The organism is Klebsiella sp. CN_Kp091 (assembly GCF_040065095.1).
Lineage (GTDB): Bacteria > Pseudomonadota > Gammaproteobacteria > Enterobacterales > Enterobacteriaceae > Klebsiella > Klebsiella aerogenes.
On the sequence record NZ_JBEAIO010000048.1, the window covers coordinates 1 to 55,994 of the forward strand.

Here is a 55,994-nt window from a genome sequence, read left to right on the forward strand (position 1 = left end):
GGGGATTTCCCTGCTCGCGCTGCGCTTAGCAGGGCTACGGTTCTGCGCAACCCACCACCGGGGCTTCATCAGAACGGTAGCCCGGATAAGGCGTGAGCCGCTATCCGGGGATTTCCCTGCTCGCGCTACGCTTAGCAGGGCTACGGTTTTGCAGAACCCACCGCCGGGCCGCGGTAATCGCCGCCGAGGGCTTTAATCAACGTGATATCGGTGCTAAGGCGCTGGGCCTGGATATCCAGCAATAACAGCTGCTGGGCGATGGCCGGTCGTCGCGCTTCTTGTGCGGCATAGCGGCTTAACAGGCCGCGCTGGTGATGGGCGTTGGCGCTGCGGGTGGTGGCCATCGCCGCCGTCACCTTCAGCTCCTGCAGCGCCACCTGCTGGTTGAGATCGTTAAGCTGACTGGAGCTTATCGCCACATCCCGTACCGCATCCAGCACCGCCTGGTTGTACTGCTTAATCAGGATATTGCTCGCCGTACGTACCGACTTCAGATTGGCGTTCAGGCGGCCGCCATCGAATATCGGCAAATACAGCCCCGGCAGCAGGTTAATCTGCTGGAAGGACGACTTAAACAGATCGCCGACGCTCAGCGCGTTATATCCCCAGAAGGCTTTAATATCAAAATGCGGATAAAAGGCCGCTTTCGCCGCATCGACCTGGCTCATAGAAGCGGTCACATAACCGCGCAGGGCCTGCAGATCCGGGCGACGCGCCAGCAATTCGAAGGAGAGTGAATCCGGCAGCGTTTCCTGCAACGCCGGCAGAGCGACCGGGTGGATCTCCGGCATACTCTGCGCGTCGGCGCCAATTAGCGCCCGCAACGTTTCGCGGTACTGGGTCAGCGTGCCGCGGGCGGTAATCACCTGCTGCTGCGCGCCCAGCAGTTCCGCCTGCGCATTGGCGATATCGACGCTATCCTCCACGCCGCGCTGGGTGCGGTGTTCATGCGCCTGTACCGATAGCCGCGCAATTTCTTCTAGCTGCTGGAGCAGAACGATCTTCTGGAAGGTGGCCTGCATGGCGAAGTACAGCTGCGCCACGCTGCTGGCAAGGTCCAGTTCGATACCGGCGGTTTCCGCCTGGCGAGCGTTCTTTTCGCCAATAGCCGCCGCGACGCGGGCCCGGTCGGCGCCCCATAAATCGATATTCAGCGTCGCGCCGACCCCCACGGTATTGAGCGTGTACCACGGGCCGTTTTTATCAACCGGCAGAGAATAGGAGTAGGGCCAGCTAAAGGATTTATCGGTTATACGCATCCGATTCTGCGCCGCCACGGCGGTCGCCTGCACGCCCATTGCCGACTGCGCCAGCTCGACGGTGGATTGCGACTGTGAAATGCGTAGCCGCGCCGCCTGCATGGTCGGCGAATTTTGCAGCGCGCGGTTTACCAGCATGTTGAGCTGGGGATCGTGATATCCCTCCCACCAGCGAGCCGCCGGCCAGCCGCTATTCGCCAGGTGGATCACCTGCGCCAGCTGCGCCTGTTGCGGATTAACAATGGGCACTTCGCCAGGATCGTCCTGAATCAGCGCGCATCCTGTCAACAGAGTCATGGCGAGAGCCAGCGGTGAGTAGCGCAGCAAACGTGCTACGGCGTCCATTTTTATCATGACGGTTCTGCCTGTCGCGTAAATTCAGAAGGTTTGTCTGACCAGTCCGGCAGGGTGATCAGTAAAGCGGTCAGCGGTGCGCCGAATGGATTCGCCGGATCGGCAGCCGGCGGCGCAACAAGTGCCGTCGGCTGCTGACGCTCAATATCATCGGCATACGCCTGTAACTGTTCGGCACAGCGGCTTAAGAAGGGATCTCCCGGCGCGGCGTACAGCCGGTAGCCCTCGCTCAGGCGGACTATCTCCTGCGCCTGCTGCCAGGTGGCTTTGCTCGGCCAGGATTTCGCCTGCGGCCACGGATGCGCAAAAGTGCCCAGCGGCTCGGCGGCGACCCGATGCAGCAGCGTTTCGCTGGTGGTCAGCGCCTGGAACAGCGGCACCATCTGCGGCTTATCATCTTTTGTGCGCAGGAAGTCGGCTATCTGGCGATAGAGTTGCGCCAGCCGCGATTTCAGCTGCGGCGCTTCGCTATCCGGCCACAGATAAAGATGGACGATCGACGAGACCAGTACGCCGAGCAAAATACCGATGACGCGGTCGCGCAGTTCCGTCAGGTTGGTCAGTGGACCAAACCAGCTGAGGAAGGCCAGCGAGAAGGTAAAGCCGATTTGGATCCCGGCGTAGGCAATACGCTCTGAGCCGGCGGCAATCCACGCCGAGAGCGCCATTACCGGCAGAACCATCGCCAGCAGGCCGACGATGGACTCGGTCCACGGTTGTACGAAGACGATCAACAATAGCGCCAGCAGCGTGGCGAGCAGCGCGCCGCCGATACGCAGCCAGGTTTTTTGCATCGTCGCCCCCAGCCCCGGCTGGGCGACAATCACGCAGCTCAGCATGATGGTGTGGATCCCTTGCCAGTCCGCGGCGGTATAGAAGACGTAGCACAGCAGCGTCGCCAGCAGGGTTTTCAGGGCGAAATGCAGATAAGCGGGATTGCGCCAGGCATCCGGCAGCAGCAGCGGCGACTTCTCGGCTTCACCCTGCGGCAGGTCGATGGCTTCACCGCGCGCCAGTTTCGCCAGCACATCAGCCATCTCTTGTAAAATCCGCGTATTGGCGCCGCGATCATCAATGGCCGGCGCGGAGAATGAAAACGGCGTACCCTCGTTCATTGACGGCGCCAGCGCCTGTAGCGCGGCGGCAATCTGCTGGCGCGCCGCGGCGTGATCGTCGCCCGGTTGCAGCAGCGCCGCGAGGTGATAGCAGCGCAGGGTGGTCGCCATCAGCGCCTGCCAGCGCGACGGATCGGCGGCAATTTCCGGCGCCGCAAAACGGGCCTGCTTAAACAATCCTTGCAACTGATTAAAACGCCCGGCGATCTCTTTGAAGGTCGGCGGCGCGGCGTTCTGCGTCAGCACGTCGGCGACCTGCCGCTGCATCACCACCAGTTGGGCGCGGAATTGGTAGCCGGGGAAGGCCTGGCGAAAGCAGGCGTTAACCAGGAGCGTGACCAGCGTTGCGGTATTGATCGCCACCCAAAGCCACAGCAGCAGGCGCACCAGAACTTCACTTTGGCTGGTCATTGACGGGAAGGTCTGGGCATAAATCACCGCCAGCGCCACCACGAAAAATGCCAGCCCGAGTTTGCCCAGCACGCGCATCAGATACATCGCGCCAAAGAACAGGCATACCGAAGCGACCAGGCGAATCAGCGGGAAATCATAGGTCCACTTGATGATCAGCAGCACCAGCCCCAGCGCCACGCTGATGGTGACAAAAAACAGGACGCTGCCCAGCTTAATCATCAGGATGTTCGGCTGGCTGACGTAAAACACCACGATCAGCGCTACGGCGAGAAACGGGATCTGCAGGGTCATAAACAGGGTGATCAGCACCGCGCAGCTCAGCGTCAGGCGCAGGGTATAGTTGGCCCGCCCCGGCGCGTCGGCGAGTTCCCGTTGCAGAAACAACCAGAAGTTATGCATGCCGCACCCTTATTTCGCCTGCAGCACGGCGCTGGCGGAAGCGCCCATGCGGAACAGTTCCGGGTCGGGATCTTTCACCGCAATTTTGACCGGGAAGCGCTGCGACACATGTACCCAGTTGATGCTCTTCTGAATCACCGGCAGCCCGCCAATGACGCTACCGCCTTCCGGCAGTACGCCTGAGCCAACGGAATCGACGACGCCGTCAAAGGCGCGACTGTGGTTGGTCATCACCGTCACGGTTGCCGGCACGCCAGGCTGAACGTTTTGCAGGTCGGTTTCGCGGAAGTTCGCAATTACATACCAGTGGTCGTTATCCAGCAGCGTAAAGACCGGTTTCAGGGCGGAAGCATATTGTCCGACGGTGGTTTTCAGGGCGATGACTACGCCGTTAAACGGCGCGCGAACTTCGGTGAACTCCAGGTGCAGTTCCGCAAGGGCGATTTGCGCGACGATCCCGGCGCGCTGCGCGACCATCGCATCGACGCCGGTGACCGCGGCATCAGCCTGTTTGGCCTGCAGCAGCGTGGCTTCCAGTTCGGCGCGGGCGGCTTTTTCCGCGGTGCGCGCCTGATCGAGATCTTCCTGCGCGGCGAATCCCTGCGGCACCAGCGGTTCCAGGCGGATACGGGTCGAGGTGGTCTGTTTCACCAGCGCCTTTGCCCGCTCTACCGCGGCGCTCACTGATTGGGCGTTATACTGCTGGGCTTTGATGGTGCGTTGGGTCAGCATAATCTGCGCATCAAGCGCCGCCAGCCGTGATTTAGCATCGTCCAGCATCGCCTGATAGGGGCGCGGATCGATGCGGAACAGCAGATCGCCTTTCTTCACCCGCTGGTTATCGCGGATCGGCATTTCAACGATTCGCCCGCTGACTTCCGGCACCACGTCGATGGTGTCGGCGTAGACGTAGGCGTCGTTGGTTTCCGGCGAAGTCTGTAACTGCCAGATAACCACGATCAGCGCCACAATGGCGGCGAGGACGAGAGCCAACAAGGGCCATTTTTTCCGTAAAACGCTTGGGCTGGATTGAGTCATAGGTATTTAATGTGCGAAAAGAAGAAACCACAGAATAGTGGCAAATAGAAACATTAACGCCAGGTAACTTAATACCAGCGGGGAAAAGCGCGCCTGCCAGCCTTTACGGGCAATCAAGATATGGCAAGGGATCAGCAGTAATGCGCCGCCTAAAAAGCAGAAGAACCAGCCGGGGAATGCTGCGCCTAATACCGGTATGGCGGGGGATAAAGAGCAACCGGAGACCGCCAAAAGAAGTAATAACAATGCCGGGCGCGCCCGTTTTACAATTTGCTTCAAAGGAAGATACCTGAATGTTCATGCCATTGAACAATTGAGTTTATTCGTTGTTGATCAAATAAACCCTCATACACCGCCTAAATTATAGCGCTGATGGTTTGCTTAGCCGAGTTATGGTTATCCTCTGATAATAGTTTAATTTCGCGTAGGTATTAAAAAGTCGCTTTATCATTAGCGAAATAATTGAAATAGGGCGTTTCTCATTTATCCATAGTCAGCGGCTATGCCGCGAGCTATTCTTAGGTAAGTACAATAAAAATACCGAGGCAATGTCATGGATAAGGAACTACTGGAAGCGGGCTACCGGGCCTATACCGGCGAGAAGATAGATGTCTATTTCAATACCGATATCTGTCAGCACTCGGGTAACTGCGTGCGCGGCAGCGCGAAGCTGTTCAATCTGAAACGTAAACCGTGGATCATCCCCGATCAGGTGGATGTGGCCACGGTGGTCAAAGTGATCGATACCTGTCCCAGCGGCGCATTGAAGTATCGCCACAAATAAGCGAGGAAATGATGGAAATTCTGGAAGGCCATAACAAGTTCTACGTTAATGACGCCGAGGGAAACCAGGTGGCGGAAATTGTCTTTGTTCCAACCGGTGAACATCTGAGCATTATTGAGCATACCGATGTCGATCCCAGCCTGAAAGGCCAGGGCGTCGGTAAACAGCTGGTCGCGAAAGTGGTCGAGAAAATGCGTCAGGAACAGCGCAAAATCATTCCGCTGTGCCCGTTTGCCAAACACGAATTCGATAACACCCGCGAGTACGACGACATTCGCGCCTGAAATACGGCGCCAGCTGTGGCTGGCGCCGTGCTGCGATCACCCGGCCAACCGGCAGGTGGCATGATCCGGTAAAAAGCGCTGAATGATCTCTCCCAGATGCTCGCGAGTGACCGGTGGTGAGAACAGATACCCCTGGAAACGATCGACCCCCAGCGCTTTTAGCTGATTAAATTTCTCCAGACTATCCACTCCCTCGGCAATACAGCGGCTCTGCGTCAGCTGGCAGTAGTAGACCAGGCTTTTAATCAGCACCAGGGCGTGCGGGTCGCGCTGAAAATCATTGACGATGCTCATATCCAGCTTGTAGCCGCTAAAACGCGCCGTGCGTACCGGGAACATCACGCTGCTGTGCGAGAAGCAGTCGTCGAGAAAGATGCGAAAGCCCTGCTGCTGAATATTGCTCATATTCGCTACCGCTTTTCCTTGCTGCTGTAAATCGACGGTTTCAGCAAATTCCAGCACCAGTCGGTCGGCCCACAGTGGGTTCTGCAGTTGTTGCCAGGCGGTTTCCATCATACGGGCAAGATTATCGTGATAGGCGATACAGGGAGGGATATTGACCGAAAAATAGAACTCGCCCTGATAGCGATTGATATTCTGCACCGCTTCCTGCAGGACAAAGGCGGTCAGTAATAGCCAGGCGTATTCGGAGTGGATATTCGGTAGAAACTCGCCCGGCGGCAGTACCACGCCATCTTTGCGCCAGCGCGATAATATCTCGATGCCCTGCAGGCGTAAGCGCTCGTCGACAATCGGCTGAAAGACCGGAAAGATCTGCCGTCCATGAATGGCATGAATAAACTCACGTTCGAAGGGGGTCAGCGCGGTCATGCCCTGACCTGTTACGCGTTTGCTTCGGCTGCCCGGAAATCGGCTCGCCAGATGCGGATGATACTCCACCATCTTGTTTAATCCTGAGGTTCTTTGGTTGTAGAGCGTTTTCTGACTGACGCCGCGGATCTGCGCCTGGCTGGTGATGCTGTGGCCATACAGCAGGGCGAGGGTGGCGTTAAGTTCGATTTTGCTTAAGCCCGACGGCGGCTTGCCGCGCGCCAGTGCCTCGATGGTAGAAAGCTGTTGCAGGGCGGGGTAGCCGACCAGGCCGCCTTTCAGCAATGCCGCCAGACGGCGGCAGGGGAGATCGGAGGAGACCGCCTGTACGGCGGCCAGCAGGCGGCGGTCGTTGACCTGGTGCAGTAAGGTTTGCCACAGCCACGGCGCCGGGCTGCGGCTTAAGATCACCATAGGCAAAGGTCGTTTGGCCTGGTTGAGTAACCAGGCGGCTTCGCGCAGGACGAACAGTAGCCACCAGGGATCGTCGGGCAGAAAAACCACGATTTGCCGGACGTCGGCTGGCGCAGATATCGACAGCATGCTCTGCACTCGCGGCTGTAGCCATACCGGCTGGCGGCAACCGTCGTCGACCATATCAGCTAATCCCGCCGCCGCCATGGCGCAGGGCGACAGGATGTAATCCGTCGTCGCCTGCGGGGTATCGACTTTACTGGTAGACAAACGTCACCCCAATAATCGACTGTACATTACCCGCCGTTACCTGGCCGCTGGTGCGCGCGTAGGTGGCGGTCAGCCCGAGATTCACCGGCGAAGTGCCAACTGTACCCAGTGAGACATTGCTGTTGGCCGGAACGACGGTACCGTTGCGCGTCATCTGGACGCCAATACCCTGCGCCGGCGAAGCGGAAGCGGTATTGGTGAAAATGGAGTTGGCGCTATCGGCGGTGGTGCCGGAAAGGTAATAGCCAAGATTCTGGTTTTGCGCGCAGTGGACGGTGACCGGCACCGCCATCGAACCCGGATAGTCGGGTAGGGTCACGGTCACATCGCGTGCGGAGACATCGCAACCGCCGGTCGGCACGACAACGTCGTTATTGGCGTATATATTCCACACGAACTGGAAGGAGTCGCTGTTGTAGTTGTTGGTTTGATGCAGAATCAGCACGGCAATCAGCGATCCGGCGGTAATCGCCACCCCGCCCGCGGTACTGACCGGAGTCAGATAGAGTACGGTCGGCCAGGGTTTATCGGTGGTCGAATCGTAGATCACCCGCGAGGTTTCCGTGGTGGTCGGAAACGGATAAGAGGTACCGTTATATTTTACGGTACCGGAAAAGCTCGATAGTACGCCGCCGTAGGCGGATCCGCGCTGTAGCGTCACATAGTCGGTAATGGTTTGCGGGTAGTCGTTATGGCAGAAAATTTGCGTCGACAGGTCGACCACCAGGTTTTGCCCTACGTTGACGGCCGGGGTCAGGTTGACGTACACGTTGGCCGAGCCGCCGCCGATGGGGATAGTTGCGCCGGTGGCGGTCTTACAGGCGAAGGACCAGGCGTTAATCGACCAGCCCATCAGCAGCAGGGTGGTTAACAGAGCGATGACTTTTTTCATAAACAAACTCTCCTGACTCAGGCGTAGGTATAGGTGACGCTTATCACCGCCTGAATGGTTCCCTGGGTGGCGCCGCCGTTAACCGACAGGGCCCGAACCTGCAGCGGAAAACGCGCCGACTGCGAGCTATCGTCGACCTGAACCGACTTTTGCGCCCCGTTATTGAGCGTGGTGCCGCTGTCGTCCTGTAGTTCGAGCTGGATATTTCCTGCGGTACCCTGATTCTTGTAATAGCCGGTGCTGTCCGCGGTGCCGCTAAAGGTGGCGACGACGCGCGATGTGCCGACCGGGCAGTTGCTTAAATCAAGCGCGGTGCTGTGCCAGGCCGAAGCGGAACCCGCCGACACCAGGCTGAAGGTATAAAGATCGCCGAGGTCAACGTTGGCATTGGTCGTGGAGACCGTACACGGCTTGGCTACCACTTTGCCGTTCACCGTGATGGTGATGTCGGCGGCCTGCAGCGGGATAATGTTTAACGCCAGCGCGCCTGCCAGAAGCCATCCTGCGTAGTGTGCTTTCATCTCAGCCTCCGGTTACTGGAATTCAAGGGTAAAGGTGGCGGTGGCATAGACGTGACCGGCGGTCACCGGTACGCGGGTTGCCATCAGCCGGGCGTAAAAACCGAGGGTGTTGGTCTGCCCCGGCGTTAAGGTGGTCCAGGCGATCGACGAAGAGGGCGCGTTGACCGGCAGCATCGTCTGCTGGCCGTTGAGGATCTGCACCGCCATCCCCGCCGCCGCGGAGGCGCCGCCGTCGATTTTTAACAGATCGTTATTGTCGCTATCCGGAGTGCCGTTAAAGCCGACTTTGACCGCCGTCACCGAGTTGCCGCAGGGCGACAGCACGATACGAAACGGCACCAGCGGCGTGGTTGCGCCGACGGCGTTAAACTGCTTCGCGGCGTTATCCATCAGATCGACGGTAAACTCTTTCGATTCGGTGGCCACCGCGCAGGCGTTGTCGCGCACGTAGCCGCTGATGGTGATGGTGCTGTCCGCCGCAAAGGCGTTGGCGCAGACCAGCGTCAGGATGGCGCCGAACAGGTTAAGTGGTTTTTTCATCATCATGCGTTCCTTAACGGCACTCTGCCGATAGCTGGCTCAGCGCCTGCCGCTGACTCTCTTCCGGCAGGCGGTAGCTGGCCACGCAGCTGGCGTCCGCGCCTTCGCCCCATTTCACCTGCACGCTGCCGGCGAGCGGCATCCCGCTCAGGTAGACCTGGCCATTATCGGCCACGATACTGCCGCTCTGGTTGCTGCCTGAGGTGACCATCGCGCCAAACGGCACCGGTTTGCCGTTATGGTTCAACGTCATCAGTAACTTGACCCCGACGTGGGCTTTGAAGTCCGCCCGCACGATAGCGCCGTGGGTAGGGACGACGCTCACCACCGCGTCATCGAGATCGACGTTATCGGCAAGGGTATTGGTATCCAGCGCCACCCGGTTTTCGCGATATTCGGTGGCGTAAGGCAGTACCGCATAGCCGCGCCAGTCGGTACGTACCCCGGTCTGGTTTTCCACTTTTACATCACCGGCGCCCGGCGCTTTCACCAGCACCACGGTGTCATTCAGCGGCTGGCTCAGGGTCACGCCGTTAGCGTGGGCCAACACCCCGCCGCTGACGCCGTAGTACAGCTGTTTGAAACCGTCGCTGCGGCTGTAACCGACGTTGGCGTTGCCGTAGCCGCCGCGATAGTTCAGCGCCGCGTAGCCGGTGCCGCTGCTATCGCCTTCGCCGCCGCTGGCATAGCCGGTCTGCACGCTATAGCTCAGGTTATTGTCTTCCAGCAGGGTGCCGTAAAGTCCCGCCAGATTGGTCATCCGGCCATTAAGATCGTGCGACATGCTGTAGCTGGCGCTGGCGTGCCGCCATACCGATTTGCTGTCGGAGCGCAGCCAGTGGCTGAACGGAATATTGACGTTGACCGCCAGCATCTGGTCGCGGCCCTGCTGCCAGGCGTTTTTAGTCAGGCTGTAGCTCAGCGTCCAGTTGATGTCGTCCACCGCCGCGTTGAGTCCGGCCTGCAGCTGCTGGTCCGCCTTGCCGGTCGACCAGTAGGTCTGATGACTGCCGCTCAGATAGAGCGTGGCGGTACGCCCCAACTGTTGGGTCACGCTCAGTTGCACTTTGCCGCGCTTGTTATAGGCGAGGTTGTAGTAATCGGTGAATTTCGGCTTCACCTGGATCACGCCATCCTGGGTCTGTACGTCGTAACCGCTCATCCGGCGGTAGGTAGTATCGGCAAAGCTGTAATAACCTTTAGTGGAGTAGCGATAGCCCACCAGTTGGATATTGGTGCCGACATCGCTCAGCGACTTGTTATAGAGGAAGCGAATCGACTGCCCCTGATGATCGCTGTCGTCGGGTAGGGTGGCGTTGGCCTGGGTGACATCCAGCGAGACGGCGCCGAAATCGCCCATGTTTTTCCCCACGCCGAGATTAAAGGCGCGGTAGCGGTCGGCAAGTTGCGTACCGCCATACAAAGTCCAGCCCGCAGGCAGGCCGTGTAACAGGGTGCTCTGAAAGAACTTCGGCTCTTCCTGCTGATCGTTGCCGCTGCGATATTCGCCGGCGGTCAGCGCGTACCGGGTATGCCCTTCGCGCTGCAGTACCGGCACCGTTGACCACGGCACGCTAAAGACCTGGCTGGTGCCGTCGTTTTCTTTAATCGTCACCTGCAGATCGCCGCCGTTGCCCGCAGCATAGAGATCGTTAATGGTGAACGGGCCCGGCGGGACCGTGCTCTGGTAAATCTCATAGCCGTTTTGTTTGATCGACACCTGCGCGGTGCCGCGGGCGATACCGTGGATCACCGGCGCAAAGCCCTTCTGGCTATCCGGCAGCATGTTGTCATCGCTCGCCAGCTGGGCGCCGCGGAAGTTAATGCCGTCGAAAACATCGCCGTTGGTGTAGCTGTCGCCGAGGGTCAGACGCGAGCGCAGCGGCGTGATGTCGCGCTCAAGCCAGGTGTTAACATGCTGCCATTTGTTCTCATTGCTGGAACTGCTGCCGCCGCTGCTGTAGCTCCAGGTGGTGTTATCACGCAGTCGCCAGGCGCCAAGGTTAAGGCCGCTTTGTAGATTTAAATAGGCGTAGTTGCTGCTGCCGCCGGTATCGTTATGGACGTTGTTGCCGGTGAAGTTGTAGTTCAGCAGTCCGGCGTTGATACCGTCATCCCACATTTCTGGCGGAATATAGCCGCGCGCGCGGTTGCCCATAAAGGCCTGCGGTACGGTGAGATACAGGCGCTGCTGGCCGACGTCGAAGCGCGTCGTGGCATCGGTGATAAGTTCGGTCAGCGGCACGCAGGCGTCGGCGGCGAGGGCGTTCATCCCGGTCACCGCCGCGGTGTTGACCCCCATTCCGGCCAACTGCCCGCGGGTCAGACACGGGCTTAGCCCATGGCCTTTTTCGCCGCGGTTAAAAGTGACATCGCGAGTGGTCATAAAGCCGTCGTTAAGATAAATATCGACTCGGTAGGTGCCGGGCGGCACCTCTTGCCCGTTTTCGAAACCGGAAAGATCGGCCACCGCCGCAGGGTCGTCAGCCAAAAAACGCGGGTTAAAATAGAGTTCAGCCTGCGCGTGGCCCGCCTGCAGGACAAAACAGAGCGCCACGGGGAATTTCGCCATGGCCAAAATAGCGCGTGGGCGGAGCCTGGCGCTGCGGGAACCAAAACGGTCCAGTCCATATTTGAGATGTGACATAGTCCCTCCGGTCTCAATTCGCCCGGCTGTCAGTTCTTATTGTTATGCGCGGCATGGCCCGCCCGGCGGGCCAAACCTGTGTTAACGCAGCACGCCAGTCATTTTTGGGGTCAGCGCGCCGTAATCATTAATCGTGCGATAAGTTATGTTGCTACCGGCATCCGGCGGCAGCTTGACGGAGGTTTTACCCATTGGCGGCACCAGCGCGTTTTCCAGCACCCGAGTGCCGGCGTTAAGTTCGGTGACGGTCAGGTAATAAGGGGTAGGGTTAGTCAACGTTAACGACGAACCGCTGCGGCTAAAGCTCAGCTTTTCCGCCGCCTGATCCGGCGGTAGCGCCAGCTTCGCCGGGCGATAGTAGAGCTTGATGCGGCTGATAATCGCCAGTTGCAGGGTATTTTCGCTCAGCTTGGATTTATCCATCGACGGGATGGCTTTCACGTTAATCCAGAACAGGCTTTCGCGATCCTGCGGCAGTTGTTTATTGGTGGCGTCAATGATGCGCAGGGTATTTTCTTTTTTGCCCTGCATGGCAAACAGCGGCGGCGTAATCACGAAGCGGCCATCTTTGCCGCCGTCAGCGTTTTCCACCCAGGACTGAATCAGATAGGTGCTGCTGTCATCATTATTGGTTACCCCTAACTGTACCTGTTTTTGCCCGGCCGGATAGATAACCCGCGTGGCGCCGAGCGCAACGCCGGCCTGAGCCCAGGCGGAGTAACCGCTTGCGGCCATCATCAATAATCCCGCCAGTAGTCCGCGCGTCATCCCCAGTCTCTTTTTCACGTTTACCCCTTTTGTACTCACCGTTGTTTCCTGTTTCCGGATGTCTGCTGGTTAATTACTGATAGGTCAGAGAGAACCAAACTTGCGCGTTTGCCGCTCCTCCGGTGACCTGATTGCCGGTCGCCCGATATTTGGCTACAAAATGTAGCGTGGTGGGGCCGGTATACAGCCGCCGCCAGGCGCCCGGCGGGCTATTCAGCGGAATCAATTGATCTTCATTATCAAATAACGCGATGCCTACGCCGGTGGCGATACCCGGTCCTTCGCCAACCGAGAGCACATCCGGATTTTTGCCATCGGCCACGCCGCGAAACGACACGCCGACATGCTGGCTGACTGCGGTGCTGCAATCCTGAAGGTGAATATCGAATGGCACGGGGTTGGCATCTTCCCCGGCTGAATGAAAGCGATTGCTGCTGATCTGCCCCATATTGACGGTCATCTGCTGGTCGCCGGCTTCAACGCGGCAGGACTCGGCGATGATGACGCCCTGAAAACGCATGTTTCCCCCGGCGACTGTGACGTTCCAGTGGTTGCCGGCTTGCGCCAGCGGCGAAAGCAGAAACATCAGCAGACCTGTCTTCACTCCTTGCATCGTTATCACCCCAATCCCGTAGTGGATAACGGGCCATCCTGGCCCGGAATGCTTCCCTGTCTGATGTTTGAATTACTCGTATTGCACTTTGAAGGTGGCGTCTGCGTTAGCAGTACCGGCAGTAGCCGCGCCAGTGGCGTAGTAACGCGCCTGGAAAGGAATGATGTTGGTGCCGTCGTTCAGCGTGGTGGCCGCGCTGAAGGTTGCGCCATCCAGGCCCAGCGGAGTGCCGGTTTTGTCGAGGATCTGTACGCCGACGTTGGTCGCGCCGCCAGCAGCGGAGCTCTGCAGTGCCAGAACGCTGGTGTTGGTGCTATCAACCGCGGTACCGGAGAAAGCGACAGAGGCTTTGGTCGCGACAGTGGTATCACAGTCATCTAACTGAATGTTGAAACCGACTGCGGAGCTGGTGCTGCCCGCGGTAGCCAGTTTTGCCGAACGAACCTGGCCTAACTGAACGGTCTGATCGATAGAACCGGCATCGACTGCACAGGCTGCGTTGACGATTTCTCCTTTAAAATGCACTGTACCGCCATTTACCGTGGTGGTATCGGCCAAGGCCGCCGCGGAGCTCAGGGACAGAGCTGACAGAACAACGATTGCCAGTGTTTTGATTTTCATGCTGTTTTCCTTTAAACAAAATCGATAATACGAACCAAAATTGGCAGCCGTTTTGCCTTCCAGGCATTCCATAAATCAGCCGAATGGTGCGACTGCCGGTTCTGCACAGTTTTCGCCCCTACTGATGAGTCAATTGGGGCCATTTTGACTCGTCGGGATTTATGGCTTTTATTTTGTTTATGTTGGTGTATTCTTGGATTTATATACTGATTTTTATTTATTTAATGGATTTAAAAACTACGGCTCTGCCGGGTATGGAAAAACGACGTGCTTGAGTTCAATGTTGAGAAGTGAGTGTGTGGTAGATAGTCGGAGGAGGATAAGTAAAGAAAGGTCGTTATAGAAGTTAATGTAAATCAATCAGATAAGATTTTTTTTGATGAAATATGCACTTGTCAGTTGCAAAAGATTACAAAACATTTTTATGATATAGACAGTTTGGCCCCAATTGACTTGTTCAATCTTAAAAATTTTCCTTTTTATCAATTGGTTATCCTATTTCTTCCGCGCTTGTAAATTTTCCTCTAAAAGGTTGTTTCTTTCCCATATCCCGGCAAAACGCGCTGCATTACTGGCGGTATAACGGACAGTGTGGCGAATATTACGATGTCCGAGATAATCCTGGATCAAACGGGTATCTGCCCCTCTTTCAGCTAGCTCATAGCCGCAGGCGTGGCGCAGCATATGTGGATGCGTATGCGTCACGGTTCCTGCCTCTTCCCCGGCGGCGCGGATAATACGATAAGCCTGTTGCCGTGAAAGCGGGGTACCGCGGCGCGAGATAAATAGTGCATCGCTTTTACCTGCTGCTTTCCAGTTGGCCCGTTGTTGCGTCCAGCGTTCTATCGCTTCGCGTTCATCAAAACGCAGCGGATGTACGGTAGAGAAACCGTTCTTTAAGCGGCGGACATTGATGCGTCCTTCGTTAAGGTCGAGATCGCGATAGTGCAGATCGAGTAATTCGCTGATACGCATCCCGTGACGAAACGCCAACAGGATCAGACAGTAATCTCGTTCGCCGGTTGGGCCGTGCTGGGCCGCCTGCATCATTGCCTGTACTTCTTTGGCGGTGAGAAAACGACGTCGGTTCACAATTTTAAGCTCCTGAATTTAAGTTTACTCGCAAGGAACAGCCTGAGAAAAAATCTCAGGATGCATAAAAAATAATCTGAATGGAAAGCCCGTATTATTTGAGAGGGATAAAGACCAACAGGTATCACATTACATTTACACAAACATAAATTACCGCTACGCGATAATTCTTATTTTTATCTATTTTATTGTTTACCACAATAGAGCTGTGCCAGGTCGCGGGCAGGTGCATAAAATAGCAAGGAAAAAAGTTAATGCCAGCTATTTATTGAACGGAAAACATGTGCTGAAAGGATTAATTTAACAATAAATAACGAACTAATATCCTGATGGTTTACAGGTGCATAGGAACGTTTTTTTTCATGTTCTAAATAAGAACTTTTAAGAACAATAAACATATTTAACGTATGGTTAATTTTTATTAATGTTTCGCAAGAAAAAATCTATATATGAGGAAAGCTGCATTTTATCGCAGCCTAAACAGAGCAAATTTGCAACAGCCAGACCGTGGGAAGGGTTTGCAATGTCTGCAGGGGGAAATGCAATGCACCGATAACGAAACGCCATCCGTGGCGTAAGGTTACCTTACTGGAAAAGCGACGTTCTCTGCTTCTCGCGGGATTTATCCCAAATCCCGTAAAAGCGTCCGGCGTTACTGGCCGTGTACCAGACGGTATGGCGAATGTTACGGTGGCCGAGATAATCCTGGATAAGACGCGTATCGATGCCCATATTGGCCAGCGCAAAGCCACAGGAGTGACGCAACATGTGCGGATGAATTTCCAGCGGTAGTCCTGCCTGATCGCCAGAGGCGGAAATAATCTGGTAAAACTGTTGGCGTGAAAGCGGGTTACCCTTACGTGATAGAAATAACCACTCGCTGGTGGATTGTGGATATTCATCACGAATATCCAGCCAGCGCTTTAGTGCCAGAATCTCTTTATTCAGCAACGGGTGTGTCGTTGAGAACCCTTTTTTTAAACGGTGGATGTAAATACATTTTGAACGCAAATCAATATCCGAAATTCGCAGTCGGCAAATTTCACTGGCACGAAATCCATGAATAAAGCAAAGCAATGTCAGGCAATAATTACGAGCAGCATGTGGTCCACTATTGGCAGCGTTAAGTAGTGACTCGATTTCATTCTGAGTCAGGAAGTTCCTTTTTTTTATTTCGCTATTATTCTTCATTATGTTCCCTTTCTATTGCAGGCGTACATTACTATCCCATAGGCTCTGGTTGGCCTATTACAGGATCCGAAGATAGGTTTCGCATTTTATAAGTAAGCATGATGCGGATCGTTTTTAATATTCCTCAAGTAACAAGGACCGTGTCGCGGTAACGCTGCGCGAAATCCAGTGGGTATAATGAAGTCTCCCCGCCGTCGGAGTGGAGTGCGCTGGCGAATTTTTGATGCGATGCGCTCAGGCATTTGATGTATATCGATTTTCCTGGGGGTTTACACGTCCTGTTCATCCTTTCTCCTCTTGAGTATGCGCGCTTACAGCAAGGTCATTGACTACCGGCTGATAAACTGAGTCCTGGCTGGATAACGCTATGACCGTTATCCATGAGGATAATTGCCTCAATAAACAGGTTGGTATTGCGTAAATGTTTTACCGTAGGCAAACAGCGTCCGGCGATTGTTAGCATTCACTGCAACACTACAACAGCGATTAAACCATACTGCAAAAATCGTAGGGAGAATAGCGTTAATAAATGTGCAGACGTTTCAAAGAGAGATTTTACTTATTATCGAGCAGTCGGAATTTTCCGCTCAAGTAATCAGTTAACGGGGGGCTTAATCGGAGTTTTTCAGCAATTTTAGGAAGTTATCGATGTTGGTCACTCAGCCGTAACCGCTTATGATACATAGATAATTCATCTTCAGGAGCTCATGAAAATAGATGAGCTAGCTTCCCTGGTTTAGCAACATAATAGCTACCTGTAACCCACGATTATATTAGTTGGTAAGACGGTGCGGCGCTAAAGAAGTTACCCTATGAGCGCCGTCGCTTACGAATTATCTTAACTGCTGGTAGAACAGGATAATAGCGATGGCAATCATGATAAGCCCTGAAACCATGCTTACTCCCTTCGCCGCCTGCGGCCGGGCTGCCAGTACCGCGCGTGAACCGTATCCGACCAACAGATAAATTAGCGTACAGGTCATCAGATGCATCGCGCCCAGCGCCGACATCTGCAGTGCCAGCGGCCAACTGCCGTGGGGATCGGTAAACTGCGGTAGCAGGGCGAGGAACAACAGAAAGACTTTTGGATTAAGGCCGCTAATACATAACCCTTTAACCGCCCATCTATTCCAGCTGCCAGCCGATTGTTTCGCCGCGCTCGGCGCCGCCGGATGGCGTAATATCATGACCCCGAGCCACAATAGATAGACCGCGCCCGCCAGCGTGATCGCTGATAGCGCCAGCGGATGGCCGGCGATCAACACGCCGACGCCAGCGACGACGACAATGGTCGCCAGCAGATGACCTGACATCAGCCCCATCACTGCCGGGACCACGCGACGACCGTTGATACCGGCGCTAATGGCATAGGCCCAGTCGGCACCGGGAGTCATAATCAACAGAAACGAGACTACCCAGAAGCTGGCGATCAGGCTCATTTCCATCAGCAACGCTCCTTAATGATATTAGACATCACACACTCGCAAAATTAGGTTATCGTGTGAGAAAGAATATCGACATAGAAGCGAAATGAGCTTTCAATGTTATGTCCTGAACCGGCGTTTAAAGAGAAAATCTTCCAAATGGATAGCATAGATCGAAAAATTCTTGCTGAGCTGCAGGCGGATGGTCGTCTGTCGATAACTGAACTGGCGGAGCGGGTAAACTTGAGCCTCTCTCCCTGCCACCGGCGACTACGCGCGCTGGAGCAAGAGGGGGTGATTACCGGTTATCGCGCCAATCTCGATCCGGGTAAAATGGGATTCAATTTTCTGGCTATCGTTTTCGCCACGTTGAAAGAGGGCGATAAGAAAGCGGTCAGCGCTTTTGAGGAGGCGGTGGCGGAGATCCCGCAGGTTGTGCTGGCGCAACGTTTGTTTGGCGATCCGGATTATCTGATGCATGTCGTTACCCGGGATCTTCCCGCATTTCAGAAACTCTATGATGACAAACTGTCGGCGATGCCCGGCGTGCAGCATTTACGTTCGACGCTGGTGATGAAAACCGTGGTGCAAGATCGCCCTTTTCCACTGGAAACGTTAAACGCTTCCCGCTAACGCCCTGCGGCCAGGGCATTGCAGTATGGTTATTACCACTTCTCATCACGCGCGTCGCGGCGGCCTTCGCGCCGATTTTCTCGCTTATCTTCGCGACAGCGCATATTGCTCTTGTCGTCATTTCTCACGCATTCACGTTTTTCTTCACGTCCACTCTGGCGCGCATCCTGACGAATATCGCGAGCATCCTGGCGTTTTTCCGCGCGGTAGGTGGCGTGTGCGGTGAGGGTCGGCAGCAACAGGGCGGCGGTAAGCAGAGGCAGGATTATTTTTTTCATTGTCGGAACCTTAAATATAAAAATAAATCACGGAATGTTATAATTGTGGTTCGTAATCTTATGTAAATCGACACAAAATGTGCTGAATTCTCTTTTTTTTAGTTTATTATTAAACACGCCCGGCAAATTCTCATTTTATTATTCTCGTTGCTACGTATTTTAGCTTATTACGCTAAAGAGATTACGTATATGGCATCAGGGCTCATTCGCTTTAAGTATTTGCATTGATTTTTATCAACGATTCTTATTCATCAGGTTGTGGCGGGTATTTGGCCGTGCGATGCTCGCGGCATGAGATTTTTCTCAGTCCCCGCGAAGTTAAATGGAATTGTTAATAAAAGGAATATTATATGAAGCGTTCAATTATTGCTGCTGCAGTATTTTCAACCGTGCTGATGAATGTTAATGCTTTTGCTGCGGCGCCAAATGAAGAGCAGGGCGAGTTAGTTATTATTGGTAATGTTATTAATTCTTCCTGTCGTTTTGAAACCGATTATAGCAGTACAATTCAGCTGGCTGATGTTGATGCAACCCGTTTTGCCGGCATGGCGGCCGGTGAAGTCTTATCCGGTAATTTCGCCACCAGTAGCGATCCATTAACTATCGTTTGCCCGGAAGGCACAGTATTGAAATCGATTGATATTAGCGGCGGGACCTATACTACCGGCGGCGTACTTAATCCTATCGCGACGACAACTTCTGCTAATGGTGTCGGTTTTAAATTAAAACTGGGTGATTCGGAGATTAATGAAAATACCATGTATGACGTTAATAATTTGCCGCGGGCGGTGACTTCTGTGGGCAATGGCGTCTATCAAATGAACTTCTCTGCGCAATACGCACGAATTAATGCCACCACTCCGGTGACCGCCGGTGAAGTCCGCTCGGTGTTAACGATTGCCGTATCTGCGGAGTAAGGACCTGTGCCGGCGTTTCGCCGGCAATTATTGTGCTGAGGGTGTGGTGCTATGAAACGGATTTTATTAGCAGGCTTATTTATCGCTATGCAACCCGCGCATGCCGGAGTGGTGATTTTCGGTACCCGGGTTGTCTATCCGGCTGAGAAACAAGAAGTGGTCGTACAGTTGATGAATCATGGCGCCCGCTCTTCACTGGTGCAGTCGTGGATAGACGATGGCAATACCTCGTTGCCGCCGGAAAAAATCAACGTGCCTTTCCTGCTGTCGCCGCCGGTGGCGCGCATAACGGGTAACTCCGGTCAGCAGCTGCGAATTAAAAAGTTAGCCAACAAACTTCCGGCGAACAAAGAGTCGCTGTTTTATCTCAACGTACTCGATATTCCTCCGAATACACCAGGCAGTGAGGGGGCGAATACGCTGCGGTTTGCCATGCAAAACCGCATTAAGCTTTTTTATCGCCCTAAAGGTATCGCGGCGGTAAATAAAGATACGTTTAAAAGTATTTCGTTGTCTTCGCGCAAAAACGCTCTGCATATTGCCAATGGTTCGGCAAATTGGTTGACGATTACTGAAATTAAACTCAGTAACGTTAAAGTCAATGAGCGCAGCGTTATGCTTGCGCCGTTATCCAGTCAGGATGTTTTTTTAAAAAATAATCTCGCCCGCCAGTATTCGCTAACGATGATTGATGATAATGGGAACTTTATTAGCGACAGGCTCAATGTAAAATAATAAATAATGGAGTTGGCCATGTTAAGGATGACGCCGCTTTCCTCAATGATATTGTTGGTTTTATTATCCGGCCAGTTGCAGGCCGCTGAGGAGACTTTTGATACCAATTTTATGATCGGCGGAATGAAAGGTGAGAAATCGTCAAGCTTTCGCTTCGCGGATAATCAACCGCTGCCTGGGGAATATGAATTGGATATTTACGTCAATAAACAATGGCGTGGTAAATATCCAATCGTAGTCGCCAGTAATCCGGATGATACCTGCTTGTCATCGGCATTATTAAATCAGCTGGGAATCAAAGCGGATAGCGCGCAGATGGTGAAAGATAACCAGTGTATGACGCTAAAATCTGCGGTGCGGAGCGGCAGTTATACCTTTAATATCAATATTTTTCAGCTTGATTTAGAAATTCCGCAGGCCTACGTTCTGGATCTTGAGCGCGGCTACGTCGCGCCGGAAAGTTGGGACCGCGGCGTTAACGCGCTGTATACCTCTTATTATCTGAGCCAGTATTACAGCGACTATAAAGACAGCGGCAATAACAAAAGCACCTATGCCCGTTTCAACAGCGGGCTGAACCTGTTGAGCTGGCAGTTGCACTCTGACGCCACCTACAGCAAGGCCGATAGCGGCGGTGGCGACTGGAAGAGCAACACCCTGTATCTGGAACGCGGCTTCGCGCCGATTTTAGGCACCTTGCGCGCGGGCGACATGTATACCTCAGCGGATATTTTCGATGCGGTACGCTTTCGCGGCGTTAGTCTGTTCCGCGACATGCAAATGTTGCCAAACTCAAAACAGAACTTTACGCCGATCGTACAGGGGATTGCCCAGAGCAACGCGCTGGTAACCATTGAGCAGAACGGCTTTACCGTTTATCAGAAAGAGGTGCCGCCGGGGCCTTTTGCGATTGCCGATTTACAACTCGCCGGCGGCGGGGCGGATCTCGATGTCACTATCCGGGAAGCCGACGGCTCGGTAACCACCTACCTGGTGCCTTATTCCTCGGTACCCAATATGTTGCAGCAGGGGGTATCTAAATATGACATTGCCGCCGGGCGCAGCCATATCGAAGGCGCCAGCAACCAGGAAGACTTTATGCAGGCCAGCTATCAATATGGCCTGAACAATCTGCTGACCCTGTATGGCGGTACCATGCTCGGTACCGACTATCAGGCTTTTACTATGGGAACCGGGTGGAATACCCATCTTGGCGCGGTATCCGTTGACGGTACCTGGGCGCGCAGCGATCAGGATAACGGTACTTTTGAAGGACAAAGTTATCAGATTGCCTACAACAAATACCTCACTCAGACTAAAACACGCTTCGGTATGGCGGCTTATCGCTATTCAACCAGCGACTATCGCACCTTTAACGATCATGTCTGGGCGAAGAACCGTAATAGTTATCACCATGATGATAATGACGTTTACAACATTGATGATTATTACCGTTATGATTTTGGCCGTAAAAATAGTTTTTCCGCCAATATTAGCCAGTCGTTGCCGGAAGGATTAGGGTCTTTCTCACTGAGCGCCTTATGGCGTGATTACTGGGGAAAAAGCGGCAGTAATAAAGATTATCAACTGAGCTACACCAATAACTGGCAGCGGGTTTCCTGGACCATTTCGGCCAGCCAGACCTATGATGAGGATCATCATGAAGATAAGCGCTTTAACCTCTTCATTTCGATTCCGCTTATCTGGGGAGAGAGTGATAGCGTGCTGGCGCGTCGTCTGACGTTGTCGAATTCGACGACCTTCGATAACGACGGTTTTGCCTCCAATAACACCGGCATCAGCGGAACCGGCGGCCAACGAGACCAGTTTGATTATGGTGTGAACTTTAGCCGGCAGCAGCAAAATCATGAAACCACCGCCGGCGGCAACCTTACCTGGAACGCGCCGCTGGCGACGCTGAGCGGCAGCTACAGCCAGTCGTCGAAATATACCCAGGCCAGCGGCAGCCTGTCTGGCGGGGTGGTAGCCTGGTCCGGCGGCGTCAATTTCGCGAACCAGCTATCGGAAACCTTCGCCATTATTCAGGCGCCGGGCCTGGAAAATGCTTACGTCAATGGTCAGAAATATCGCACCACCAACGCGCAGGGAACGGTCATTTTCGACCATGTATTGCCCTATCGCGAAAGTTCGTTACTGCTGAATACCGCCAATACGCAGAGCAAAACCGAGTTGATTGGCAACCGTAAAGCGGTCGCTCCGTACCGCGGCGCGGTGGTGCTGGCGCGTTTCGATACCGATCAACGTCAACCCTGGCTTATTCACGCCGAACGCCCGGACGGTACGCCGCTGAAATTTGGCTATGAAATTGAAGATAACGACGGACAGAATGTCGGCGTCGTCGGTCAGGGCAGCATGCTGTATATCCGCACCGATAACGTACCGCCGTCGATAACCATCGCGGTCGATAAGCAGCAGGGCCATTACTGCACCATTACATTTAAACATACCATTGATGAAGGTAAGACCTATGTCTGCCGCTAAAAGGACGATTTTCATGAAATGGATAATTTTGCTGGTATTAAGCTTATGCTCTTTTTTAGCGCGGGCGGGGAACTGTGATGTCACCCCGGATGTTAAATCGCTGACGGTTGACGCTAGTGGTAATTACACATTTAAACCGCTGGCGGCCAGCGGTGAATTGAATGTCCAAAACAGTGATATTCAGGCCGACGGATTTCACTTTATCTGCAACAGTACGCAAAATGTCAGCGTCTCGGTGGCATCGTCGCCCCCTGACAATAAAGACTTCTACGTGGTGGTCGGCAGTAAAACCTACGTGATGGAGTTTTCTCTCGATCCTGCAAAACTCAACGCGCTTGCGGATGGTAATATCATAAAAAATCAGAGTTATAACTTAGCGGATATCTTCAACAGCGTGATCGGTATTCGCTATACGATTAAAGAAGGCGCGGCGGTCGGGACGCAGGTGAGGCCAGGAGAATCCTTTCCACTGCTTTACTCGATGCGCTTTGAGTACTGTAAAGGCAATAAAGATTGCCATGTGATAACCATCAATTACACCTTTAACGTCACCCTGCAGATTAATATTATGACCTGCGGTTTTGACGTCCCGAGCCGTCTCATCAATATGGGCGATTACAGCTACTTCGATATTAAAGAAGACAAAGCGCAATATCGCATGGAAAGCGTTGATATCGACTGTAGCCAGAACGAGTCGGCGGTATTCGAACTGACGCCCGGTAAAATTGATTATTACTTTGTCGCCGCCTCCGGCTTTGCCGGCACCAGCAAAATATTGAAGAATGACGATCAGGATGCCGCCACCGGCGCCGGAGAAGTCGGTTTTCATCTGCGCGATAGCCAGGGCGGGGAACTCCAGTACGGCAGCGGTTTCCTTTATCACTCCGACGAGGAGGCCCGGCATGGCAGCAACAACCCGATCTATCTGCAAATCAAACCGATGAAATATGGCGAGAATATCCGCGGCGGTACGATTAAAAGCCGGGTCATTATCGTGGTGAACAATAACTAACCTTCTGTACCGCGCGCCTTCCTTTGCGCGCGGTGTACGTGGTTTACGTGGTTGCGACCGGTTCAGGTCGCAACTGCTGCTGGCGAATACTCACCAGCGCCACCAGCGCCAGTAGCGCGAAAGCCAGCAGCATCAGCGCAATGGGGATATAGCTATCCCACATCATGAGAAAAGCCACCGCCAGCATCGGGCTAATACCGCCGGAAATCACCGCCCCAATCTCATGTCCCAGCGCCAGCCCGGTGTAGCGTACCTCCACCGGAAATAGATCCACCATCAGACACGGCTGCGCGGCAATCATCGCGCCATGGCACAATGGCAATGCCAACAGCATGGCGAGCAGCATCGCCGGGAAGGTGTGCATATTCAGTAGCCAGAAGAAGGGGAAGGCCACCAGCGCCATGCCTATCACGCCGATGTAGTAAAGCCGCTTACGGCCAATGCGATCGGAAAGCCATCCCCAGCCGAGAATCGTGGCGATCTCCACCGTCATAGCGATGGTGACCGCCGCGATCAGGTCGCGGGTGTCGATGCCGATATGTTTGCAATAGACCACTGAAAATGTGAAGAAGATATACACCGCGCCGTTTTCCGCCAGCCGCAGGCCGATTGCCTGCAATATCGCTCGTGGATGATTTTTAAAGGCGCTGAGTACCGGTAAATGATGGGCCTCATTTTTGCTGTCGTTTTCTGCTTTGCGCGCCACGAATTCCGCGTTTTCCTGGATGTTACGGCGAATATAGACGCCGACCAGAAAGATAAACAGGCTGAGCAAAAACGGAATACGCCACGCCCACGACATCACCTCTTCCTGTGGTAGCAGCTGTACCAGATAGAATGCCAGCGAAGAAAGAACAAACCCGCCGCAGACTCCTACCTGGCTCCAGGCGGTGTAGTACCCTTTCTGGCTTTCCGGCGCGTTTTCGCTGAGCATCAACACCCCGCCGCCCCATTCGCCGCCGGAAGCCACGCCCTGTACAAAGCGCAGCGTAATCAAGGCGATTGGCGCCAGCACGCCGATGTGGGCGTAGGTTGGCAGCAGGCCAATTAAGAACGTACTGGCGCCCATCAGCGTCAGGGTGATGATTAGCGTCATTTTGCGACTGTAGCGATCGCCGAGATGGCCGAATATCACGCCGCCGAGCGGGCGGGCGATAAAGCCGATGGCGAAGCCGGAAAAGGCTAAAAATGAACCGAGCAGCGGGTCATTCGTGGCGGGGAAAAACAGTGGCCCGAAGACCAGCGCCGCCGCGGTGCCGTACAGGAAAAAATCGTACCATTCCAGCGAGTTGCCGAGAAAAGACCCGATGATTAATTTGCGCATAGGTTGCGCCGGGGGGACCGTTGTACCGCTCACAGCTCCAGACATAAGGTTAACTCCAGTGCAGGTGAATCAGGCGGCGCCTGCTGGCGCCGGGCGATGGGTCGGCTGGGTTTTTATGGTTATGATGAAACTTAGCGGCACGACGCCATGCTAAGGGTGTGGAACTGGCGATTAAACCAGACCAGCCCGTCGCTGGGGTTGCCGAAGCGGATCTGTTTGACCTCGCAGTAAAATACGCTGTGGCTGCCCACTTCGTGGCTGTCGGCAATGACGCAGTCGCAGTTCACTACGGCGGAAGCCAGCGCCGGCGAGCCGGTCTCCAGCGCCAGCCATTCGTCGTGCAGGAAGCGCTCTTCAGAGCGGATTTGGCCGTTGGCGAAAATCCCGGACAATTGCTGATGCTGACCGGAGAGCACGTTAACGCACAGCACGCCGTTGTGCTGGAATTTGCCGTGCGCGAAGGACGAGCGGTTCATGCATACCAGCAGCGTCGGCGGTGAATCCGTCACGCTACACACCGCCGAGGCGGTAAAGCCGAAGCGGCCCGCCGGGCCATCGGTGGTAATAATGGTGATCGCGCTGCCCAGTTGCGCCATGGCATTACGAAAATCAGATGTCAGGTTCATAGTCATACCCGTTATTTCAGTTTGACGTATTCGAAGCCTTCAATAACCAGCCGCGGGGTTTTGGCCCGCGAACAGCACAGCAGGATCTGGTCGTTGTCTTCGCGTTCTTCTTCGGTTAAATACTCGTCGCGGTGGTCAGGTACGCCGCTACAAACGTTGGCGAGGCAGGTGCCGCAGACGCCCTGTTGGCAGGAGACTTTCACTTTGATGCCGGCCTTTTGCAGCGCGGCGACGATGGTCTCGTTTTCGCCGACGGTAACGCTAAGGTTGAGTTCCGGAACCTCAACCTCAAAGCTGCCGCCGCTGGTTTCGACCTCGCGGTTGAAATACTCCTGATGCAGCCGCTCCGCGCTGAAACCGCACCCCTGCGCCGTTTCATTAATCCACGCCATAAAACCCTCCGGACCGCAAACGTACAGGTGGCCGGCGGCGGCGTGAGGCGTCAGGAGTTCCTGAGGGCGGATCCGGTCGTTTTCATCGCTGATATGTAGCTGAACGTGCGCGCTAAAGTGGCAATCCGCCAGCTCGGCCAGAAACGCCATTCCCTCACGGCTGTGGCCGCAGTAATGCACTTCGAAGGATTTCCCGGCGCGAAATAGCGTATCGGCCATCGCCAGCATCGGCGTGATGCCAATGCCGCCGCCGATCAGAATGCTATGAGGCGCCGACATCTCCAGCGCGAACAGGTTGCGCGGGGGGCTAATTTGCACCTCGTCGCCGGGCTGTAAAGCGTGCGCCGCCAGCGAACCGCCGCGCGAGGCGCGATCCTTGAGGATCCCCAACCGATAGCGCTGCGGGTGATGGGCGCTGCCGCACAGCGAATACTGGCGCACGATGCCATCGCCAAGATGCAGATCGATATGCGCCCCGGCGCTAAACGAGGGCAGGGGAGCGCCGTCCGGCGAGGCCAGCGTCAGGACTACCACCTCGGCTCCCTGAATTTCGCGTTCTATGACGCGTACCGTCAATGTTTCAGCCATAGTTTTTCTCCACCCGCGAAGGGCTTAACGCATATAAATGCCGCCATTGATATCCCAGGTCGCACCGGTGATAAAGGTGGCGGAGGGCGCCGCCAGCAGTTCTACCGCGCGGGCGACCAGCAGCGGATCGCCAAGCCGCTTCATCGGGATCATCTCCAGCAGCGCCGGCATTTTCTCTTCCGGCACCGCGGCGCGAACGGAAGGAAGATCCAGCGGCCCCGGCGCAATCGCGTTGACGCTCACCCCGGCGTTACTCAGGGCGCGGGCGAAGACTTTGGTCAGGGTAATAATGCCGCCTTTGGAGGCTGCATAGTGGGCGCCGGAGGCGGTGCCGCCGTTTTGCCCGGCCAGCGACGCGAGGTTAATAATGCTGCCCTGCTGGCGCTGGCTGAAATAGCGGCCGATGGTCTGGCAGCCGACGAAGGTGCCGCGCAGGTTGGTGCTGGTGACGCGATCGAACTCCTCCACGTCGATCTCCATGATCGGCGTAGTCAGGGTTAAGGCGGCGTTGTTGACCAGCACGTCGAGTTCGCCGAAGCGTGCGCGGATCTGCGCCAGCGCATCGCTGAACTGTTGCGGCTGGCGAATATCCAGCGCCAGCGGCAGCAGCCGCTGCTGGCTGGGATCGATCTCCTGCGCGCTGCGGGTGACCGTATCGAGATTGAGGTCGGCCATCGCCACCTGATAGCCCTGTTGCCAGAGATGGCGGCTGATAACCAGCCCAAGGCCGTTGGCCGCGCCGGTAATAAGTACGCTACGTGTCATAAAGTCCTCACAGGATGTAGCCAATGCTATGCAGGTAATCGTCGCCGTTAATCAGGCGTACGACCTTTTGCAGGATGCGGAAACTGTCGCCCTCCGGCGCCAGCGTCCAGGTGACGTCAGCGGCGTAGTGCTGTTCATTGCCCTTGCGGTACTCGTAAAGGAATTGGGCGCAGCGGACTTCGACGACCTCATCGCTGGCGCTGAGCAGGCGATAACGGCCGCTCATGCGGATAGTGCGCGCGCGCGGGGTGGTGGAGATCGATTCGCCGCTGTATAAACGCTGCACGCGTTTTTCCCGCATCTCGTGGTTGTCGTAGGCGTAGTTGAGCACGTTGGCGAAATCGGTGGTCTGCTGGTCGATGGGAATGATGTACATTCCCTCAGCGCGCCACAGCGCCAGCCATTCACGGAATTCGCCTTGATCGAGCAGGTCCGCTTCCTGGTTAATAAACTGAATGGCGGCGTTGAGGATAGGTGATGTGTTCATTATTGCCCCCGGTTATCAGCGGTCATGTACTTTTTCCATTGTTGATAGGCGGCGCGCATGCCGGTTTCGGCGCTGACGTCGCTGCGCAGGCCGTCGGCGGTGCGGACTTCGCCGGGCAGGCCGCGGTTGAGCATGATCCACAGATCGTCGCCCGCGCCGCCGCCGCGCTGCACCCGCTCCCAGGCCTCTGAATCATCGGGGGTGCCGAAGCCCATCGGCCCCTGGAAGTGTTCGTGCAGCCGCAGGCGCGCCTGGTTGGCAATCGCCGGGCCATCTTTCATGGTCAGCACCATGTGATGAATTTCCGTCTCTTTTACCGATATCGGCTGCAGCACGCGGAAGAAGGCCATTGAACAGGCGACATTGGGGAACAGGTTAAGGTTAAAACCGCTGCCGCCGACCGCGCGTACGATGCGCCGCACCTGCTGCTCGTCGTGGCCTTCCTCGCGCAGGGCCTGGGCCAGTTCGCTAAAGCGATCCGGGATTGGCGCATCGAGATTGTCTTCCAGATCGATAAGCTCGGGGATCATCACCATCACGCTGTGGCCGTTGCCGAGATCTTCCACGAAGCCTTTGCCATCGACGAAGTTGAGCATCTCTTCGGTCTGTTTATCGACCGAGCTTAAAAACGACTTATGGACGATCGGGAAGTGATAGCCGTCGGTGGTATTTTCCAACTGGATTTTCCAGTTGCCGGGAAAGCGAAAACGGTGCGCGGTGGTGGCCTGCAGCGCGTAGCCAGCCCCCTGTTTCATGAACAGATCCATCCATTTCATCGCCGGGCCGAGGAAGTCGGTCAGCGGTTCAATGTCGTGGTTGAAGCTGGCGAAAATCATTCCGGCGTAGCTTTCAACGCGCAGGCGCACCATGCCGAGCTCAGATTTGTTCAGCGTATCGCCGTAGCTCTCCGGATGCGGCACGCCGCGCAGCGCGCCGTCGAGGCCATAGCCCCAGCCGTGATACGGGCAGGTAAAACCGTTCGTTTTCCCGCTGCGATGTTCGCAAACGGTGGCGGCACGGTGGCGGCAGCGGTTGAGCAGCACGTTGATATTGCCTTTGCGATCGCGCACGACGATCACCGGCTGGGTACCCACCATCGAGGATTTATAGCTGCCGGCGTCAGGGATTTCGCTCTCGTGGGCGACCCATACCCAGGTACGGTTAAAAATGTTGTCGATTTCGAGGTCGAAAATTTCCTCGGAAGTATAGAGACAGGTATGGACCCGGTCGCTTTGCACCAGTGCCGCCAGCGTTTCGGCGGTATGGCTGGTATCGATATTTTTTACCGGAATACATTCAGACATTGTCACTCTCCACATATCTCTTTTAATGACCATCAGGCACCGGTAAATCGGCGAGCGAATGCCAGTCAGCTACCGGGCGGCTAAATAAATTACGGGTGGTAAAATGATGAATAAACCACTGTTGATCTTGTTTAATAAATTCAATGACGAGCTCCGCGCTATTTAAATGCGAGCCGCCGCGGCGAAACGTTGAAGCTTGCAGCATTTTCCAGCGGCCAACCGCGTGGTTATTTTCGCCAACGCGAATATACTCGGCCGTTAAATAATGTACGTTGATGGCGAAGTGCGACGGCTCGCTAATATAAGCGTTCATCATCCCCACGATCGCCGCTCTGCCGCAGTGGCGCCCGAGCTTTTGTTGATATAATTCGCCGATACCTTCCCAAATAGCCGTTTCGCTAAATAGCGCGCCAATTTCTCGGGCGGTATCCGGATGCGTTAGATCATCACAGAGATGCATATACTGGCTGATGGCGTTACGGATCTGCACCACGGCTTCCAGCTTTTCCAGGCGTTGCAGCATTTCTTCATTCATTGCCGGCTCCGTGTTGACTTATAAATAGCCGGGCTGCGGCGAGTGGCCGAAGAACATATTGCCGGCGTTGATGTATGTCAGCTCGCCCATAAAGGCGTGCTGGGTGATGACCATGGAGTCGCGGGCATAGCGCTGCAGCGGGCTGCGCATTGAAATGCCCGGCATCCCGGCCAGTTTCAGCGCGCGGGTGGTGACCGAAGCAGAGACGCGGGTAATATGGGTGGAAGAGAGGCGCATGGCGTTAATCCGCTCTTCTCCCGGTTCATCGCCGCGCAGAATCGCCTGCCAGACATCGTCGATGGCGTCGTAGAACCAGCAGCGCGCCGAACGCAGATCCGCTTCGCAGTGGGCGATTTCCATCTGCGCGAATTGACGATCCGCCAGGCACGGCGCGCCGGTGACCGAGCTTTGTCGTTCGGCAATGGCGTAAATCTCCGATAACGCCGCGCGGGCGATACCCAGCGCGACCACCGACAGCACCTGAGTGGCCAGCGACAGTACCGGATAGCGATACAGAGGGCCTTCGAGGTTAAGTTCGCCGCCGCGAATAAAGGTCCACTCCTGCGGCACGAAGGCATTATTCAGCACCACGTCATGGCTGCCGGTACCGGAGAGGCCGACCGTATTCCAGACCGGATCGATGGTGAACTTCCCGGCGGGTAGCACCGCGATGCGCGGTAGCGGACGGTCGCTACCGTCATCGGTTAGAATGCCCACGCCGATAAGTTCGGCGCCGCTGCAGCCGCTGGCGAAGCTCCAGCGCCCGCTGACGCGGTAACCGCCATCCTGAGTCGTCGCTTTTTGCGGCGGGAAGATCCCGCCGGCAAAGACAATATCCGGCCCGTGGCGGTAAAGCTCATCGAGACTGCTCGGCGGCAGGCCGCCAAGATAAAACGGATTCATGCCGAAGCTCGCCACCCAGCCGGCAGATCCGTCCGCCGTTGAGAGCGTTTCAATTAACTGACAAAACTCCGCAGGTGATATTTCATCGCCGCCGTAGCGTTTTGGCACCAGCGCGCGATAAACACCAATCTTTTTAAAGCGGGAAATGATATCTGCCGAGATATATTTCTGCTGCTCGAACTCCTCGCTGCGTTTTTTAATATCCGCGAGTAATTCGGCAAATTCTATTGTCGTGGCGTGCAGGGTCTTTTCCGCACGCGAAGTTGCAGAGGGGTTTAACATGCGATTTAGCCTCTTCCAGTTAATGAAAGTACGGTTTTATTATTTTAATTTTTCCAGCAAATACTCAGCGTAATTAAGTAAATCGAACTCTTTATTTTTATTGGCGACTAATTGCAGAGCCACCGGGCGATGATTAACTTCGCCAAGCGGCAGGCTCAGGGCCGGATGACCGCTTAAATTAAATGGGCGCACCAGGCGAGTCAGGTTGACCACTTTGAGCGGATCCGCCGCTTCTTCCAGCGTTGGCGGGCATTCTGGCAGGGTCGGCAGCAGAATCAGCGGGGTTTTCGCCAGTTGCGCATCCACCGCGGCGCTGAATTGTTGACGCACGCTTTCCGCAGCCTGCCGCTGCTGAGGGCCGATCTCCGCGCCAGCGCGGATCCGCTGGGCGACGTCCGGCGCCAGATTCGGCGCGTTGATAATGTTGTGAAACGCCAGCCAGTTTTCCTGGCTTATCACCGTAAGCCCGGCCTGATGCGCTTCGTTGAACCCCGGCAGTTCAGCGCTAGTCCATGTCAGACCCGCCTGCTGCAGACGTGAGACGATCAGTTGCTCAATTTCCGGCGTTGCCATGCCCGCCAGATAGCTTATCGCGGGGGCTTCCCGGCGCGCAGGAGACACTGATTCCCCCAGCGCTTTTGCCAGCGCCTGACTCAATGTGGCGATATCGCGGGCGAACAGGCCGACGCAGTCGAGCGAACTTTCAGTCGGCATGACGCCAGCGCGGCTCAGGCGGCCAAAGCTCGGCTTCAGGCCAGCCACGCCGCAGCAGGCCGCGGGCATTCGCACCGAGCCGCCGGTATCGGTGCCGACGGCGAAGTCGACTTCACCGGCCGCGACCACGGCGGCAGAGCCGCTGGACGAACCGCCGGGGATTAACTGCGGATAATGCGGATTGCGCGGCGTACCGCTATGCGGGTTGATGCCGGTGACGCCAAAGGCCAGCTCGTGTAGGGTGGTTTTGCCGCGCAGCTGGCAGCCGTTATCCAGTAGCGCCGCGACTACGGCCGCATGGCGGACGGCAGGCGGCGCATCCTGCAATACCGGACTGCCGGCGCGGGTCGGGAAACCGGCAATATCGAGGCTGTCTTTGACCGCAAACGTCAGCTCGCCGTCGCCAAGGGTAAAGCGCGAGATAAACCCGGATTGTGCGTTTTCTGTCTCTGTACGATGTTCAGTAACCATGTTTCACAACTCCGTAAGGGGTGATAATTACCGCGCTAAATGACTAAAAAACGACCCGCTGGCGTTTGAGATAATCTTGTCAGTAAAACTTGAAATTTCAAGTAATTTGTCACCCGTTTTTTACATCGAAATTCATGATAAGACGACGCTATGAAGGCAATAATTTTTATTAATGTATTGATTTTTATGGATAAAAAATTGTGTTTAAATTTTAATCTCTTGAGGGACGTCACAAAAATAAATGAAAAATATAAGTTAAAAAAATGATAAAAAAGTGTGCGAAAAACGCAGGGGAGGGCAAAATAAAAAGAATAACCATTTATAGGAAATGGTTATTATTGCAGGGGATTAGTCATCGAGATTATGCAGAATGAGCGCCAGCACCTGATTCATCTTTTTTTCCTGCGCTGGGGTGATGCCCTTGAAGGCTTTAGCAAACACGGTTTCCGCTAACGCCCGGGCTTCGGCAACTTTGGCTTCACCGGCGGCGGTAAGTTCCGCTTCGGTGACCCGACCATCGCTGACGCTAACGTGGGTCGTGAGCAGGCCATCATCGCGCAGACGGCCAACAATTTTGGTCACCGTTGGCATCTTACTAACGGCATATTCGGTGATCCGCGAAATACTGGCGCGGTGGTACTGATGCACCAGCATCAGTACGCGAAAGCGGGAAAGGTCGATGTCGATTTTTTTGAGCTCGATTTCCATTAATTGGGTATAACGGGCGTAAACGTTAACCACCCAAAAGAAGGGAAACTCTTCTTTATGAAAGCGGCTTTCGTGGCTCTCTGGCGGGGTCGAAGAGTGAGTCTTATCCACAAGCATCTCCTTGCCTGACGACGATAGAATGTGCAGATGGTATGCGTATTTGGCGGTTATTGCAAAACGCAATACGCTGTAATAAGACCCTGCGATGCTGAGGTGATTAAGCTGACTTCGGCACAATGCGAGACCTCTAAAAGGTGACGACATTATGTTAGCCATACGTTATTTAAGCCGCGAAACACGCTTGCTGCTGGCGGGCGTGCTGGGGGTTGCGCTGCTATGGGCCGCCATGACGCTGCATGCCCATTGGGGAGCGTTTATTCAGTGGTGTCTGGCGATGCAAATTACCCTGCATCGCTACCTGGTCATGTACCTGTTGCAGCTCAACGATAACCAGTACAGTGGCGGCGTCTGGCTGCTGGTTGGGGCATTTCTCTATGGCGTGCTGCACGCCATTGGACCAGGGCACGGTAAATTCATCGTCACCACGTACCTCAGTACCAACCAGGAGAGCGTGGCGGCAGCGCGGATTGTCCCGTTCCTTGGCAGCCTGATGCAGGGAGTGAGCGCCATATTATTCGTCTTTATCCTCGCGGTTGGCCTGAACCTGGCCTCTGGCGACCTTAGCGCCAGCCGCTGGTACGTGGAGAAAATTAGCGCCCTGATGATTGGCGCCTTTGGCGCATATGTTATCTACCGGGCGCTGGCAAGCCTGCGCCCGCGCAAAATGACGATTAACGCAGTGACGCCTTTGCATGGGCATGATGCACAGTGCGGCTGTGGCCATCATGGCGTTGGGCGCGAATTACACGGCGTCGACTGGAAAACTCGCCTTGGCGTCGTGCTGGCGATTGGCGCGCGTCCCTGTAGCGGAGCAATCATGATCCTGATGTTTGCTAATGCGCTGGGAATTGTCAGTTGGGGCATTGCCGCGGTGATGACCATGGCATTAGGCACCGCGCTTTCAATCCTCGGATTGTCGCTGGTGGTACGCTATGCGCGCAATCGGGCGATCAACTTGTTTATCGCCGATAGCCGTCAGCTACGCTGGCTGGTGCCGTTGGTGAAAATGATTGGCGGCGTGCTGCTCATCTTGTTTGCTACAGTGCTGTTTCTAACTGTCATCCCGGTCAGCGCCAACGGCGATTTTATTGCCGCCGGATGTTAGTCGTTTTCCAGCAGGCGCATCAATACCCGCAGCGCCTCGTCTAACTGCTGGCGTTGGGGGACGGAAAGCCCCGCCAGCAGTTGTTGCTCATTCGCCACGTGGGTGGCAACCGCCTCATCGATCAGCGCTCGTCCCTCTGGCGTTAACGCTACCAGCATGCTGCGGGCATCCTGAGGATTTGCTAAGCGGGTAATCAACCCTCGTTTTTCCAGCGCCTTGAGGCGATGGGTCATCGTGCCGGAGGTAATCATCAGTGTCGAAAAGAGCTGGGTCGGCGACAGCACGAATGGCTCGCCGGCGCGGCGCAGCGTCGCCAGCATGTCGAACTCCCAGCGTACCAGAGAATGTTTGATGAAAGCCGTCTCAACGCGCGGCTCCAGCAGCATGGCGCAGCGTTTCAGGCGGCCGATTGGCCCCATCGGGCTGCAATCCAGATCCGGGCGCTCGCGCTGCCATTGGGCGAGAATGCGGTCAACGGCATCCGTTGGCGGTAATTTGTCCATGCGTGCTCACTTATCTTGATATCAAGATATTTATCGATACATACTTGCTACACAATTTAACTTGATATGAAGATAAAATCATGGCCTTTTTTACTCGTCATCTGGCGGTCGATCTGCTGCTGACCGCGCTGGCTCCCGCTATCTGGGGAACCACCTATATCGTTACTTCGCAGTTCCTACCGCCGGACCGTCCTTTTATCGCCGCGCTGTTGCGGGTATTACCTGCCGGAATTGCGTTGTTACTGTGGAGCCGTCAGTTTCCGCAGCGTGGTGAGTGGTGGAAGCTGATCATCACCGGAATATTAAATATCGGCGCCTTTCAGGCGTTACTGTTTATCGCCGCTTATCGTCTTCCCGGCGGGTTGGCGGCGGTGATCGGCGCGATTCAGCCGCTGCTGGTGATGCTGCTGGCCTGGTGCGTGGATCGCCAGCGTTCGCCGTGGCTGGCGGTGGTTTCCGCCTGCGCCGGGATCATCGGTATGGCGATGTTGCTGCTTTCTCCGCGCACGGTGCTGGATTCGTTAGGTATCGGCGCCGCCTTTCTTGGCGCCGTTAGTATGGCGCTGGGCACCTGGCTGTCGCGGCGCTGGGCGCTATCGTTGCCGGTCGTGGCGATGACCGGCTGGCAATTGCTGATTGGCGGGATCGTGTTACTGCCTATCGCGCTGCTGGTGGACCCGCCGCTGCATAACGTCACCCTATTACAGGCCGCTGGTTATGTCTGGCTGTGCGTAGCCGGGGCGATGCTGGCGTATGGCTTATGGTTTCGCGGTATCAGTCGATTGTCGCCGGTGGCGGTATCGGCAATGAGCCTGCTAAGTCCGGTGACGGCGGTACTGCTGGGATGGATTTTTCTCGGTCAGAGAATTGAGGGAATGGCGTTGGCGGGGCTGATTGTGGTGCTGGCGAGTGTGCTCTCTATTCAGCGCGCGCTGGCGAAACGTTGACGTGAAAAAGCCCCATGAAGGGGCTCGACATTGCCGTGTTTTTTTACGTGGCGGGAGCCAGACCAGCCGTCCTCAGACGACCTGTCCGGCAGCTCCCTCTGCGACCATTCGGTTATTTAGACAGTTCCGCCGTCATGTGTACCTGATTACCGGTATAGGCTTCGGTAATGTGGTAAGAGGCGCCCTGATCTTTAGCGATAGCAGCGATTTTTGCTTCTGCGTTGTCCAGGGTATCAGAGGTCACGCTTACCGGGTGAGCCGCAAAGCTTGCGAAAGAAACCAGAGACAGCATACCAGCAGCAGCAAGTAATTTTACGTTTTTCATGGTGTTTATCCTTTTAACTTTTATGGTGGAAAGCGTTGTGCTTTCGATGGGTTTATAATAAGTCTGCTAACTATAACGTACGTTGCAAAAAGTGCGATTTAGATCACATTTTTGTGGCGGTTGTATGACTGCAAATGGAATTTTTATTGAAAAAAACTGTAAAAACATAATGTTATATCTCATCTTTGAGAGTGCTAATTTCCGTTGACCCGCGTTTAAACCTCGCCAGAATTTCGCCTGGCATTGATTATGTGAATGGTTTGGTGGTTTTTTGGCTTTCTGTGACGGTGATACTTCGCCCGCTGGCGAAGCATTGCTAGCCATCGGCGCGCTACAGTGCTGCTTCATTCGTTACTGGAGGAAAAAACCATGATTGCGGTACTCTTTGAAGCACAGGTCACGCCAGCGCAGCAGGAACGATACCTTGCGCTGGCGGCACAGCTGAAACCGCTGCTGGAGACTATCGACGGCTTTATCGCCATTGAGCGTTTTCAAAGCCTCAGTGCGCCGGGGAAGATATTGTCGCTGTCCTGGTGGCGGGATGAGCAGGCGGTGGCGGACTGGAAGTGCAATATTTGTCATCAGGCGGCGCAGCGGGAAGGGCGGGAGTCTATTTTTGCTGATTATCAGATTCGCGTGGCGCAGGTGCTGCGTGAATATCAGATGCAGAGTCCGCGCTCTGCGTAACCGACATTAAGCGGAGGTGTTATGCTGCAACCTGCGGTTGTGATTAATGATGACGAAGCGCTGGCCGTGGCGATGGCGGCGGTTGCTTCGGCGATGGCTGACCCTTCACGAGTGAAAATACTCTGCGCGCTAATGGATGGCCGGGCATGGACAGCGACTGAGCTCTCCGTCGCGGCGGACATTTCGCCGTCGACCGCCAGCGCGCATCTTAGCCGGTTAGTCAGCAGTCGCTTACTGATCTGCCTGGCGCAAGGGCGGCATCGCTATTATCGCCTGGCGGGTGGTGATGTCGCCGGATTGCTGGAAAATATGATGACGATGGCCGGAAAAAGCGCGGTGCCGCTGGCCACACGAACGCCGGGGACGCTGCGTATGGCGCGTACCTGCTACGATCATCTGGCGGGTGAGGTGGCCGTCGCCATCTATGATTTTCTGCAACAGCAAGCGTGGCTCACGGCTAATGGCGCAGCGCTTACCGCGACGGGGGAGGCGCATTTCGCCCGCTTAGGTATTGCGTGCGATGGCGGCTCCCGCCGCAAAGCCTGCTGCGCCTGCCTCGACTGGAGCGAGCGCCGTTTTCATCTTGGTGGTGCCGCGGGCGCTGCCTTGTTGCAGTGGGGCGTGCAAAAAGGTTGGTTCATGCTGGTGCCCGGCTACCGAGAAGTGACAATTAGCGAGCCCGGTAAGCGAGCGCTGCGTCAACACTTTGGTTTGGCGCTGTAGACCCGGCAGCGGTATGCCCGTTCAGCAGTGATTCATATTGACGATTTGCTTATGCATCACCTGCGAGCTATTCATTCCCAACTTTTTCATGATGTGAATGCGATGGCTGTGCACCGTCTTATGGTCGATATTCAGCAGCGAGGCAATTCGCTTATTGTTATTGCAGGCGATAATAAGTTCCAGTACCTGCAGCTCTCTGGCCGTCAGCTTTCGCTGCGTGCGCAAATACCGGGACTGCGGGTTTTCATCCTGCGTTCTGGTAATTGCCGAAAATGCGTCTAAGGAAGATTTTTCCGTCAGGATTAACAGGTTTTCCAGATCTATTAATTCCCGGCACAGATTGGCGATATCGCTTTTTACCATCAATACCAACAATGTACAGCGCGAGAAATGAAAGCGCAGCTTGTTGAGTAATACGACCGTATCGGCAGCGGATATATCCTTGTGGATCATATTGAGGATCACCGTCTCAGCCAGGGGCGCGACGCCCCCTTGTACGATGTCCTGATAACTGGCCTGGGTGATATCCTGGTGAATATCGCTCAGATAATCGTGAATAGATTGGCCAATGATATTGTCGTCGGTGTACAGCAAGATATTGTTCAAGGGCATTAAACTCTCTTCTTCCGCTTGGCTTCCAGAATCAAATCGATCAGCGTTTTTTCTATTTTCTTCCTGTCGTCGCTGCGGCGGAACTTAAACTGACAGGAAATCTGATAGTAGTTTTCCTGATTCTTCTCTTCGCTATCCAGCGTGACCATCGCCACGTTCTTGATAACCAGATCAACGGTGATTTCGCCATATTCCGCCAGAGACAGAATGGCGTTTTTCAACGTTGAGTTGTTGGCAAGGAATTTCAGGTTTGGACTTTGCGCAATCAGCGCGCAGCCGCCATCAGAAATATCTTTGATATCAAAAGCATAGTTTTCGCCATTTTTGTGGCGGCCATGACAAAAGAAATCATTCTCATCGCGCAAACGAAATCTGGGATCTCGTCGTCTTTGTACAACCTGGATGCATTCTGGTAACGCAAATGCCACCTTATTGCTATTCTCCGCGCCGCCAGCGGAATTCTTCTGCCGCTGGGAGGTGAACTCGATCTTTCCTGAATCGCTATGCAGAATAAATTTGAATTTATTCCCCGCCGGGATTTTGCTCTCGCTGCGGATATGGAATTCGGCAAAATCGACACGCGCAATCTGAGTACTGATGCTTTTGTTATTAAAGAAAATTTCTATCTCTGTTTGCTTTCTCTGTTCCTCTCTGAAAATAGCAATGATTTCATACTTACTGGTTTTTATCGTTCCCTCTATCATGGGTAATCCTTGTTGAATCGTTACTGTGCATAGTTAATTTTTTTTACAGCAATAGCGACATACTGATTATGTTAACCAGATGTTTTTGTGAACGTTCGATGATATTGACTATCTTTGTGGCCAAATTGATTTGTATAAACGTCGAAGCCGATATTGTTTTTTCCTGTAATCAAGAGTGTTAACAAAAACCATGGAACAATACAAACGACAACAGCCTCCCAATTAGGAGGCCTAAGAAATAACGTAACTCAATGCAATTTATAAGGTTATTGCCCGGATAAGGAATCAGCAAAACCCGATTTGTAGGATATATAGTGCCAGCAGAGATGGCCTAATTCCAGCTTAATATTAAGGGGATAACCCTTTACGACAAACGCCGTAAAGGGGGGAGTTGACGCCATCAGCGGGTGATGCTATCCAGCGTCGCCAGCGCCTCGGCGGGCAGAGAAATCGTCGCGGCGGCGAGATTTTCCCTTAAATGCGCCACCGATGAGGTGCCCGGAATCAGCAAAATATTCGGCGAGCGCTGCAGTAACCACGCCAGCGCCACCTGCATCGGCGTGGCGTTGAGCCCGGCGGCAACCTCGTTAAGCTCCTGCGCCTGTAGCGGCGTAAAACCACCCAGCGGGAAGAACGGCACGTAGGCGATGTTTTGCTGCGCCAGCGCGTCGATTAACGCGTCGTCACCGCGGTTAGCGATGTTGTATTGGTTTTGTACGCAGACGATGGGCGTCAGCTTCTGCGCATCGGCAACCTGTCTGGCGGTGACGTTACTCAGACCGATGTGACGAATCAGACCGCGGGCTTTTAGTTCCAGTAAGGTCGTTAGCGGTTCCTCCAGCGAACCTTCCACCGGGCCGTGGGTGCCGAGCATGCTGCGCAAATTAACCACCTCCAGCCTCTCCAGGCCGAGGTTACGCAGGTTATCTTCGACGGCCTGGGTGAGTTCCGCCGGCGACATCGCCGGTAGCCAGTTGCCTTTCTCATCGCGGCGGGCGCTGACCTTGGTGACGATACACAAATCATCGCCATAGGGATGCAGCGCCTGGCGAATTAGCTGATTAGTGATATGCGGGCCGTAGAAATCGGAGGTATCGATATGATTCACCCCGGCGGCGACGGCTTCTTGCAGAACGCGAATGGCGGCGTCGGGATCTTTTGGCGGGCCAAATACGCCGGGGCCGGCGAGCTGCATGGCGCCGTATCCAAGCCGATAAACCTGACGGTCGCCTAAGATTGCGACCCCGGATAATGTTACGTTGGACATAATGACTCCCTCCGATGATAGGCAAGGAGTAAGTGTAATCCCGTCAGGGAGAGGTAATGGGCGAGAATGTTGGCAGAACGTGCGGCGCCGCGGAAGGCGTCGCCGCGAGAGCGATTTAACTGAAGAACATCACCGAGACGCAGAGCAGCCCGACGATCAAGGTTATGAGATTACCCAGTGAACGATAGGGCTTGAGCGCCGGAATGATATACGTCGACAACGTCGGCATGATGAACAGAATCATGGCGATAAGCGGGCCGCTGATGGCGTAAATCATCGAGATGGCGTTCGGATTGATAAAGCAGACGATGAAAGTCAGCGCCGAGACCAGCATAATCGACATGGCGCGGTTAAAGGCGCGGCTCTTGCGAATGCCGAGCTGGCCGAGAGACGTTTTAACGATCTCGCTGGCGCCTTCGATCACCCCAAAATAGGTGCCGAGGAACGATTTCGACATCGCGACCACCGCGACGATAATGCCGGTCACTGCAAGCCAGCCCGGCGCGCCCGGCGCCATGGAGAGCGCAGAGAGAATCGTCACCCCTTCATTACGCGCGGCTTCGATGTACGGCAGCGGAATGGACAGCAGGCAACTGAAGACAAAAAACAGCACGCTGGCGCAGATGATGGTGTAGGCCACCTTCATGATTTTTTTGCATTTACCCATGGCCAGCTCACCATATTTCTCCTGCTGATCGATAGCGAAGGTCGAAATAATCGGCGTATGGCTAAAAGCGAAAACCATCACGGGAATTGAGATCCAGATTTGGTGCCAGGTCTTTGCGTTCAGCTGCATCTGACTGGTGAGGTGTTCCGGTTGCCAGCTGCCAATCAGGTAGATGGAGAGGAACAGGAAACAGCCAATCAGCGGGAAGACGAGGAATCCCATCACTTTGATGGTCATATGGCGCCCCATCAGGAAGATCAGATTCAGTACCAGCACCACGGCGAGGCTCAGCAGAGCGCGTACCCCAGGGGTCATCGCCACGTGTCTCGCCAGTTGTTCAGCCAGCGAATTAGTGATTGCCACGGCATAGATCAGGATCACCACGAAGAAGGCGAGAAAGTACAGGCTGGTGATCAGATTGCCGACTTTTTTGCCGTAGTAATGATTGACCGCGCCGGTGATCCCTTCACCGGCCGCCACTTTTGCCGACAGGATGAATTGACACAGCGCTCTGTGCGGCCAGTAGGTTAACGGCCAGGCAACCAAAGCGGTAAGGAACAGCACGATGGCGCCGGCCGAACCGAGTTGAATCGGCAGGAATAGGGTGCCGGCGCCTACGGCAGTGCCATATAGAGCAAAACTCCATAGAGTTTCTTCTTTAGACCAAATTTTAGACATTATGCGAATTTATCAACCGTATAACCCAAAAAAAGGAGTGCAATTTACCACATTTATGAATCGTTTGCGGTGATAGTTTTCGGCGATAAATAAACCTGCGGATCGCCAAAGGGTTAGGCGATCCGCGCGATCGAGAACGTTAATTATTCGGCAGACTCTGCGGCTGGCGATACTTCAGGACGCGCACGCGCAGCGTATCCCACGCCCAGTTAAAGAACATGGTGTAGGGCAGGAAGAACAGCATAAAGCCGATTTCCAGCATAAATGCCTGCACCAGCGACACGCCGAGTACCAGCGCGACGACGGTGACGCCGATGATGATAAAGCCGCACTCAAAGCCGATGGCGTGCAGCGCGCGCACCCACAACGTACGCGCCAGTCGTGAAACCGGCCACAGACGGTCGAAGGCGGCGTTATAGATCAGGTTCCAGACCATCGCCATGGTGGCGAGCAAAATGGCCAAGCCGCCCATTTCGACCACCGATCGCTGCATTAACCAGGCAGCGGTCGGGGCCAGAATTAACGTGGCGAGGCCTTCAAAGCTCGCCGCGTGGAGTACGCGTTCCAGTAGCGTCTTACGTTGCAGGTTATTGGTTTTCATTTTGGGATACCTCGTGTTAGTTCTGTCATCCAGATTTACCCGGCATTTTATGGAAAAATGTGATAAACAAAAGATAGATTCCATCGATAAAGTAGATAGGTTATGCATTATTCTCCCGAAGCTCTCACCGCCTTTGTAGAAGCCGCTGCCAGCGGTTCGTTCTCCGCCGCCGCCCGGCGGATGCGTAAAAGCCAGTCCACCATCAGTACCGCGATTTCGAATCTTGAAACCGACCTTGGGGTGGTGCTGTTCGATCGTTCCACTCGCCAGCCGACGCTGACCGCTCAGGGCGAGCAGGTGTTGGGCTATGTGAAAGCAATACTGGCCGCCAGTTCGCGGCTGGATGAGCTCGCCAGTTCGTTATCGGGTAATACCGAACCGCGGTTGACCTTCGTCTTGTCGGATACCCTGCACCCGGATGTACTGGAGGATTTGCTGGAACAGTTCGATCGGCGTTTTCCGCATACCGAGTTTGAATGCCTGATTGGCGAAGACGAAGATGTGGTGGATCTACTGCAAAAGGAGCGTGCGCAGGTGGGGCTTATCGAAGCCAGGGACAGTTATCCGATGGAGATCGGCAGCATGCGCTTACCGTTGCAAACGGCGATGGGGATTTATGTTGCGCCGGGGCATCCGCTGGCCGGTCAGGGGCGGGTTTTCTGGGATGATCTGCACGGCTGGCGTGAACTGCGGCTTAGCACTTATCTTGAGAGCGCGCCGGATCCCTCGCGCGGCCAGGTATGGTCGGCGCCCAACTATTTGCTGCTGCTGAGTATGGCGGTGCAGGGCTTTGGCTGGTGCATTTTGCCCTGCGCGCTGGTGGAAGAGTTCGCCGGTAGCGGCAAGCTTAAAGCGTTGAATATCGCCGGCTGGCCGCGCTCGATCTCGGTGGATCTACTATGGAACAAGCGTACGCCGCTGGGGGAAGCGGGCAGCTGGCTGCGCCAACACCTTGAAGGGCAAGGCCGCGAGTCGTGATGGCGAACTTTGTGAACCTCCTCACTTTTTTTAAACAATTGCGAAATTTTTTGATAACAATTCTCTACTATAACGGCATCTATTGATGGTTCTTTGCGCAGAAGGTAAAGGATGAAAGATGTCGTGATCGTCGGCGCGTTGCGTACGCCCATCGGCTGTTTTCAGGGAACGCTGGCGCGTCACTCGGCGGTGGAATTGGGCAGCGTGGTGGTGAAGGCGTTAGTCGAGCGGAGCGGAATCGATCCGCAGTGCATTGATGAAGTGATCCTCGGTCAGGTGCTGACCGCGGGCACCGGGCAGAATCCGGCGCGTCAGTCGGCGATCCGCGGCGGGCTGCCGAATACCGTTTCGGCGATCACCATCAACGACGTTTGCGGCTCCGGGCTGAAAGCGCTGCACCTGGCGACTCAGGCCATCCAATGCGGCGAAGCGGATGTGGTGATTGCCGGCGGCCAGGAAAACATGAGCCGCGCGCCGCATGTGCTTACCGACAGCCGAACCGGCGCGCAGCTGGGCAATAGCCAGCTTATCGACAGCCTGGTGCATGATGGGCTGTGGGACGCTTTCAATGACTACCATATGGGCGTAACGGCGGAAAACCTGGCGCGAGAGTATGGGATTAGCCGAGAATTACAGGACGCCTGGGCGCTTAGCTCGCAGCAAAAAGCGCGGCGGGCGATAGACTCCGGGCGGTTTCGCGATGAAATTGTGCCAGTCGCCACCGAGCATAACGGCAGTAAACGGCTGGTGGATACCGATGAGCAGCCGCGGATGGATGCCAGCGCTGAAGGGTTAGCCAGCCTGATGCCGACCTTCGACCAGCTTGGGTCGGTGACCGCGGGTAATGCATCGAGTATTAACGATGGCGCGGCGGCGGTGATGATGATGAGCGAGTCAAAGGCCCAGGAGCTGGGGCTGCCGATTCTGGCGCGCATTCGCGCCTTCGCCAGCGTCGGCGTCGATCCGGCGCTAATGGGCATTGCGCCGGTACATGCTACCCGCCGCTGTCTTGAGCGCGCGGGTTGGCGGCTGGATGAAGTGGATTTAATTGAAGCCAATGAAGCTTTCGCCGCCCAGGCGATTTCCGTTGGCAGAGTGCTGGAGTGGGATGAACGGCGGGTTAACGTTAACGGCGGGGCTATCGCTCTGGGCCATCCAATTGGCGCCTCCGGCTGCCGTATTCTGGTGTCGCTGGTACATGAAATGATTAAGCGCGATGCGCGTAAAGGGCTCGCGACGCTGTGTATCGGCGGCGGTCAGGGCGTTGCGCTGGCGGTGGAGCGCGCATAATACGATCTCGCGCCGTCTTTGGCGCGAGGTCCATCATCCTCACCGATCTTCCTTTCTTCGTTTTTCTACCAGATTTTCATTCTCTGCGCTTATTTTTCAAAGATAAGCTAACCAGTTGTATTTTAAGTGTTTATACAGGTCACCGCTCCCTGGCGATGTGATCCGTTTTGCGTTTTTATCATTTTTAATCATAAAAAATGAAACGTTGTTTTAATTGCCATTGAAAATGATTTTTCCGCGGTCTACTATGTGAGCATTAGCAAAACGGAACTCTGTTTTATTTTTATGATGGGGATGTTCCAGGAGTTCTTCTTAACCTCAGAACCTTGCCTGTGGTGAGCAGGCCGTGAAAGAAAGGAACCAGATATGATTCTTGATGCATTCTCTCTTCAGGGGAAAGTCGCGGTAGTGACCGGCTGCGACACCGGTTTAGGCCAGGGCATGGCGGTTGGGCTGGCGGAAGCGGGCTGCGATATCGTCGGTATTAATATCGTTGAGCCGACGGAAACCATCGAGCGCGTTACCGCGCTGGGGCGTCGTTTTTTAAGCCTCACCGCCGACCTGCGGCAGATAGATGGTATTCCGCAGTTGCTTGAGCGCGCGGTGGCGGAATTCGGTCACATCGATATTCTGGTCAATAACGCGGGGCTGATCCGCCGTCAGGATGCTATCGAATTCAGCGAGAAAGACTGGGATGACGTGATGAACCTGAATATCAAAAGCGTCTTCTTTATGTCCCAGGCCGCGGCGAAGCATTTCATCGCCCAGGGTAACGGCGGCAAGATCATCAATATTGCCTCCATGCTGTCGTTCCAGGGCGGGATCCGCGTGCCGTCCTACACCGCCTCGAAAAGCGGCGTCATGGGCGTAACTCGCCTGCTGGCCAACGAATGGGCGAAGCATAATATCAATGTTAACGCCATTGCCCCCGGCTACATGGCAACCAACAATACCCAGCAGCTGCGTGCCGATGAACAGCGCAGCGCGGAAATTCTCGACCGTATCCCGGCCGGTCGCTGGGGGCTGCCGAGCGATTTAATGGGTCCGGTGGTGTTTCTTGCTTCCAGCGCATCCGATTACATCAACGGCTACACCGTGGCGGTAGACGGCGGTTGGCTGGCGCGCTAACAGACATAGTCGTACAACCCGCCAACCGGCGGGTTGTTTTCTGAACAATGATCGTCCATATCATGAGGTTTAAATAATCCATACTCGTTAGTCATAGAAAATAAAATACTCGCCATTCATCAGGGTTGTTTTGACGATCGGACAGCATTTTTTGCATAAGATAAAGTTTAATGTCCATCACAAAAACAATGCTGCCAGCCGTTTTATCCATATCTTCGCCATCTCCCGCCTGACACCTTAGCCCTGCGATCCCGTACTTTCACTGCACGCATACTCTGTTGAGGCAGGAAAAAAATGACTTCATTGACCACCGATCCGGGTTTACTCCCCAATGCGCAGCGCAACACCCGGCGCATGAACCAGTTTGTCTCCATTGCCGCCGCGGTGGCGGGTTTGTTATTCGGCCTTGATATCGGCGTGATTGCCGGGGCGCTACCTTTCATCACCGATCATTTCGTTTTATCCAGCCGTCTGCAGGAGTGGGTGGTCAGCAGTATGATGCTTGGCGCGGCGATTGGCGCGCTGTTCAACGGCTGGCTCTCTTTCCGTCTTGGCCGTAAATACAGTCTGATGGTCGGCGCGGTGCTATTTGTGGCGGGCTCTATCGGCTCGGCATTCGCCACCAGCGTCGAGATGCTGCTGGCTGCGCGTATTGTCCTTGGCGTCGCCGTCGGTATCGCCTCTTATACCGCGCCGCTCTATCTTTCTGAAATGGCAAGCGAAAACGTTCGCGGCAAGATGATCAGCATGTATCAGTTGATGGTCACGCTTGGCATCGTGCTGGCGTTCTTATCCGATACCGCCTTCAGCTACAGCGGCAACTGGCGGGCGATGCTTGGCGTGCTGGCGCTGCCGGCGGTATTGCTGATTATCCTGGTGGTGTTCCTGCCTAACAGTCCGCGCTGGCTGGCGGAAAAAGGCCGCCATATCGAGGCCGAAGAAGTGCTGCGCATGCTGCGCGATACCTCGGAAAAGGCGCGCGATGAGCTGAATGAAATCCGCGAAAGCCTGAAGCTCAAGCAGGGCGGCTGGGCGCTGTTCAAAGTGAACCGCAACGTGCGTCGGGCGGTGTTCCTCGGCATGTTATTGCAGGCGATGCAGCAGTTTACCGGCATGAATATCATCATGTATTACGCGCCGCGGATCTTCAAAATGGCCGGCTTTACCACCACCGAGCAGCAGATGATCGCCACGCTGGTGGTCGGCCTGACCTTCATGTTCGCCACCTTTATCGCGGTGTTTACCGTTGATAAGGCCGGGCGTAAACCGGCATTGAAAATCGGCTTTAGCGTGATGGCGTTGGGCACCCTGGTGCTGGGCTACTGCCTGATGCAGTTTGATAACGGTACCGCCGGCAGCGGCCTCTCCTGGTTATCGGTGGGAATGACCATGATGTGTATTGCCGGGTACGCGATGAGCGCCGCGCCGGTAGTCTGGATCCTGTGCTCCGAGATCCAGCCGCTAAAATGCCGCGACTTCGGCATCACCTGTTCGACCACTACCAACTGGGTGTCGAACATGATTATTGGCGCGACCTTCCTGACGCTGCTGGACGCGATTGGCGCGGCAGGCACGTTCTGGCTCTATACCGCGCTGAACGTGGCCTTTATCGGCGTGACCTTCTGGCTGATCCCGGAAACCAAAAACGTGACGCTGGAGCACATCGAACGCAAGCTGATGTCCGGCGAAAAGCTGCGTAACATCGGCAACTGATCACACGGATTCACGCGGCAGCCACGGGCTGGGAACCTTAATGGTATCCCGATGGCTGTCGCCGTTAATGATATGCAGGGCGCTCAGGCGGCCAATTTCATAATGCGGCAGTTGCACCGTTGACAGCGGCGGCAGGAAGAGATCGCCAATACCCACCATATTGTCATAACCCACCACCGCCACATCTTCCGGGATCCGCAAACCCTGCGCCAGCAGCGTCTGGTAGACCATAAAGGCGATGCGATCGTTGCCGCACACCACGGAATCAAACCGCGGTTTACCCTGCTCAATATGGGCCAGCAGCTGGCCGGGAATATCGCGATAGTGTTCGTCACCGTAGGTCATATAGCAGTGATCGAGCGTATCCGGATCAACCTGCGCCTCACGGCAGGCGCGTTCCAGCCCCTGTCGACGGCGTATCGTCGCCAGATGCCTGGCCGGAAGATGCAAACAGAGCGGGCGGCGATAGCCGGCGGCCAGCAGCGCTTTCACCGCGTCGTACTGGCCCTGTTCATCATCCGGAATATAGCTGGCGACGTTCTCGTTCAGGCTTTCGCAGTTGGCCAGTACACAGGGCAGCGTCAACAATTTTGCCGGTAGCGGAACCTGGCGCAGCCCCATGGTGGTGTAAATGATGCCGTCCGGGCGATGGGAAAGCAGCAGGTCGAGAATGGCATCAGGGTTGTCATCCGAGAACATGTTGACCACAAAGCTGTTCCAGCCGTGGGCCCGCGCCGTCTCTTCGATAGAGAGCGTTATCTCTACCGAGAAAGGGGTGGTCACCGTGTCCAGCGCCAGTACGCCGATGGTGCTCGGCGTTGCCCGGGCGCCGCGAATTTTCTTCGCCGACAGGTCGGGGACGTAATTGGTCTGTTCAATCGCTGCTTGTACGCGGGCGAGCGTTTCCGCCTTCAGGCGCTCCGGGCTGTTCAGCGCGCGGGATACCGTCATCAGTGAGACGTTGGCTAGCTTCGCTACATCTTTCAGGGATGCCATGGTGATTACTCCGGTATACAACTAAGTCGCTGATGTAAAAGGATCATACGATAGTCTATCCCAGCCCGATGGTGAAGCATGGCGAGGAATAGTTGATCGCGATCTCATCTCCATTATGTTAACGTTAACTTTTGTGATTAACATCATGAATCGTCACAAAACCAGATGAGAGTTGTTTTTTGTTAACGTTACCATTTGCGCATTACTCCAACACGAGAATGTCATGATGAAGACACATCACTCTCACAGCTACCCCTTACTCAGTGCCTTACTGTTTTTCTTTTTTGTTACCTGGTCTTCTTCCGGCTCGTTGCTTTCCATCTGGCTACATCAGGAGGTAGGGCTGAAAGCCGGGGATACCGGCATTATCTACGCGGTGCTGTCGGTCTCGGCGCTATTCGCCCAGATTTGCTACGGCTTTATCCAGGATAAACTGGGGCTGCGCAAAAACTTACTCTGGTATATCACGGTCTTACTGATCCTTTCCGGGCCGGCCTATCTGCTGTTTGGCTATCTGCTCAAAATCAACGTGCTGCTCGGCAGTATTTTTGGCGGCATCTATATCGGCCTGACCTTTAACGGCGGCATTGGCGTGCTGGAGTCCTATACCGAGCGCGTGGCGCGGCAAAGCCAGTTTGAATTCGGCAAAGCGCGGATGTGGGGATCGCTGGGCTGGGCGGTGGCGACCTTTTTCGCCGGGCTGCTGTTCAACATTAACCCACAGCTGAATTTCGCCGTCGCCAGCTGTTCCGGTCTGGTTTTCTTCATGTTGCTGGCGCGGCTTAAGGTTTCTTCAGCGCCGCACGCCATGCAGGAGGCGGTCAGTGGCGGTAAAGTCACGCTGGAAGACGCGCTGCGCCTGCTGACGCTGCCGCGCTTCTGGGCGCTGGTGTTTTTCGTCGTCGGCACCTGTATTTACGGCGTTTACGACCAGCAATTCCCGGTCTATTTCTCTTCGCAGTTCGCCACGCTGCATGAAGGGAACGCGATGTATGGCTATCTCAACTCATTCCAGGTGTTCCTCGAAGCGGCGGGGATGTTCTGCGCCCCGTGGCTGGTCAACCGCATCGGCGCGAAAAACGGCCTGATCTTCGCCGGCATGGTGATGGCGATGCGCATGGTGGCCTCCGGGCTGGTGGAAGGCCCGGTTCTGATCTCGATTACGAAACTGCTGCACGCCGTGGAATTGCCGGTGCTGCTGGTTTCCATCTTTAAATACAACAGCCTGAACTTTGATAAACGCCTTTCTTCCACCCTGTACCTGGTTGGTTTCGCCTGCACCAGTTCGGTTATCGCCACCGTACTGTCGCCGCTGGCGGGCTATAGCTACGAAAAATACGGTTTCGCCGACTCCTATTTGATCATGGGACTACTGGTGTTCTGTACCACCTTCATCTCCATCTTCCTGCTGCGATCCAATAAGGCCTCTTCGGATTCGCTCATGTCGCAGCCATCCACTATCTGACTGAAAAGAGAAATGAATATGATGTATTCCATTAGTAACGCGGAGCGGGAACTGCAGACGAAAAGCGTGGATCTCAACCCGCGCTGGTATCCGCGTTATCACCTGGCGGCCCGTGCCGGCTGGATCAACGACCCCAATGGGCTGGTATGGTTCGACGGCTGGTACCACGCGTTTTATCAGCACCACCCGTATTCAAACCAGTGGGGGCCGATGCACTGGGGCCACGCGCGCAGCAAGGATCTTGTGCATTGGGAACACCTGCCGGTGGCGCTGGCGCCGGAAGGGCCGGAAGATAAAGACGGCTGCTTCTCCGGCTCGGCGGTGGTTGATGGTGATACGCTGGCGCTTATCTACACCGGCCATAAATTTCATGGCGATCCCGCTGATGAAAATAATCTGTACCAGGTCCAGTGTCTGGCGACCAGCCGCGACGGCATCCATTTTGAGCGCCAGGGGATGGTCATTGATACCCCGCCGGGGATGCACCATTTTCGCGACCCGAAAGTATGGCGTGAAGGTGAAAGCTGGTACATGGTGGTCGGCGCGCGGGTAGACGACGTCGGCCAGGTGCGGTTGTACCGTTCCGCCGACCTGCGCCACTGGCAGGACGCCGGTATTCTTGCCCAGGCCGAAGCGGGGATGGGCTACATGTGGGAGTGCCCGGATTTCTTTGAACTCGATGGCAAGCGGGTGCTGATGTTCTCGCCGCAGGGGATGGCCGCAGACGGCTTTGCCCGGTGCAATTTATTCCAGAGCGGCTACCTGCTGGGAGACTGGCAGCCGGGGCAACCTTTTGTCCGCGAAGAGGCGTTTGTCGAACTCGACAGCGGCCACGATTTCTATGCGCCGCAAAGCTTCCTCACCCCCGATGGCCGACGAATTGTTATCGGCTGGCTGGACATGTGGGAGTCGCCGCTGCCGGAGCAGCAGGACGGTTGGGCCGGTATGCTGTCGCTGCCGCGCGAGTTAAGCCTCGGCGCGAATAATCGGTTATTGATGCGTCCGGCAAAAGAGGTGGAAGGCCTGCGCCGCGACTGGTTCCCGTGGCCGGTCAGTTCGTTGAAGAATCAGCAACTGACGATGGTAGAGCACTGCGAAACCATGGAGGTCAACCTGCATTGGGATACGGCCAATAGCGGCGCCGAGCAGTACGGTTTGAGCTTTGGCGAAGGGCTGAGGGTATATGTCGACAATCAGATGCAGCGTCTGGTGCTGGAGCGCCGCTATCCGCAATATGGTTTGTGCGGCACCCGCAGCGTTGCGTTACCGGCCGGTTCGGCGTTGAAGCTGCGGCTATTTTTCGATAGCTCATCCGTTGAGGTTTTCGTCAATGATGGCGAAGCCTGCCTCAGCAGCCGTATTTATCCTGATGCCCGGCGCCGGGAATTAGCTTTATTTTCCTGGAGCGGCAGTGCGGCATTAATTGATGGCGGAGCGTGGAATATCTAATTAAAGAGTCATTAACCAGAATCACCCGTTAGCAATCGCTGGCGGGTATTTAATATTTACCAAAATAATAAAACAATACCTTTAATATATAATAAGCAGGGTCTAACGATGAATAAAATCTGGGTTGGATGTCTTATCTCGTCTTTATTTATTCCCGCCGCCGGCGCGCAGCAAACGCTTTCGCTTGAGGAGCGCCTGGCGCAGATGGAGCAGCGCTTAAAAGCCACCGAGCAGCGTGTGCAAAACGCCGAGGCGGAAATCCGCGAACTGAAGCAGCAGGAGCGCGCGACGGCTAAAAGCAGCGCGCCAGCGCCCGCGACGGTTGCCGCGCCCGCGCTGGCGGTGAATAAAGATGTCGATTTAAAATTTTACGGTGATGTTGAATTTAATATGGATGGCGCCAGCCGAACCGGCAGCCTGACCTCGGTAAAAACCAGTGCGAATAAAAACTGGGCGCCGGGGGATAAAGAACGTTGGGATATCAATGGGCGTATTTTGTTAGGGTTCGATGGCTTACGTAAAGGCGCTAATGGTAAATATTCCGGCTTTAGCGTACAGCCGCTGGCGGATATGACCGGAAAAATGAATCTTGATGATGCCGTATTTTTCTTTGGTCAGGAAAATGACTGGAAAATAAAAGTGGGGCGTTTTGAAGCCTACGATATGTTCCCGCTGAATCAGGATACGTTTATTGAATACTCTGGTAATACCGCCAACGATCTCTATAGCGACGGTTACGGTTATATCTACATGATGAAAGAGGGGCGCGGGCGTAGCAGCAGCGGCGGTAATTTCCTGCTGAGCAAATACCTCGATAACTGGTACTTTGAGCTCAACACGCTGGTGGAAGACGGCAGTTCGCTGTTTGTCGATCAAAACTACCACGGCAACGCGCTCGATAATCGTAAAAACGTGGTCTACGTGCGGCCGGTGGCGGCCTGGCAGTCCGGGCCGTGGTCGGTGGCGGCGGCGGTTGAGAGCAATCTGGTGAACAATGCTTATGGCTATCAAAACCAGAATGGACGCTGGGTCGATCAGTCCAGCCGTACCGGTTACGGTCTGACGATGAGCTGGAATACGCTTAAAACCGATGCCGAAGATGGCATGGTGGTGAATCTCAGCACCGCTTATCTGGACGCGGCGGATGAAGAGGATTTCAGCGCCGGTATTAACGCGCTGTGGCATCGCGTCGAGCTGGGATATATCTACGCGCACAACAAAATCGACCAGTTCAACATGGCGGGGGTCAGCGGCGAGTGCGATGGCGACTGCGCGATTCTGACGCCGGGCCGCTATGACATCCACACGATTCATACCTCCTGGCAACTGCCGAATATCATGGATATGCCGAACTTTAATATTTATCTCGGCGCCTATGCCTCATGGCTGGATTCGTCGGCCCAACAGGGCGGGAACGCCGACGAACGCTATGGCGCGCGCGTGCGCTTTAAATATTTCTTCTGATGTGGCCGCCGCCCAACAGCAACAGTGGAAAGTTATCGGCAGGTTTGCTTCACTGGAGCAAACCATAAAGGAGCAGATAATGAAAACCATCGGCCTGCTGGGCGGCATGAGCTGGGAATCCACCATTCCCTATTACCGGTTAATTAATGAAGGCATTAAAGCGCGGCTCGGCGGCCTGCATTCCGCCAGCCTGTTGCTTCATAGCGTTGATTTTCATGAGATTGAAGCCTGCCAGTCGGCAGGGGAGTGGGATCGCGCCGGCGAGATCCTCGCCGCGGCGGCGCTGGGGCTACAGCAGGCTGGCGCCGAGGGCATCGTGCTGTGCACCAACACCATGCATAAGGTGGCTGAGGCGATTGAAGCCCGCTGCGAGGTGCCGTTCCTGCATATCGCCGACGCCACCGGGCGGGCTATCAGCGCTAAAGGCCAGCGTCGGGTCGCGCTATTGGGTACCCGCTACACCATGGAGCAGGATTTTTATCGCGGCCGTCTGCAGCAGCAGTTTGCCATTGAGACGCTGATCCCGCAGGCCGACGATCGGGCGCGCATCAATCAGATTATTTTTGATGAGCTGTGCCTCGGCACCTTTAGCGACGCCTCGCGCGACTATTATCTGCAGGTCATCGAGGCGCTGGCGGCGCAGGGGGCGGAAGGCGTTATCTTCGGCTGCACCGAAATCGGCCTGTTGGTACCGGAAACGAGTAGCCCGCTGCCGGTATTTGATACCGCGGCGATCCATGCCGCCGACGCGGTGGAATTTATGCTCTCTTAAGTACCGCCGCCAGCGGCTGTTCGATACGCGGCAGGCTGGTTTGCAGATGCTGGACAAAGGCGTCGACCAGCGCGGAACCGGGGCGATGTAGCGGGCGGATTAGGCTGACGGTAAAGGGCACATCGACGCTGAATCGCCGCACCACCACGCCGCTCTCAGCGTAGTCGAGGGCGGTGAGCGGGTTGACTACCGAAATGCCCGCTCCGGCGCGCACCATCGCGCAGATCGACGCCGCGCTGTGGGTTTCCACCACCATCCGTCGTTTTACCTGGTGCTCCATAAACAGCGCATCAAGCAGCTGGCGGTAGCTGTCGGTGCGCGACAGGCTGATATAGTTTTCGCCGTGGAAGTCGGCGGGGGTGAGTTCGGTTTTCGCGGCCAGCGGGTGATCCTGTGGCAGTACGCAGACCTCATTTAAGGTCAGCAGCGGCGTGCGCTCGGTGCCGGCCGGCGTATGCAGCGTTTCCGTTAACCCCAAATCGTGGCGCTGGGCGGATAGCCACTCCTCCAGCAACGGCGACTCCTGCGGCACGATCTGCAGGCTGACGTCCGGATAGCGCGCGAGGAACGGCTGCAGCAGCAGCGGCAGAAATGACTGCGAAAAGACCGGCAGACAGGCTATCGACAGCTCTCCCTGGCGGAATTCGCGCAGGCTCTCCGCGGCGCTAACGATGCGATCGAGCCCGTACCACGAGCGCTGTACTTCTTCAAACAGTCGCAGCCCCTGGACCGTCGGCTGCAGACGGCCGCGGGCGCGGTCAAACAGCTTTAAGCCGAGTACTTTCTCAAAGCGCGCCAGTTCACGGCTGACCGTCGGCTGCGAGGTGTGCAGCATCCGCGCCGCTTCGGTCAGGTTGCCGGTGGTCATCACCGCGTGGAAAATCTCAATATGGCGTAAGTTGACGGCAGGCATGGGCGGCTCCCGGTTAGCATCAGATAGCCATATCATTTTTGCATAGACTCGCGACAAAACGATATTTTTTATTCTCTTCCCGCTGTGGCGTAATCGGAAAAAACATCGACAAACACACGCACGCACCGGAGTCCTTATGCCACGCTCGCTGAACGCCACCGATACCGATCTGACCGCCGACAATCTACTGCGCCTGCCCGCTGAGTTCGGCTGCCCGGTATGGGTCTATGACGCGCAGATTATCCGCCGCCAGATTGCCCAACTTAGCCAGTTTGACGTAGTGCGTTTTGCGCAGAAGGCCTGCTCCAATATTCATATTCTGCGTCTGATGCGCGAGCAGGGCGTGAAGGTGGATTCGGTGTCGCTTGGCGAGATCGAACGCGCGCTGGCGGCAGGTTACGATCCCGTGCAGCATCCGGACGATATCGTCTTTACCGCCGATCTGATCGATCGCGCGACCCTCGAGCGGGTGAAAGCATTACAGATCCCAGTGAATGCCGGATCCGTGGATATGCTTAGCCAACTGGGTGAAGTCTCGCCGGGCCACCGCGTCTGGCTGCGGGTCAATCCAGGATTTGGCCACGGCCACAGTCAGAAGACCAATACCGGCGGTGAAAACAGCAAACACGGTATCTGGTTTAGCCAGCTGCCGCAGGCGCTGGAGGTGATTCGCCGCCATTCACTGCAGCTGGTCGGCATCCATATGCATATCGGCTCCGGCGTCGATTACGGCCATCTTGAGCAGGTGTGCGGCGCGATGGTGCGCCAGGTGGTGGAGTTTGGTCAGGATCTGCAGGCGATCTCCGCCGGCGGCGGATTATCGATCCCCTATCACGAAGGCGAAGAGGCGATCGATACCGATCACTACTTTGGCCTGTGGAATGCGGCGCGCGAGCAGATCGCCAAACATCTGGGGCATCCGGTGAAGCTGGAGATCGAGCCGGGGCGTTTCCTGGTGGCGGAATCCGGGGTGCTGGTATCACAGGTGCGTAGCGTGAAAGAGATGGGCAGCCGCCACTTCGTGCTGATCGACGCCGGCTTTAACGATCTGATGCGCCCGGCCATGTACGGCAGCTATCATCATATTACCGCGCTGGCGGCGGACGGGCGCGACCTGAGCGGCGAACCGCAGCTGGAAACCGTGGTCGCGGGGCCGCTGTGCGAATCCGGCGACGTCTTTACCCAGCAGGAGGGCGGCAAAGTGGAAACTCGCCTGCTGCCGGCGGTCTCGCCGGGGGATTACCTGGTGCTGCACGATACCGGCGCCTACGGCGCATCGATGTCTTCAAACTACAACAGCCGCCCGTTACTACCGGAAGTGCTGTTTGATAACGGCAGCGCGCGCCTGATTCGCCGTCGCCAGACCATTGAAGAACTGCTGGCGCTGGAGCTTATTTAAAGAATGGCCCCGTCGTCACCGATTCACGCAGTACCAGCGTACCGGTGAACGGCGGGATGGTTTCGATCGGCTGTGCGTTGGCGAGCTTAATCGCCTGGTCGATGGCGGTGGTAATCATATTGTCGATCGGCAGATAAACCGTTGATAATCCCGGCTCCAGCCACTTCGCGCTAGGAGCGTCGTCAAAGCCGAAGAGCGATACGTCCTGCGGAATGCGCAGCCCCGCCTGATATAGCGCTTTCGAGGCGCCCAACGCCATATCATCGTTACAGGAGAAGAGCGCGCTAAACGGCGTTTTCTCTTCTAATAATTCCCGACACAGCTCATAACCGCGGGTCATCGTTGAATCGCCGTACTTGACCCGCGCCGGTTCCCACGCAATTCCGTGTTTTTCCAGCGCGCTGCGGTAGCCCGCCAGGCGCGCTTTACCCGTTGGGGTATGCATCGGCACGGTCAGGCAGGCGATATCGCGATGCCCCTGGGAAATCAGATAGTCGACGGCCTGAAACGCCGCTTCCTGCTGTTCAAAGAACACGCAGCGTTCCCGCGCCTGGCTAACATCGCGATTGATCACCACCAGCGGCGTTTCAATGGTTTCGATAAGCGACATGATTTTCTGTTCGCTCATATGGCGGGTGTAGAGCACGATGGCGTCACACTGACGGTCGGCCAACATTTGCACCGCTTCTTCTTCCCGCTCGGGCGCATCGTGGCCATCGGTGACGATAAGCTGCTTGCCCCAGGCTTCCGTTTGACGCGAGGCCTGCTGCAGTAAGCGGCCAAAGTAAAAACCGTCGAATGTCGATACCACCAGGCCAATGCTGTTGCTGGTGCGATTCGC

Annotated in this window: 56 protein-coding genes (1 of these 56 running past the window's edge); 20 read left to right on the forward strand and 36 right to left on the reverse strand. The window is 55.4% G+C overall.

Going from position 1 to position 55,994, the window contains the following annotated elements; all coding sequences use genetic code 11:
• Positions 1–140 precede the first annotated feature (140 nt).
• The 4 genes from ABLV17_RS20145 to ABLV17_RS20160 are packed head-to-tail and all read right to left on the reverse strand — an operon-like array spanning position 141 to position 4,858.
• Positions 141–1,613 (reverse strand): MdtP family multidrug efflux transporter outer membrane subunit, encoded by a 1,473-nt coding sequence (locus ABLV17_RS20145; protein ID WP_308957839.1) that lies wholly within the window; start codon positions 1,611–1,613, stop codon positions 141–143.
• Positions 1,610–3,541: an FUSC family protein gene (locus tag ABLV17_RS20150; RefSeq protein ID WP_308957841.1), complete on the reverse strand. Its 1,932-nt coding sequence runs from the start codon at positions 3,539–3,541 to the stop codon at positions 1,610–1,612. The genes ABLV17_RS20145 and ABLV17_RS20150 overlap by 4 nt, the downstream gene beginning before the upstream one ends.
• Before the next feature lie 9 nt (positions 3,542–3,550).
• On the reverse strand, positions 3,551–4,579 hold the full coding sequence (gene mdtN / locus ABLV17_RS20155) for a multidrug transporter subunit MdtN (protein ID WP_308957842.1): 1,029 nt from the start codon (positions 4,577–4,579) through the stop codon (positions 3,551–3,553).
• Between the two features lie 6 nt (positions 4,580–4,585).
• On the reverse strand, positions 4,586–4,858 hold the full coding sequence (locus tag ABLV17_RS20160) for a YtcA family lipoprotein (protein WP_015369860.1): 273 nt from the start codon (positions 4,856–4,858) through the stop codon (positions 4,586–4,588).
• Positions 4,859–5,132: 274 nt separating this feature from the next.
• Between ABLV17_RS20160 and yjdI the strand changes: the two genes are divergently transcribed.
• Together yjdI and ABLV17_RS20170 are read left to right on the forward strand one after the other, a co-directional pair.
• Positions 5,133–5,363: a 4Fe-4S mono-cluster protein YjdI gene (gene yjdI, locus ABLV17_RS20165; protein ID WP_015369861.1), complete on the forward strand. Its 231-nt coding sequence runs from the start codon at positions 5,133–5,135 to the stop codon at positions 5,361–5,363.
• Between the two features lie 11 nt (positions 5,364–5,374).
• A complete protein-coding gene (locus ABLV17_RS20170; protein ID WP_015369862.1) occupies positions 5,375–5,647 on the forward strand; it encodes a GNAT family N-acetyltransferase in 273 nt (90 codons plus the stop codon).
• A 36-nt stretch (positions 5,648–5,683) separates the two neighbouring features.
• Here ABLV17_RS20170 and ABLV17_RS20175 read toward each other — a convergent pair whose 3' ends face one another.
• The 11 genes from ABLV17_RS20175 to ABLV17_RS20225 form a co-directional block, all read right to left on the reverse strand.
• On the reverse strand, positions 5,684–7,162 hold the full coding sequence (locus ABLV17_RS20175) for an EAL domain-containing protein (protein WP_308957843.1): 1,479 nt from the start codon (positions 7,160–7,162) through the stop codon (positions 5,684–5,686).
• Positions 7,149–8,054 carry a fimbrial protein gene (locus ABLV17_RS20180; RefSeq protein ID WP_087859720.1) on the reverse strand — a complete coding sequence of 302 codons (906 nt, stop codon included), beginning with the start codon at positions 8,052–8,054 and terminating at the stop codon, positions 7,149–7,151. Before ABLV17_RS20180 ends, ABLV17_RS20175 begins: the two co-directional genes overlap by 14 nt.
• Positions 8,055–8,071: 17 nt before the next feature.
• Positions 8,072–8,575: a fimbrial protein gene (locus ABLV17_RS20185; RefSeq protein ID WP_087859719.1), complete on the reverse strand. Its 504-nt coding sequence runs from the start codon at positions 8,573–8,575 to the stop codon at positions 8,072–8,074.
• 12 nt (positions 8,576–8,587) lie between these two features.
• A complete protein-coding gene (locus tag ABLV17_RS20190) occupies positions 8,588–9,115 on the reverse strand; it encodes a fimbrial protein (protein ID WP_308957863.1) in 528 nt (175 codons plus the stop codon).
• Positions 9,116–9,128: 13 nt separating this feature from the next.
• The gene (locus ABLV17_RS20195) at positions 9,129–11,762 is read right to left on the reverse strand and encodes a fimbrial biogenesis usher protein (protein WP_271032159.1); all 2,634 of its coding nucleotides are present in this window, start codon (positions 11,760–11,762) and stop codon (positions 9,129–9,131) included.
• An 81-nt stretch (positions 11,763–11,843) separates the two neighbouring features.
• Positions 11,844–12,530 (reverse strand): fimbria/pilus periplasmic chaperone, encoded by a 687-nt coding sequence (locus tag ABLV17_RS20200; RefSeq protein WP_183269119.1) that lies wholly within the window; start codon positions 12,528–12,530, stop codon positions 11,844–11,846.
• A gap of 73 nt (positions 12,531–12,603) precedes the next feature.
• Positions 12,604–13,143: a fimbrial protein gene (locus ABLV17_RS20205; protein ID WP_123273292.1), complete on the reverse strand. Its 540-nt coding sequence runs from the start codon at positions 13,141–13,143 to the stop codon at positions 12,604–12,606.
• A gap of 72 nt (positions 13,144–13,215) precedes the next feature.
• On the reverse strand, positions 13,216–13,764 hold the full coding sequence (fimA, locus tag ABLV17_RS20210) for a type 1 fimbrial major subunit FimA (RefSeq protein ID WP_045373910.1): 549 nt from the start codon (positions 13,762–13,764) through the stop codon (positions 13,216–13,218).
• Between the two features lie 495 nt (positions 13,765–14,259).
• Complete coding sequence (fimE, locus tag ABLV17_RS20215; protein WP_087859713.1) at positions 14,260–14,856, reverse strand: type 1 fimbria switch DNA invertase FimE; 597 nt, start codon at positions 14,854–14,856, stop codon at positions 14,260–14,262.
• A gap of 585 nt (positions 14,857–15,441) precedes the next feature.
• The gene (locus ABLV17_RS20220) at positions 15,442–16,047 is read right to left on the reverse strand and encodes a tyrosine-type DNA invertase (RefSeq protein ID WP_087859712.1); all 606 of its coding nucleotides are present in this window, start codon (positions 16,045–16,047) and stop codon (positions 15,442–15,444) included.
• Positions 16,048–16,880: 833 nt separating this feature from the next.
• Positions 16,881–17,492, reverse strand: a complete 612-nt coding sequence (locus tag ABLV17_RS20225) for a LysE family translocator (RefSeq protein ID WP_087859711.1) — start codon at positions 17,490–17,492, stop codon at positions 16,881–16,883.
• 138 nt (positions 17,493–17,630) lie between these two features.
• On the opposite strand from ABLV17_RS20225, the gene ABLV17_RS20230 reads away from it, so the two are divergent.
• Positions 17,631–18,104, forward strand: a complete 474-nt coding sequence (locus ABLV17_RS20230) for an Lrp/AsnC family transcriptional regulator (RefSeq protein WP_032706451.1) — start codon at positions 17,631–17,633, stop codon at positions 18,102–18,104.
• Positions 18,105–18,136: 32 nt separating this feature from the next.
• On the opposite strand, the gene ABLV17_RS20235 is transcribed toward ABLV17_RS20230, so the two are convergent.
• Positions 18,137–18,382, reverse strand: a complete 246-nt coding sequence (locus ABLV17_RS20235; RefSeq protein WP_015369878.1) for a hypothetical protein — start codon at positions 18,380–18,382, stop codon at positions 18,137–18,139.
• A gap of 350 nt (positions 18,383–18,732) precedes the next feature.
• On the opposite strand from ABLV17_RS20235, the gene ABLV17_RS20240 reads away from it, so the two are divergent.
• From ABLV17_RS20240 to ABLV17_RS20255, 4 genes are read left to right on the forward strand one after another with little or no spacing between them, the layout of a single operon-like run.
• A complete protein-coding gene (locus ABLV17_RS20240; protein WP_308957845.1) occupies positions 18,733–19,299 on the forward strand; it encodes a fimbrial protein in 567 nt (188 codons plus the stop codon).
• Between the two features lie 51 nt (positions 19,300–19,350).
• Positions 19,351–20,034 carry a fimbria/pilus periplasmic chaperone gene (locus tag ABLV17_RS20245; RefSeq protein ID WP_015369880.1) on the forward strand — a complete coding sequence of 228 codons (684 nt, stop codon included), beginning with the start codon at positions 19,351–19,353 and terminating at the stop codon, positions 20,032–20,034.
• 18 nt (positions 20,035–20,052) lie between these two features.
• Positions 20,053–22,536, forward strand: a complete 2,484-nt coding sequence (locus ABLV17_RS20250) for a fimbrial biogenesis outer membrane usher protein (RefSeq protein ID WP_348854570.1) — start codon at positions 20,053–20,055, stop codon at positions 22,534–22,536.
• Between the two features lie 13 nt (positions 22,537–22,549).
• Positions 22,550–23,548 carry a hypothetical protein gene (locus ABLV17_RS20255; RefSeq protein ID WP_087859705.1) on the forward strand — a complete coding sequence of 333 codons (999 nt, stop codon included), beginning with the start codon at positions 22,550–22,552 and terminating at the stop codon, positions 23,546–23,548.
• A 43-nt stretch (positions 23,549–23,591) separates the two neighbouring features.
• Here the strand turns inward: ABLV17_RS20255 and ABLV17_RS20260 are convergent, their stop codons facing one another.
• The 10 genes from ABLV17_RS20260 to ABLV17_RS20305 all read right to left on the reverse strand — a co-directional run bounded on the left by ABLV17_RS20260 (position 23,592) and on the right by ABLV17_RS20305 (position 32,758).
• The gene (locus tag ABLV17_RS20260) at positions 23,592–24,872 is read right to left on the reverse strand and encodes an MFS transporter (protein WP_113372983.1); all 1,281 of its coding nucleotides are present in this window, start codon (positions 24,870–24,872) and stop codon (positions 23,592–23,594) included.
• A 131-nt stretch (positions 24,873–25,003) separates the two neighbouring features.
• On the reverse strand, positions 25,004–25,498 hold the full coding sequence (locus ABLV17_RS20265) for a flavin reductase (RefSeq protein WP_308957848.1): 495 nt from the start codon (positions 25,496–25,498) through the stop codon (positions 25,004–25,006).
• An 11-nt stretch (positions 25,499–25,509) separates the two neighbouring features.
• On the reverse strand, positions 25,510–26,478 hold the full coding sequence (locus ABLV17_RS20270; protein ID WP_308957849.1) for a PDR/VanB family oxidoreductase: 969 nt from the start codon (positions 26,476–26,478) through the stop codon (positions 25,510–25,512).
• A 24-nt stretch (positions 26,479–26,502) separates the two neighbouring features.
• On the reverse strand, positions 26,503–27,243 hold the full coding sequence (locus tag ABLV17_RS20275; RefSeq protein ID WP_047080380.1) for an SDR family NAD(P)-dependent oxidoreductase: 741 nt from the start codon (positions 27,241–27,243) through the stop codon (positions 26,503–26,505).
• Positions 27,244–27,250: 7 nt separating this feature from the next.
• Positions 27,251–27,730: an aromatic-ring-hydroxylating dioxygenase subunit beta gene (locus tag ABLV17_RS20280; RefSeq protein WP_308957850.1), complete on the reverse strand. Its 480-nt coding sequence runs from the start codon at positions 27,728–27,730 to the stop codon at positions 27,251–27,253.
• Positions 27,730–29,034, reverse strand: a complete 1,305-nt coding sequence (locus tag ABLV17_RS20285) for an aromatic ring-hydroxylating dioxygenase subunit alpha (protein WP_308957851.1) — start codon at positions 29,032–29,034, stop codon at positions 27,730–27,732. Before ABLV17_RS20285 ends, ABLV17_RS20280 begins: the two co-directional genes overlap by 1 nt.
• Before the next feature lie 22 nt (positions 29,035–29,056).
• The gene (locus ABLV17_RS20290) at positions 29,057–29,569 is read right to left on the reverse strand and encodes a nuclear transport factor 2 family protein (RefSeq protein ID WP_308957852.1); all 513 of its coding nucleotides are present in this window, start codon (positions 29,567–29,569) and stop codon (positions 29,057–29,059) included.
• Positions 29,570–29,587: 18 nt separating this feature from the next.
• Positions 29,588–30,754: an acyl-CoA dehydrogenase family protein gene (locus ABLV17_RS20295; protein ID WP_308957854.1), complete on the reverse strand. Its 1,167-nt coding sequence runs from the start codon at positions 30,752–30,754 to the stop codon at positions 29,588–29,590.
• Positions 30,755–30,793: 39 nt separating this feature from the next.
• Positions 30,794–31,939, reverse strand: a complete 1,146-nt coding sequence (locus ABLV17_RS20300) for an amidase family protein (protein ID WP_308957855.1) — start codon at positions 31,937–31,939, stop codon at positions 30,794–30,796.
• Between the two features lie 348 nt (positions 31,940–32,287).
• Positions 32,288–32,758: a MarR family transcriptional regulator gene (locus ABLV17_RS20305; RefSeq protein WP_113372976.1), complete on the reverse strand. Its 471-nt coding sequence runs from the start codon at positions 32,756–32,758 to the stop codon at positions 32,288–32,290.
• Positions 32,759–32,912: 154 nt separating this feature from the next.
• Between ABLV17_RS20305 and ABLV17_RS20310 the strand changes: the two genes are divergently transcribed.
• The gene (locus tag ABLV17_RS20310) at positions 32,913–33,872 is read left to right on the forward strand and encodes a nickel/cobalt transporter (RefSeq protein ID WP_308957856.1); all 960 of its coding nucleotides are present in this window, start codon (positions 32,913–32,915) and stop codon (positions 33,870–33,872) included.
• Here the strand turns inward: ABLV17_RS20310 and ABLV17_RS20315 are convergent.
• Complete coding sequence (locus ABLV17_RS20315; protein WP_087859695.1) at positions 33,869–34,375, reverse strand: MarR family transcriptional regulator; 507 nt, start codon at positions 34,373–34,375, stop codon at positions 33,869–33,871. The two genes, ABLV17_RS20310 and ABLV17_RS20315, sit on opposite strands and share 4 nt — an antisense overlap.
• Positions 34,376–34,455: 80 nt before the next feature.
• Here ABLV17_RS20315 and ABLV17_RS20320 point away from each other — a divergent pair, with 80 nt between their 5' ends.
• A complete protein-coding gene (locus ABLV17_RS20320; RefSeq protein WP_087859694.1) occupies positions 34,456–35,322 on the forward strand; it encodes an EamA family transporter in 867 nt (288 codons plus the stop codon).
• A 112-nt stretch (positions 35,323–35,434) separates the two neighbouring features.
• Here the strand turns inward: ABLV17_RS20320 and ABLV17_RS20325 are convergent, their stop codons facing one another.
• A complete protein-coding gene (locus tag ABLV17_RS20325) occupies positions 35,435–35,647 on the reverse strand; it encodes a YdgH/BhsA/McbA-like domain containing protein (protein ID WP_015369896.1) in 213 nt (70 codons plus the stop codon).
• Between the two features lie 369 nt (positions 35,648–36,016).
• Here ABLV17_RS20325 and ABLV17_RS20330 point away from each other — a divergent pair, with 369 nt between their 5' ends.
• Together ABLV17_RS20330 and ABLV17_RS20335 are read left to right on the forward strand one after the other, a co-directional pair.
• Complete coding sequence (locus ABLV17_RS20330; RefSeq protein WP_087859693.1) at positions 36,017–36,334, forward strand: antibiotic biosynthesis monooxygenase; 318 nt, start codon at positions 36,017–36,019, stop codon at positions 36,332–36,334.
• Between the two features lie 21 nt (positions 36,335–36,355).
• On the forward strand, positions 36,356–37,057 hold the full coding sequence (locus ABLV17_RS20335; RefSeq protein ID WP_113372974.1) for a winged helix-turn-helix domain-containing protein: 702 nt from the start codon (positions 36,356–36,358) through the stop codon (positions 37,055–37,057).
• Between the two features lie 21 nt (positions 37,058–37,078).
• On the opposite strand, the gene ABLV17_RS20340 is transcribed toward ABLV17_RS20335, so the two are convergent.
• The 5 genes from ABLV17_RS20340 to ABLV17_RS20360 form a co-directional block, all read right to left on the reverse strand.
• Positions 37,079–37,669 (reverse strand): LuxR C-terminal-related transcriptional regulator, encoded by a 591-nt coding sequence (locus tag ABLV17_RS20340; RefSeq protein WP_072251579.1) that lies wholly within the window; start codon positions 37,667–37,669, stop codon positions 37,079–37,081.
• Complete coding sequence (locus ABLV17_RS20345; protein WP_045396640.1) at positions 37,669–38,373, reverse strand: pilus assembly protein PilZ; 705 nt, start codon at positions 38,371–38,373, stop codon at positions 37,669–37,671. The genes ABLV17_RS20340 and ABLV17_RS20345 overlap by 1 nt, the downstream gene beginning before the upstream one ends.
• A 400-nt stretch (positions 38,374–38,773) precedes the next feature.
• Entirely contained in the window at positions 38,774–39,640 is an 867-nt protein-coding gene (locus tag ABLV17_RS20350; RefSeq protein ID WP_113372973.1) for an aldo/keto reductase family oxidoreductase, read from the reverse strand.
• Positions 39,641–39,755: 115 nt separating this feature from the next.
• Positions 39,756–40,985 (reverse strand): amino acid permease, encoded by a 1,230-nt coding sequence (locus ABLV17_RS20355; protein WP_087859690.1) that lies wholly within the window; start codon positions 40,983–40,985, stop codon positions 39,756–39,758.
• A gap of 139 nt (positions 40,986–41,124) precedes the next feature.
• On the reverse strand, positions 41,125–41,586 hold the full coding sequence (locus ABLV17_RS20360) for a multidrug/biocide efflux PACE transporter (RefSeq protein WP_087859689.1): 462 nt from the start codon (positions 41,584–41,586) through the stop codon (positions 41,125–41,127).
• Positions 41,587–41,688: 102 nt separating this feature from the next.
• On the opposite strand from ABLV17_RS20360, the gene ABLV17_RS20365 reads away from it, so the two are divergent.
• The 4 genes from ABLV17_RS20365 (at position 41,689) to ABLV17_RS20380 (ending at position 46,695) form a co-directional block, all read left to right on the forward strand.
• Positions 41,689–42,564 carry a LysR family transcriptional regulator gene (locus tag ABLV17_RS20365; protein WP_308957858.1) on the forward strand — a complete coding sequence of 292 codons (876 nt, stop codon included), beginning with the start codon at positions 41,689–41,691 and terminating at the stop codon, positions 42,562–42,564.
• Between the two features lie 111 nt (positions 42,565–42,675).
• Positions 42,676–43,854 (forward strand): acetyl-CoA C-acetyltransferase, encoded by a 1,179-nt coding sequence (locus tag ABLV17_RS20370; RefSeq protein WP_045396653.1) that lies wholly within the window; start codon positions 42,676–42,678, stop codon positions 43,852–43,854.
• A 366-nt stretch (positions 43,855–44,220) separates the two neighbouring features.
• Positions 44,221–44,982, forward strand: coding sequence for a 2-dehydro-3-deoxy-D-gluconate 5-dehydrogenase KduD (kduD, locus tag ABLV17_RS20375; RefSeq protein ID WP_015703339.1), 762 nt, complete (start codon positions 44,221–44,223; stop codon positions 44,980–44,982).
• Positions 44,983–45,276: 294 nt separating this feature from the next.
• Positions 45,277–46,695 (forward strand): sugar porter family MFS transporter, encoded by a 1,419-nt coding sequence (locus tag ABLV17_RS20380; RefSeq protein ID WP_015369908.1) that lies wholly within the window; start codon positions 45,277–45,279, stop codon positions 46,693–46,695.
• Here the strand turns inward: ABLV17_RS20380 and ABLV17_RS20385 are convergent, their stop codons facing one another.
• Complete coding sequence (locus ABLV17_RS20385; RefSeq protein ID WP_087859686.1) at positions 46,696–47,691, reverse strand: LacI family DNA-binding transcriptional regulator; 996 nt, start codon at positions 47,689–47,691, stop codon at positions 46,696–46,698.
• Positions 47,692–47,914: 223 nt separating this feature from the next.
• Between ABLV17_RS20385 and ABLV17_RS20390 the strand changes: the two genes are divergently transcribed.
• The 4 genes from ABLV17_RS20390 (at position 47,915) to ABLV17_RS20405 (ending at position 52,841) form a co-directional block, all read left to right on the forward strand.
• Positions 47,915–49,156 carry an MFS transporter gene (locus ABLV17_RS20390; protein WP_045373827.1) on the forward strand — a complete coding sequence of 414 codons (1,242 nt, stop codon included), beginning with the start codon at positions 47,915–47,917 and terminating at the stop codon, positions 49,154–49,156.
• Between the two features lie 18 nt (positions 49,157–49,174).
• Positions 49,175–50,605 carry a glycoside hydrolase family 32 protein gene (locus ABLV17_RS20395; protein WP_308957859.1) on the forward strand — a complete coding sequence of 477 codons (1,431 nt, stop codon included), beginning with the start codon at positions 49,175–49,177 and terminating at the stop codon, positions 50,603–50,605.
• A gap of 108 nt (positions 50,606–50,713) precedes the next feature.
• Positions 50,714–52,069, forward strand: a complete 1,356-nt coding sequence (locus ABLV17_RS20400) for a carbohydrate porin (RefSeq protein WP_308957860.1) — start codon at positions 50,714–50,716, stop codon at positions 52,067–52,069.
• Positions 52,070–52,148: 79 nt separating this feature from the next.
• Entirely contained in the window at positions 52,149–52,841 is a 693-nt protein-coding gene (locus ABLV17_RS20405; RefSeq protein ID WP_047039119.1) for an aspartate/glutamate racemase, read from the forward strand.
• On the opposite strand, the gene ABLV17_RS20410 is transcribed toward ABLV17_RS20405, so the two are convergent.
• Positions 52,828–53,754, reverse strand: a complete 927-nt coding sequence (locus tag ABLV17_RS20410; protein ID WP_087859682.1) for a LysR family transcriptional regulator — start codon at positions 53,752–53,754, stop codon at positions 52,828–52,830. The two genes, ABLV17_RS20405 and ABLV17_RS20410, sit on opposite strands and share 14 nt — an antisense overlap.
• Before the next feature lie 136 nt (positions 53,755–53,890).
• Between ABLV17_RS20410 and lysA the strand changes: the two genes are divergently transcribed.
• Positions 53,891–55,153: a diaminopimelate decarboxylase gene (gene lysA / locus ABLV17_RS20415; protein WP_087859681.1), complete on the forward strand. Its 1,263-nt coding sequence runs from the start codon at positions 53,891–53,893 to the stop codon at positions 55,151–55,153.
• Here the strand turns inward: lysA and ABLV17_RS20420 are convergent.
• Positions 55,146–55,994, reverse strand: partial view of a LacI family DNA-binding transcriptional regulator gene (locus ABLV17_RS20420; protein WP_162750124.1) — the 3' portion only. It continues 153 nt past the right edge of the window; only the last 849 of its 1,002 coding nucleotides appear in the window; its start codon lies beyond the right edge, outside the window — the gene reads right to left on this strand; the stop codon is at positions 55,146–55,148. The genes lysA and ABLV17_RS20420 overlap by 8 nt on opposite strands.

Coding starts and splice junctions, on each gene's coding strand:
- ABLV17_RS20145 (WP_308957839.1), bottom strand. CDS start 1,613: ATGATAAAAATGGACGCCGTAGCACGTTTGCTGCGCTACTCACCGCTG.
- ABLV17_RS20150 (WP_308957841.1), bottom strand. CDS start 3,541: ATGCATAACTTCTGGTTGTTTCTGCAACGGGAACTCGCCGACGCGCCG.
- mdtN (WP_308957842.1), bottom strand. CDS start 4,579: ATGACTCAATCCAGCCCAAGCGTTTTACGGAAAAAATGGCCCTTGTTG.
- yjdI (WP_015369861.1), top strand. CDS start 5,133: ATGGATAAGGAACTACTGGAAGCGGGCTACCGGGCCTATACCGGCGAG.
- ABLV17_RS20170 (WP_015369862.1), top strand. CDS start 5,375: ATGGAAATTCTGGAAGGCCATAACAAGTTCTACGTTAATGACGCCGAG.
- ABLV17_RS20180 (WP_087859720.1), bottom strand. CDS start 8,054: ATGAAAAAAGTCATCGCTCTGTTAACCACCCTGCTGCTGATGGGCTGG.
- ABLV17_RS20185 (WP_087859719.1), bottom strand. CDS start 8,575: ATGAAAGCACACTACGCAGGATGGCTTCTGGCAGGCGCGCTGGCGTTA.
- ABLV17_RS20190 (WP_308957863.1), bottom strand. CDS start 9,115: ATGAAAAAACCACTTAACCTGTTCGGCGCCATCCTGACGCTGGTCTGC.
- ABLV17_RS20195 (WP_271032159.1), bottom strand. CDS start 11,762: ATGTCACATCTCAAATATGGACTGGACCGTTTTGGTTCCCGCAGCGCC.
- ABLV17_RS20200 (WP_183269119.1), bottom strand. CDS start 12,530: ATGACGCGCGGACTACTGGCGGGATTATTGATGATGGCCGCAAGCGGT.
- ABLV17_RS20205 (WP_123273292.1), bottom strand. CDS start 13,143: ATGCAAGGAGTGAAGACAGGTCTGCTGATGTTTCTGCTTTCGCCGCTG.
- fimA (WP_045373910.1), bottom strand. CDS start 13,764: ATGAAAATCAAAACACTGGCAATCGTTGTTCTGTCAGCTCTGTCCCTG.
- ABLV17_RS20220 (WP_087859712.1), bottom strand. CDS start 16,047: ATGAAGAATAATAGCGAAATAAAAAAAAGGAACTTCCTGACTCAGAAT.
- ABLV17_RS20225 (WP_087859711.1), bottom strand. CDS start 17,492: ATGGAAATGAGCCTGATCGCCAGCTTCTGGGTAGTCTCGTTTCTGTTG.
- ABLV17_RS20230 (WP_032706451.1), top strand. CDS start 17,631: ATGGATAGCATAGATCGAAAAATTCTTGCTGAGCTGCAGGCGGATGGT.
- ABLV17_RS20235 (WP_015369878.1), bottom strand. CDS start 18,382: ATGAAAAAAATAATCCTGCCTCTGCTTACCGCCGCCCTGTTGCTGCCG.
- ABLV17_RS20240 (WP_308957845.1), top strand. CDS start 18,733: ATGAAGCGTTCAATTATTGCTGCTGCAGTATTTTCAACCGTGCTGATG.
- ABLV17_RS20245 (WP_015369880.1), top strand. CDS start 19,351: ATGAAACGGATTTTATTAGCAGGCTTATTTATCGCTATGCAACCCGCG.
- ABLV17_RS20250 (WP_348854570.1), top strand. CDS start 20,053: ATGTTAAGGATGACGCCGCTTTCCTCAATGATATTGTTGGTTTTATTA.
- ABLV17_RS20255 (WP_087859705.1), top strand. CDS start 22,550: ATGAAATGGATAATTTTGCTGGTATTAAGCTTATGCTCTTTTTTAGCG.
- ABLV17_RS20260 (WP_113372983.1), bottom strand. CDS start 24,872: ATGCGCAAATTAATCATCGGGTCTTTTCTCGGCAACTCGCTGGAATGG.
- ABLV17_RS20265 (WP_308957848.1), bottom strand. CDS start 25,498: ATGAACCTGACATCTGATTTTCGTAATGCCATGGCGCAACTGGGCAGC.
- ABLV17_RS20270 (WP_308957849.1), bottom strand. CDS start 26,478: ATGGCTGAAACATTGACGGTACGCGTCATAGAACGCGAAATTCAGGGA.
- ABLV17_RS20275 (WP_047080380.1), bottom strand. CDS start 27,243: ATGACACGTAGCGTACTTATTACCGGCGCGGCCAACGGCCTTGGGCTG.
- ABLV17_RS20280 (WP_308957850.1), bottom strand. CDS start 27,730: ATGAACACATCACCTATCCTCAACGCCGCCATTCAGTTTATTAACCAG.
- ABLV17_RS20285 (WP_308957851.1), bottom strand. CDS start 29,034: ATGTCTGAATGTATTCCGGTAAAAAATATCGATACCAGCCATACCGCC.
- ABLV17_RS20290 (WP_308957852.1), bottom strand. CDS start 29,569: ATGAATGAAGAAATGCTGCAACGCCTGGAAAAGCTGGAAGCCGTGGTG.
- ABLV17_RS20295 (WP_308957854.1), bottom strand. CDS start 30,754: ATGTTAAACCCCTCTGCAACTTCGCGTGCGGAAAAGACCCTGCACGCC.
- ABLV17_RS20300 (WP_308957855.1), bottom strand. CDS start 31,939: ATGGTTACTGAACATCGTACAGAGACAGAAAACGCACAATCCGGGTTT.
- ABLV17_RS20310 (WP_308957856.1), top strand. CDS start 32,913: ATGTTAGCCATACGTTATTTAAGCCGCGAAACACGCTTGCTGCTGGCG.
- ABLV17_RS20315 (WP_087859695.1), bottom strand. CDS start 34,375: ATGGACAAATTACCGCCAACGGATGCCGTTGACCGCATTCTCGCCCAA.
- ABLV17_RS20320 (WP_087859694.1), top strand. CDS start 34,456: ATGGCCTTTTTTACTCGTCATCTGGCGGTCGATCTGCTGCTGACCGCG.
- ABLV17_RS20325 (WP_015369896.1), bottom strand. CDS start 35,647: ATGAAAAACGTAAAATTACTTGCTGCTGCTGGTATGCTGTCTCTGGTT.
- ABLV17_RS20330 (WP_087859693.1), top strand. CDS start 36,017: ATGATTGCGGTACTCTTTGAAGCACAGGTCACGCCAGCGCAGCAGGAA.
- ABLV17_RS20335 (WP_113372974.1), top strand. CDS start 36,356: ATGCTGCAACCTGCGGTTGTGATTAATGATGACGAAGCGCTGGCCGTG.
- ABLV17_RS20340 (WP_072251579.1), bottom strand. CDS start 37,669: ATGCCCTTGAACAATATCTTGCTGTACACCGACGACAATATCATTGGC.
- ABLV17_RS20345 (WP_045396640.1), bottom strand. CDS start 38,373: ATGATAGAGGGAACGATAAAAACCAGTAAGTATGAAATCATTGCTATT.
- ABLV17_RS20350 (WP_113372973.1), bottom strand. CDS start 39,640: ATGTCCAACGTAACATTATCCGGGGTCGCAATCTTAGGCGACCGTCAG.
- ABLV17_RS20355 (WP_087859690.1), bottom strand. CDS start 40,985: ATGTCTAAAATTTGGTCTAAAGAAGAAACTCTATGGAGTTTTGCTCTA.
- ABLV17_RS20360 (WP_087859689.1), bottom strand. CDS start 41,586: ATGAAAACCAATAACCTGCAACGTAAGACGCTACTGGAACGCGTACTC.
- ABLV17_RS20365 (WP_308957858.1), top strand. CDS start 41,689: ATGCATTATTCTCCCGAAGCTCTCACCGCCTTTGTAGAAGCCGCTGCC.
- ABLV17_RS20370 (WP_045396653.1), top strand. CDS start 42,676: ATGAAAGATGTCGTGATCGTCGGCGCGTTGCGTACGCCCATCGGCTGT.
- kduD (WP_015703339.1), top strand. CDS start 44,221: ATGATTCTTGATGCATTCTCTCTTCAGGGGAAAGTCGCGGTAGTGACC.
- ABLV17_RS20380 (WP_015369908.1), top strand. CDS start 45,277: ATGACTTCATTGACCACCGATCCGGGTTTACTCCCCAATGCGCAGCGC.
- ABLV17_RS20385 (WP_087859686.1), bottom strand. CDS start 47,691: ATGGCATCCCTGAAAGATGTAGCGAAGCTAGCCAACGTCTCACTGATG.
- ABLV17_RS20390 (WP_045373827.1), top strand. CDS start 47,915: ATGATGAAGACACATCACTCTCACAGCTACCCCTTACTCAGTGCCTTA.
- ABLV17_RS20395 (WP_308957859.1), top strand. CDS start 49,175: ATGATGTATTCCATTAGTAACGCGGAGCGGGAACTGCAGACGAAAAGC.
- ABLV17_RS20400 (WP_308957860.1), top strand. CDS start 50,714: ATGAATAAAATCTGGGTTGGATGTCTTATCTCGTCTTTATTTATTCCC.
- ABLV17_RS20405 (WP_047039119.1), top strand. CDS start 52,149: ATGAAAACCATCGGCCTGCTGGGCGGCATGAGCTGGGAATCCACCATT.
- ABLV17_RS20410 (WP_087859682.1), bottom strand. CDS start 53,754: ATGCCTGCCGTCAACTTACGCCATATTGAGATTTTCCACGCGGTGATG.
- lysA (WP_087859681.1), top strand. CDS start 53,891: ATGCCACGCTCGCTGAACGCCACCGATACCGATCTGACCGCCGACAAT.